Annotated in this window: 61 protein-coding genes (1 of these 61 running past the window's edge); 52 read left to right on the top strand and 9 right to left on the bottom strand. The window is 68.8% G+C overall.

The window, feature by feature from the left end:
- From J3476_RS05210 to mftR, 3 genes are all read right to left on the bottom strand, one after another.
- On the bottom strand, positions 1–779 hold the 5' portion of the coding sequence (locus J3476_RS05210; RefSeq protein WP_207065449.1) for a VOC family protein. Its footprint begins 565 nt before the window's first position; the window shows 779 of its 1344 coding nt (coding positions 1–779); its start codon is at positions 777–779; the stop codon falls past the left edge of the window.
- A complete protein-coding gene (locus tag J3476_RS05205; RefSeq protein ID WP_207065448.1) occupies positions 776–1294 on the bottom strand; it encodes an RNA polymerase sigma factor in 519 nt (172 codons plus the stop codon). Before J3476_RS05205 ends, J3476_RS05210 begins: the two co-directional genes overlap by 4 nt.
- A gap of 176 nt (positions 1295–1470) precedes the next feature.
- Positions 1471–2049 carry a mycofactocin system transcriptional regulator gene (mftR, locus tag J3476_RS05200; RefSeq protein ID WP_207065447.1) on the bottom strand — a complete coding sequence of 193 codons (579 nt, stop codon included), beginning with the start codon at positions 2047–2049 and terminating at the stop codon, positions 1471–1473.
- A gap of 82 nt (positions 2050–2131) precedes the next feature.
- On the opposite strand from mftR, the gene mftA reads away from it, so the two are divergent.
- From mftA to mftG, 7 genes are all read left to right on the top strand, one after another.
- Positions 2132–2224 carry a mycofactocin precursor MftA gene (gene mftA, locus J3476_RS05195; protein ID WP_207065446.1) on the top strand — a complete coding sequence of 31 codons (93 nt, stop codon included), beginning with the start codon at positions 2132–2134 and terminating at the stop codon, positions 2222–2224.
- Positions 2225–2226: 2 nt separating this feature from the next.
- On the top strand, positions 2227–2538 hold the full coding sequence (mftB, locus tag J3476_RS05190) for a mycofactocin biosynthesis chaperone MftB (RefSeq protein ID WP_373889023.1): 312 nt from the start codon (positions 2227–2229) through the stop codon (positions 2536–2538).
- Complete coding sequence (gene mftC, locus J3476_RS05185; protein WP_207065444.1) at positions 2535–3722, top strand: mycofactocin radical SAM maturase; 1188 nt, start codon at positions 2535–2537, stop codon at positions 3720–3722. The genes mftB and mftC overlap by 4 nt, the downstream gene beginning before the upstream one ends.
- A 13-nt stretch (positions 3723–3735) precedes the next feature.
- Complete coding sequence (gene mftD, locus J3476_RS05180; RefSeq protein WP_207065443.1) at positions 3736–4911, top strand: pre-mycofactocin synthase MftD; 1176 nt, start codon at positions 3736–3738, stop codon at positions 4909–4911.
- A gap of 103 nt (positions 4912–5014) precedes the next feature.
- The gene (gene mftE / locus J3476_RS05175) at positions 5015–5770 is read left to right on the top strand and encodes a mycofactocin biosynthesis peptidyl-dipeptidase MftE (RefSeq protein WP_207065442.1); all 756 of its coding nucleotides are present in this window, start codon (positions 5015–5017) and stop codon (positions 5768–5770) included.
- A complete protein-coding gene (gene mftF / locus J3476_RS05170) occupies positions 5767–7179 on the top strand; it encodes a mycofactocin biosynthesis glycosyltransferase MftF (protein WP_207065441.1) in 1413 nt (470 codons plus the stop codon). Before mftE ends, mftF begins: the two co-directional genes overlap by 4 nt.
- Positions 7180–7182: 3 nt before the next feature.
- Positions 7183–8646 carry a mycofactocin system GMC family oxidoreductase MftG gene (mftG, locus tag J3476_RS05165; protein ID WP_207065467.1) on the top strand — a complete coding sequence of 488 codons (1464 nt, stop codon included), beginning with the start codon at positions 7183–7185 and terminating at the stop codon, positions 8644–8646.
- Here the strand turns inward: mftG and J3476_RS05160 are convergent.
- Positions 8639–9298: an aspartate/glutamate racemase family protein gene (locus J3476_RS05160; RefSeq protein WP_207065440.1), complete on the bottom strand. Its 660-nt coding sequence runs from the start codon at positions 9296–9298 to the stop codon at positions 8639–8641. The genes mftG and J3476_RS05160 overlap by 8 nt on opposite strands.
- 11 nt (positions 9299–9309) lie before the next feature.
- Positions 9310–10938 (bottom strand): MFS transporter, encoded by a 1629-nt coding sequence (locus tag J3476_RS05155; protein WP_286182619.1) that lies wholly within the window; start codon positions 10936–10938, stop codon positions 9310–9312.
- A gap of 122 nt (positions 10939–11060) precedes the next feature.
- On the opposite strand from J3476_RS05155, the gene J3476_RS05150 reads away from it, so the two are divergent.
- The gene (locus tag J3476_RS05150; RefSeq protein WP_207065439.1) at positions 11061–11714 is read left to right on the top strand and encodes a TetR/AcrR family transcriptional regulator; all 654 of its coding nucleotides are present in this window, start codon (positions 11061–11063) and stop codon (positions 11712–11714) included.
- On the opposite strand, the gene J3476_RS05145 is transcribed toward J3476_RS05150, so the two are convergent.
- A complete protein-coding gene (locus tag J3476_RS05145) occupies positions 11680–12957 on the bottom strand; it encodes a cytochrome P450 (RefSeq protein WP_207065438.1) in 1278 nt (425 codons plus the stop codon). The two genes, J3476_RS05150 and J3476_RS05145, sit on opposite strands and share 35 nt — an antisense overlap.
- 121 nt (positions 12958–13078) lie before the next feature.
- On the opposite strand from J3476_RS05145, the gene J3476_RS05140 reads away from it, so the two are divergent.
- From J3476_RS05140 to J3476_RS05045, 20 genes are all read left to right on the top strand, one after another.
- Complete coding sequence (locus J3476_RS05140) at positions 13079–14656, top strand: carboxylesterase/lipase family protein (RefSeq protein ID WP_207065465.1); 1578 nt, start codon at positions 13079–13081, stop codon at positions 14654–14656.
- Between the two features lie 371 nt (positions 14657–15027).
- Entirely contained in the window at positions 15028–15333 is a 306-nt protein-coding gene (rpsJ, locus tag J3476_RS05135) for a 30S ribosomal protein S10 (protein ID WP_003883485.1), read from the top strand.
- 24 nt (positions 15334–15357) lie between these two features.
- Positions 15358–16011, top strand: coding sequence for a 50S ribosomal protein L3 (gene rplC / locus J3476_RS05130; RefSeq protein ID WP_207065437.1), 654 nt, complete (start codon positions 15358–15360; stop codon positions 16009–16011).
- Positions 16011–16658 carry a 50S ribosomal protein L4 gene (rplD, locus tag J3476_RS05125; protein WP_152515695.1) on the top strand — a complete coding sequence of 216 codons (648 nt, stop codon included), beginning with the start codon at positions 16011–16013 and terminating at the stop codon, positions 16656–16658. Before rplC ends, rplD begins: the two co-directional genes overlap by 1 nt.
- Positions 16658–16960, top strand: a complete 303-nt coding sequence (rplW, locus tag J3476_RS05120; protein WP_152515696.1) for a 50S ribosomal protein L23 — start codon at positions 16658–16660, stop codon at positions 16958–16960. The genes rplD and rplW overlap by 1 nt, the downstream gene beginning before the upstream one ends.
- 21 nt (positions 16961–16981) lie before the next feature.
- Complete coding sequence (gene rplB, locus J3476_RS05115) at positions 16982–17818, top strand: 50S ribosomal protein L2 (protein WP_207065436.1); 837 nt, start codon at positions 16982–16984, stop codon at positions 17816–17818.
- A 22-nt stretch (positions 17819–17840) separates the two neighbouring features.
- A complete protein-coding gene (rpsS, locus tag J3476_RS05110; RefSeq protein WP_003892827.1) occupies positions 17841–18122 on the top strand; it encodes a 30S ribosomal protein S19 in 282 nt (93 codons plus the stop codon).
- Between the two features lie 2 nt (positions 18123–18124).
- Complete coding sequence (gene rplV / locus J3476_RS05105; RefSeq protein ID WP_207065435.1) at positions 18125–18628, top strand: 50S ribosomal protein L22; 504 nt, start codon at positions 18125–18127, stop codon at positions 18626–18628.
- Positions 18628–19467: a 30S ribosomal protein S3 gene (gene rpsC / locus J3476_RS05100; protein ID WP_207065434.1), complete on the top strand. Its 840-nt coding sequence runs from the start codon at positions 18628–18630 to the stop codon at positions 19465–19467. The genes rplV and rpsC overlap by 1 nt, the downstream gene beginning before the upstream one ends.
- 2 nt (positions 19468–19469) lie before the next feature.
- A complete protein-coding gene (gene rplP / locus J3476_RS05095) occupies positions 19470–19886 on the top strand; it encodes a 50S ribosomal protein L16 (protein WP_036343514.1) in 417 nt (138 codons plus the stop codon).
- Positions 19886–20119, top strand: coding sequence for a 50S ribosomal protein L29 (gene rpmC, locus J3476_RS05090; RefSeq protein ID WP_152515700.1), 234 nt, complete (start codon positions 19886–19888; stop codon positions 20117–20119). The genes rplP and rpmC overlap by 1 nt, the downstream gene beginning before the upstream one ends.
- Positions 20119–20421 (top strand): 30S ribosomal protein S17, encoded by a 303-nt coding sequence (rpsQ, locus tag J3476_RS05085; protein ID WP_152515701.1) that lies wholly within the window; start codon positions 20119–20121, stop codon positions 20419–20421. The genes rpmC and rpsQ overlap by 1 nt, the downstream gene beginning before the upstream one ends.
- A 157-nt stretch (positions 20422–20578) precedes the next feature.
- A complete protein-coding gene (locus J3476_RS05080; RefSeq protein WP_286182618.1) occupies positions 20579–22534 on the top strand; it encodes a hypothetical protein in 1956 nt (651 codons plus the stop codon).
- Entirely contained in the window at positions 22531–24054 is a 1524-nt protein-coding gene (locus J3476_RS05075) for a hypothetical protein (protein ID WP_207065433.1), read from the top strand. The genes J3476_RS05080 and J3476_RS05075 overlap by 4 nt, the downstream gene beginning before the upstream one ends.
- Complete coding sequence (locus J3476_RS05070; RefSeq protein WP_207065432.1) at positions 24051–25559, top strand: glycosyltransferase; 1509 nt, start codon at positions 24051–24053, stop codon at positions 25557–25559. The genes J3476_RS05075 and J3476_RS05070 overlap by 4 nt, the downstream gene beginning before the upstream one ends.
- Positions 25556–27226 carry an ABC transporter gene (locus J3476_RS05065; protein ID WP_207065431.1) on the top strand — a complete coding sequence of 557 codons (1671 nt, stop codon included), beginning with the start codon at positions 25556–25558 and terminating at the stop codon, positions 27224–27226. Before J3476_RS05070 ends, J3476_RS05065 begins: the two co-directional genes overlap by 4 nt.
- An 89-nt stretch (positions 27227–27315) precedes the next feature.
- Positions 27316–29667: an arylsulfatase gene (locus J3476_RS05060; protein ID WP_207065430.1), complete on the top strand. Its 2352-nt coding sequence runs from the start codon at positions 27316–27318 to the stop codon at positions 29665–29667.
- Positions 29668–29669: 2 nt separating this feature from the next.
- On the top strand, positions 29670–30338 hold the full coding sequence (locus J3476_RS05055; RefSeq protein ID WP_207065429.1) for a hypothetical protein: 669 nt from the start codon (positions 29670–29672) through the stop codon (positions 30336–30338).
- 5 nt (positions 30339–30343) lie between these two features.
- Positions 30344–31231: a formylglycine-generating enzyme family protein gene (locus tag J3476_RS05050; RefSeq protein ID WP_207065428.1), complete on the top strand. Its 888-nt coding sequence runs from the start codon at positions 30344–30346 to the stop codon at positions 31229–31231.
- A gap of 9 nt (positions 31232–31240) precedes the next feature.
- The gene (locus tag J3476_RS05045; protein WP_207065427.1) at positions 31241–31633 is read left to right on the top strand and encodes a PPOX class F420-dependent oxidoreductase; all 393 of its coding nucleotides are present in this window, start codon (positions 31241–31243) and stop codon (positions 31631–31633) included.
- A 4-nt stretch (positions 31634–31637) separates the two neighbouring features.
- Here the strand turns inward: J3476_RS05045 and J3476_RS05040 are convergent, their stop codons facing one another.
- Both J3476_RS05040 and J3476_RS05035 read right to left on the bottom strand, forming a co-directional pair.
- On the bottom strand, positions 31638–32345 hold the full coding sequence (locus tag J3476_RS05040; RefSeq protein ID WP_207065426.1) for a YoaK family protein: 708 nt from the start codon (positions 32343–32345) through the stop codon (positions 31638–31640).
- An 8-nt stretch (positions 32346–32353) separates the two neighbouring features.
- Positions 32354–33955 (bottom strand): hypothetical protein, encoded by a 1602-nt coding sequence (locus tag J3476_RS05035; RefSeq protein WP_207065425.1) that lies wholly within the window; start codon positions 33953–33955, stop codon positions 32354–32356.
- Between the two features lie 383 nt (positions 33956–34338).
- Here J3476_RS05035 and J3476_RS05030 point away from each other — a divergent pair, with 383 nt between their 5' ends.
- The gene (locus tag J3476_RS05030; RefSeq protein WP_207065424.1) at positions 34339–35715 is read left to right on the top strand and encodes an MFS transporter; all 1377 of its coding nucleotides are present in this window, start codon (positions 34339–34341) and stop codon (positions 35713–35715) included.
- A gap of 7 nt (positions 35716–35722) precedes the next feature.
- Here J3476_RS05030 and J3476_RS05025 read toward each other — a convergent pair whose 3' ends face one another.
- Positions 35723–37393 (bottom strand): CdaR family transcriptional regulator, encoded by a 1671-nt coding sequence (locus tag J3476_RS05025; RefSeq protein WP_207065423.1) that lies wholly within the window; start codon positions 37391–37393, stop codon positions 35723–35725.
- A 201-nt stretch (positions 37394–37594) separates the two neighbouring features.
- On the opposite strand from J3476_RS05025, the gene J3476_RS05020 reads away from it, so the two are divergent.
- The 23 genes from J3476_RS05020 to J3476_RS04910 all read left to right on the top strand — a co-directional run.
- Positions 37595–38047, top strand: coding sequence for a heme-binding protein (locus J3476_RS05020; protein WP_152515713.1), 453 nt, complete (start codon positions 37595–37597; stop codon positions 38045–38047).
- A 224-nt stretch (positions 38048–38271) separates the two neighbouring features.
- On the top strand, positions 38272–38991 hold the full coding sequence (locus J3476_RS05015) for a TenA family transcriptional regulator (protein WP_152515714.1): 720 nt from the start codon (positions 38272–38274) through the stop codon (positions 38989–38991).
- Positions 38992–39062: 71 nt separating this feature from the next.
- Positions 39063–39422, top strand: a complete 360-nt coding sequence (locus J3476_RS05010) for a Rieske 2Fe-2S domain-containing protein (protein WP_207065422.1) — start codon at positions 39063–39065, stop codon at positions 39420–39422.
- Positions 39419–40648: an NAD(P)/FAD-dependent oxidoreductase gene (locus J3476_RS05005; protein ID WP_207065421.1), complete on the top strand. Its 1230-nt coding sequence runs from the start codon at positions 39419–39421 to the stop codon at positions 40646–40648. The genes J3476_RS05010 and J3476_RS05005 overlap by 4 nt, the downstream gene beginning before the upstream one ends.
- Complete coding sequence (locus J3476_RS05000; protein WP_207065420.1) at positions 40645–42096, top strand: aldehyde dehydrogenase family protein; 1452 nt, start codon at positions 40645–40647, stop codon at positions 42094–42096. Before J3476_RS05005 ends, J3476_RS05000 begins: the two co-directional genes overlap by 4 nt.
- Before the next feature lie 30 nt (positions 42097–42126).
- Entirely contained in the window at positions 42127–42483 is a 357-nt protein-coding gene (locus tag J3476_RS04995) for a non-heme iron oxygenase ferredoxin subunit (protein WP_152515718.1), read from the top strand.
- Positions 42483–44078, top strand: a complete 1596-nt coding sequence (locus tag J3476_RS04990; RefSeq protein WP_207065419.1) for a gamma-glutamyltransferase family protein — start codon at positions 42483–42485, stop codon at positions 44076–44078. The genes J3476_RS04995 and J3476_RS04990 overlap by 1 nt, the downstream gene beginning before the upstream one ends.
- Positions 44068–44496, top strand: coding sequence for a RidA family protein (locus tag J3476_RS04985; protein WP_207065418.1), 429 nt, complete (start codon positions 44068–44070; stop codon positions 44494–44496). The genes J3476_RS04990 and J3476_RS04985 overlap by 11 nt, the downstream gene beginning before the upstream one ends.
- A gap of 192 nt (positions 44497–44688) precedes the next feature.
- Positions 44689–46230 (top strand): permease, encoded by a 1542-nt coding sequence (locus J3476_RS04980; RefSeq protein ID WP_286182616.1) that lies wholly within the window; start codon positions 44689–44691, stop codon positions 46228–46230.
- A complete protein-coding gene (locus tag J3476_RS04975; protein ID WP_207065417.1) occupies positions 46227–47645 on the top strand; it encodes an amidase in 1419 nt (472 codons plus the stop codon). Before J3476_RS04980 ends, J3476_RS04975 begins: the two co-directional genes overlap by 4 nt.
- A 259-nt stretch (positions 47646–47904) precedes the next feature.
- On the top strand, positions 47905–48273 hold the full coding sequence (gene rplN, locus J3476_RS04970) for a 50S ribosomal protein L14 (RefSeq protein ID WP_067091049.1): 369 nt from the start codon (positions 47905–47907) through the stop codon (positions 48271–48273).
- On the top strand, positions 48274–48591 hold the full coding sequence (rplX, locus tag J3476_RS04965) for a 50S ribosomal protein L24 (RefSeq protein ID WP_152515722.1): 318 nt from the start codon (positions 48274–48276) through the stop codon (positions 48589–48591).
- Position 48592: 1 nt separating this feature from the next.
- Complete coding sequence (gene rplE / locus J3476_RS04960) at positions 48593–49159, top strand: 50S ribosomal protein L5 (protein ID WP_152515723.1); 567 nt, start codon at positions 48593–48595, stop codon at positions 49157–49159.
- A 4-nt stretch (positions 49160–49163) separates the two neighbouring features.
- Positions 49164–49349: a type Z 30S ribosomal protein S14 gene (locus tag J3476_RS04955; protein WP_152515724.1), complete on the top strand. Its 186-nt coding sequence runs from the start codon at positions 49164–49166 to the stop codon at positions 49347–49349.
- A 97-nt stretch (positions 49350–49446) separates the two neighbouring features.
- Positions 49447–49845 (top strand): 30S ribosomal protein S8, encoded by a 399-nt coding sequence (gene rpsH / locus J3476_RS04950; RefSeq protein WP_152515725.1) that lies wholly within the window; start codon positions 49447–49449, stop codon positions 49843–49845.
- 14 nt (positions 49846–49859) lie between these two features.
- The gene (gene rplF / locus J3476_RS04945) at positions 49860–50399 is read left to right on the top strand and encodes a 50S ribosomal protein L6 (RefSeq protein ID WP_207065416.1); all 540 of its coding nucleotides are present in this window, start codon (positions 49860–49862) and stop codon (positions 50397–50399) included.
- Between the two features lie 3 nt (positions 50400–50402).
- Positions 50403–50810 carry a 50S ribosomal protein L18 gene (rplR, locus tag J3476_RS04940; protein ID WP_322486663.1) on the top strand — a complete coding sequence of 136 codons (408 nt, stop codon included), beginning with the start codon at positions 50403–50405 and terminating at the stop codon, positions 50808–50810.
- Between the two features lie 40 nt (positions 50811–50850).
- Positions 50851–51534 (top strand): 30S ribosomal protein S5, encoded by a 684-nt coding sequence (rpsE, locus tag J3476_RS04935; protein WP_173011966.1) that lies wholly within the window; start codon positions 50851–50853, stop codon positions 51532–51534.
- 5 nt (positions 51535–51539) lie between these two features.
- Positions 51540–51719, top strand: a complete 180-nt coding sequence (gene rpmD, locus J3476_RS04930; RefSeq protein WP_014814261.1) for a 50S ribosomal protein L30 — start codon at positions 51540–51542, stop codon at positions 51717–51719.
- A gap of 5 nt (positions 51720–51724) precedes the next feature.
- Complete coding sequence (gene rplO, locus J3476_RS04925; RefSeq protein WP_163673196.1) at positions 51725–52171, top strand: 50S ribosomal protein L15; 447 nt, start codon at positions 51725–51727, stop codon at positions 52169–52171.
- Between the two features lie 172 nt (positions 52172–52343).
- On the top strand, positions 52344–52652 hold the full coding sequence (locus J3476_RS04920; protein ID WP_235682495.1) for a DUF732 domain-containing protein: 309 nt from the start codon (positions 52344–52346) through the stop codon (positions 52650–52652).
- 32 nt (positions 52653–52684) lie between these two features.
- A complete protein-coding gene (gene sppA / locus J3476_RS04915) occupies positions 52685–54484 on the top strand; it encodes a signal peptide peptidase SppA (protein WP_207065415.1) in 1800 nt (599 codons plus the stop codon).
- 107 nt (positions 54485–54591) lie between these two features.
- The coding region (locus tag J3476_RS04910) for a DUF222 domain-containing protein (protein WP_207065414.1) at positions 54592–55673 on the top strand (1082 nt) is incomplete at its 3' end.

Below are 55673 nucleotides of genomic sequence, written 5' to 3'. Positions count from 1 at the left end.
GTGTTCGTGACCAGCTGGGTGGCCGGGTCGTAGCTCCACCCGAGCACGTGGCCGTAGAACGACGCCGCCCGCCCGGCGTCCGGAGTCCACACCGACACGAAACCCACGTCGCCGTGCTGGATGGGCGCCGCGGCGCCGGTGACCGGCCCGGTCAGCATCCAGCGGTGTCCGAAGGGGTCGACGATCGTGGCGTTCCGGCCGCCGTGCGCCTCGTACGGTTCGCGCTGGACGTCGGCGCCCTTCTCCCGAGCCAGTTCGAGCGCAACGTCGGTGTCGGGCACCGCGAGCATCAAGCTGACCGAGACCTCCTGTGGCCGTGGCGCTTTGAGTCCGATCTCGGGATATTCGTCGGCCAGGTACAGCACGCCCCCGGACAGCGCCAGTTCGGCGTGCCCGATGCGGCCGTCGTCCATCTCGACCGGGTCGCCGATCAGCGCGGCGCCGAGGGCCTGCTGGTACCAGGTGAGGGCGGCGCGGGCGTCGGCGACTGCCAGGTAGGGGACCGCGGCGGGCCGCGGGGTGGATGTGGCGGCGGGCCGCGGAATGGATGTGGCGGCGGGCCGCGGGGTGGATGTGGCGGCGGGCCGCGGAGTGGATGTGGTGAGGTCGGCGAGCGCCGTGTCGGTTCCGCTCATGATCACTCCTTCGGTTCGGTCTGGTTGCTGCTCGAAGAGGCTCGCGGCGGCCTCGAGCCTGGCGCGCAGCCGGGTGGCAAATCCGGGGTCGGGGGAGACCGGAAGGTCGCCGTCGCTCAGCACATCCAGTGGATCGTCGTTCACGGCATTCCTCCTTCCAGCGTGGGGTACTGCGCTCGGAAGGCGCGACGTGCCCGCACGAGCAACGCCTCGGTGGCGTGCACGGTGCGCCCGATCAGCTCGGCGCACTCCGGCACCGAGCAGTCGTCCATGTAGCGCAGTGCCAGCACCGTGCGGTGGTGCTCGGGCAGCTGCGAGAGGACCTGCTCGGCGACGAGGCGGTCCACTTCGGTGTCCCATGGGTCGGTCGGGTCATGTTCGGGTGGTTCGGCGACCGGAACCGTGAATCGGTCGTGGCGCCTGCGGTAGTGGTCGGCCAGTTTGTGCCGCGCCACTCCGATGAGCCACGGCACCGAGATCGACGGCGGATGGGGCTTGCGGGCGGCGTCCATCGCCGCCAGGAAGGTCTCCGACGTCAGGTCCTCGGCCGTTCCGCGGTCACTGCAGCGCCTCACGAAGTACCCGTAGACGACCGGTAGGGCCTCGTCGTAGAGCGTCAGCAGTGCGCGCGGACCGTGGTCATCCGGTTCGGCGCTCACACCTCCATCGTCGCGCCCGGGGGAGGAACTCCGACGCCCTGATCGACAACAATTTCCGGTTGGGCGCGGGTGGGGCGAGCGCGCGCTGCGGGTACGCCCACGTGTCGGTGTGCAGACGCTCGCCCTTGCGCAAGGAAGGGGAGGAGGGGAGCGGGCTTCGTCTCGCCCGCCTCAGGTCACAGGCCGGCGGCGAGGGTGTCGAAGGCGTTGCCGAGAGCGGCCGACAACGCCACCGCCTCGTCGGCCAGCCAGTTCTCGTAGGCCGCCAGCGCGACACCGAGCATCGTCCACGCCACGGTCTGAGGGGCCAGATCGGCTGCCGAACAGTTGAGCCGGGCCGCCACGAATGCGGCCACCACGGCCCGCCATCCGGCGTACATCGTCATCGAATACGCCTGCAGCGCTTCGGTTTGCAGAATCAACCGCATGCGCTCGCGGTGCCGGTCGGTGTCGTCGAACTCGTTGAATGCCAACAGCGCGGTGCGCAGCGCGTCGCGCATCGGCACGCTGGGCTCGAGCGCGTCGAGCAGGGCGCGCATGTGGTCGAGGTGGGCGTCGAAGTCACCCCACGGCAGCGCATTCTTCGACGGGTAATAGCGGAACAGTGTGCGACGGCCGATTCCGGCCGCGGCGGCCACGTCGTCGACGCTGACCTCGTCGAAACCACGGGCCATGAACAGGTCGATCGCCACGTCGCTGATGTGCTCCCAGCTCGTGGATCGCCGTCGGCCCACACGCGCCTTGGCAGCGGGCATCGCACACCACCCTTCCGTTTAGGCACCCGATGCCATATTATTGCGACCTGCATCACAAAGTCGAGCAGAAAGGCGGGAATCGATGGATCAGAATCAGCAGCACGAGGCCGACGAGCTGGTGGCCGAGAGCCTGGTCGAGGAAGTGTCGATCGACGGGATGTGCGGGGTCTACTGAGCGTGAGCGCGCCGATCGTGAACACCGAAACCTCGAAGGGTTCGTTCGACCCGGACCGACGTTGGCGGTTGCACCCGCAGGTGGCCGTCCGGCCCGAGCCGTTCGGCGCGTTGCTCTATCACTTCGGGACCCGCAAGCTCTCGTTCCTGAAGAACCGGACGATCGTCGAGGTGGTCAACCTGCTGGCTGATCACCCCGACGTTCGCTCCGCCTGCCGGGCCGCCGGGGTCGATGACTACGCGCAGGCCCCCTACCTGCACGCGCTGGGCGTGTTGGCCCAGTCGAAAATGCTTGTTGCGGAAGAGGATCAATGACTGTCACTGCACCGGTACCCCGTCTGGTCGACCAGTTCGAAAGGGGCTTGGACGCTCCGATCTGCCTGACCTGGGAGCTGACCTACGCCTGCAACCTGTCGTGCGTGCACTGTCTGTCCTCGTCGGGCAAGCGTGACCCCCGCGAGTTGTCCACCCGGCAATGCAAGGACATCATCGACGAGCTCGAACGCATGCAGGTGTTCTACGTCAACATCGGCGGCGGCGAACCGACCGTGCGATCGGACTTCTGGGAGCTCGTCGACTACGCCACCGAGCACCATGTCGGCGTCAAATTCTCCACCAACGGCGTGCGGATCACCCCCGAGGTGGCCGCCAAGCTGGCCGCCAGTGACTACGTGGACGTGCAGATCTCACTCGACGGCGCGACGGCCGAGGTCAACGACGCGGTCCGCGGCCCCGGCTCGTTCGCGATGGCCGTGCGGGCCCTGGAGAACCTGCGCGACGCCGGGTTCGGCGACGCGAAGATCTCGGTCGTGGTGACCCGCCACAACGTCGACCAGCTCGACGATTTCAAGGAGCTGGCCGACCGGTACGGCGCCACGCTGCGGATCACCCGGTTGCGCCCCTCGGGCCGCGGCGCCGACGTGTGGGACGAGCTGCATCCCACGCCGGCTCAGCAGGTGCAGCTCTACGACTGGTTGGTCGCCCATGGTGAAGGCGTGCTGACCGGCGACTCGTTCTTCCACCTGTCCGGATTGGGCGAGCCCGGCGCGCTGGCCGGGCTGAACCTGTGCGGGGCGGGCCGCGTGGTGTGCCTGATCGACCCGGTGGGCGACGTGTATGCCTGCCCGTTCGCCATCCACGAGAATTTTCTTGCCGGAAACATTCTGTCCGACAACGGCTTCCAGAACATCTGGCAGAACTCCGAGTTGTTCCGCGACCTGCGTGAGCCGCAGTCCGCCGGCGCGTGCGGTAGTTGCGGGCACTACGACAGTTGCCGGGGTGGGTGCATGGCGGCCAAGTTCTTCACCGGGCTGCCGATGGACGGTCCCGACCCCGAATGCGTCCAGGGCTACGGTGAGCCTGCGCTCGCCCGTGAGCGCGACAAGCCCAAGTCCAGCGTCGACCATTCCCGCTCGGGCGGTCGCAAGGCCTCCGGGCCGGTTCCGCTGACACTGCTCAGCGCGCCCCCGAAGAAGTTCTGCAACGAAAGCCCTGTGTAGTTCGGAGTTCCTCATGGCACGTGATACCTGGTTCGAGACTGTCGCCATCGCTCAGCAGCGGGCGAAGAAACGCCTCCCGAAGTCGGCCTACTCGTCGCTGATCTCGGCGTCGGAGAAGGGCGTGACGGTTTCCGACAACGTCGAATCGTTCGGTGAACTCGGCTTCGCGCCGCATGTCATCGGAGCGACCGAGAAGCGCGACATGGCGACGACGGTGATGGGGCAGGACATTTCGCTTCCGGTCATCATCTCGCCGACGGGCGTGCAGGCGGTGCACCCCGAGGGCGAGGTCGCCGTCGCGCGGGCCGCCGCGGCGCGTGGGACGGCGATGGGGCTGTCCTCGTTCGCGAGCAAGCCCATGGAAGAGGTCGTCGCGGTCAACGACAAGATCTTCTTCCAGATCTACTGGCTGGGCGGCCGCGACGAGATCCTGGCCCGGATGGAGCGCGCCCGGGCGGCCGGGGCCAAGGGCCTGATCCTGACCACCGACTGGAGTTTCGCGCACGGCCGGGACTGGGGCAGTCCGAAGATCCCCGAGCGCATGGATCTCAAGACGATGATCAAGATGTCCCCGGAGGTGATCACCAAGCCGGGCTGGCTGTGGAGCTTCGGAAAGCACCTGCGTCCGCCGGATCTGCGCGTGCCCAACCAGGGCAGGCCGGGCGAGGCCGGTCCCACGTTCTTCGAGGCGTACGGACAGTGGATGGGCACACCGCCACCTACCTGGGAAGATGTCGCCTGGTTACGCGAACAGTGGGGCGGTCCGTTCCTGCTCAAAGGCACGGTCAGGGTCGACGACGCGAAACGGGCTGTGGACGCGGGCGTTTCGGCGATCACCGTGTCCAACCACGGCGGGAACAACATCGACGGAACTCCGGCGGCCATTCGCTGTCTTCCGGCGATCGCCGAGGCGGTCGGAGACCAGGTCGAGGTTTTGCTGGACGGTGGCGTCCGCCGCGGGAGCGATGTCGTCAAGGCCGTTGCTCTGGGCGCCCGCGCGGTGATGATCGGCAGGGCGTATCTGTGGGGCCTGGCGGCCAACGGTCAGGCCGGCGTCGAAAACGTTCTGGACATCATGCGGGGTGGCATCGACTCCGCGCTGATGGGGCTCGGTAAGTCATCGATCCATGAATTGAATCCCGACGACGTGCTGGTCCCGGACGGCTTCACCCGCACCCTGGGTGTCTGATACAGACGGGGCGCAGGAGACGGGCGTTAACCCCGGACCGCCGGCGGGGATCGCCAGCGCGAAATCCGGTAGTCCTCATGCGGCAACATCCGGCGCACAGCAGGTGAATTCGGCCTACCATCGTCGCGTGGCTTTCCCCAACGAGCTTGGGATCTCAACGTCGAGGCAGCTGCAGAACACAACGTCGACGCAGAGGCCCGGGCTCATCGTCCCCGTCGGTTCCACCGAGCAGCACGGTCCGCATCTGCCGTTGGACACCGACACCCGGATCGCGGCAGCGGTGTCGGACGTGCTCGCTGCCCGGTTGCAGGCCTACGAGGATTCCAGCTGGCTGGTCGCGCCGGCCGTCGCGTACGGCGCCAGTGGTGAGCACGAGGGCTTTTCCGGCACCGTTTCCATCGGCACACCGGCACTGGCGAAACTGGTCGTGGAATTCGCCCGTTCTGCGTGCCGCTGGGCCGGCCGCCTGGTGTTCGTCAACGGGCACGGTGGCAATGTCGCGGCGCTGCGGGACGCGGCCGCTCTGCTGCGCCACGAGGGCCGCGACGCCGCGTGGTGTCCATGTGCGGCCCGCGATTCCGACGCCCATGCCGGCCATACCGAAACTTCTGTATTGCTACATATTTCGCCGGAGGTCGTCAGGCAAGATGAACTGGTGCCCGGCAACCGGGCCCCGCTGACCGATCTGATGCCGGCGATGCGCCGTGGCGGAGTCGCCGCCGTCAGTTCGCTGGGGGTGCTCGGGGACCCGACCACAGCGACGGCCGAAGACGGGGGGCGGATCTTTGCTGAGATGGTTGACGGCTGCGTCGAACGGGTTCGTCGATGGACGCCCGACCGCGAGGGGATGCTGAGATGACCGGGCCGCGGCTTCCCGACGGATTCGCCGTCCAGGTGGACCGGCGGGTCCGGGTGCTCGGCGAAGGTGCCGCGCTGCTCGGAGGTTCGCCGACCCGGCTGCTTCGGCTCGCGCCGGCCGCCCAGACCATGCTCAACGGCGGCCGGTTGGAGGTCCACGACGCGCTCAGCGCGCATCTCGCCCGGACCCTGCTGGACGCCACCGTCGCGCACCCGCGCCCGTTGAGCGGCCCCTCGCATCGCGATGTCACGGTCGTTGTCCCGGTGCGCGACAACCCTTCTGGGCTGCTCCGCCTGGTTTCGGCGCTGCGTGGGTTGCGGGTCGTCGTCGTGGACGACGGGTCGGTGACACCGGTCGCCGAGGCCGACTTCAGCGGTATGCACTGCGATGTCCGGGTGATACGGCATCCCCGGAGCAAGGGGCCGGCCGCTGCCCGCAACACGGGTCTGGCCGCGTGTGGCACCGACTTCGTCGCGTTCCTGGACTCCGACGTGGTCCCACGCCGCGGCTGGCTCGAGGCCCTGCTCGGGCACTTCTGCGACCCCGCCGTGGCCCTGGTGGCGCCGCGGATCGTTGCGCTACATCCCTCCGAGAGCGTGGTCGCCCGCTACGAGGCGGTGCGGTCCTCTCTGGACCTCGGTCTGCGGGAGGCCCCGGTCGTCCCGTTCGGCACGGTGTCCTACGTGCCCAGTGCCGCGATCATCTGCCGGCGGTCCGCGCTGCTCGATGTGGGGGGCTTCGACGAGTCGATGAACTCCGGTGAGGATGTCGACCTGTGCTGGCGCCTGAACGAGGCGGGGGCCCGCCTGCGCTACGAGCCGATCGCGACCGTGGCTCACGACCATCGCACCGAACTGCGAAAGTGGTTCGTCCGCAAATCCTTCTACGGCGGGTCCGCGGCGCCGTTGGCGATCCGGCATCCCGGTAAGACCGCTCCGCTGGTGATCTCGGGGTGGACGCTGGTGGTGTGGATGCTGGTCGCCCTCGGCTCGGGGATCGGCTACCTCGCCTCGGTGGCCGTTGCCGTGATCACCGGTCAGCGCATCGCGAAGTCGCTGTCCAGCGTGCCCACCGAGCCCATCGAGGTCGCGGCTGTGGCGGCGCAGGGACTGTGGTCGGCAGCGTTGCAACTGTCCTCGGCGATCTGCCGACATTACTGGCCGGTGGCGCTGATCGCCGCCGTGCTGTCGCGACGTTGCCGGCGCGTGGTGCTCGTCGCCGCGGTCCTGGATGGGGTGTTCGACTGGGTCACCCGCAACGGCAACGCCGACGAAGACACCAAGCGGGTGGGGCTGGTGACCTACATCCTGCTCAAACGACTCGACGACATCGCCTACGGTCTGGGGCTCTGGAGCGGGGTGGTGCGGGAACGCCACGCCGGAGCCCTCAAGCCCCAGATCCGGACCTGACCCATCACCAGCGACGATCTCCAGGGAAGCCACGGCAGCCGCGGCAGCGACGTCCTGATCGTCGGCGCGGGCAGCGCGGGATCGGTGCTGGCCGAGCGGCTTTCCGCAGACGAACGGTGCCGGGTCACGGTGATCGAGGCCGGTCCCGGTCCCCATGACCCGCGGGTCGGGACACAGATCACCGACGGTCTGCGGTTGCCGATCGGAGCGGCGAGCTCCGTGGTGCAGCGGTTCAGCACCGCGCTGACCGATCATCCGGTCCGGCATGCGCAGATCATGCGTGGCGCGGTGGTGGGCGGATCCGGTGCGGTCAACGGTGGGTACTTCTGCCGCGCGCTGCCCCCCGACATCGAGTCCTGGGACCTCGACGGCTGGCGCTGGGCCGATGTCCTGCCGCACTTCAAGGCGATCGAGAGCGACCTCGACTTCCCGGGTGAGCCGCACGGCTCGACAGGGCCCATCACCGTGCGTCGTGTCGCCGAATTCAACGGTTGCACAGCATCGTTCGTGACGGCCTGCGGTAAAGCGGGTTACCCGTGGGTGGCGGATCTGAACGGCTCGTCACCTGAGCATCCGCTGTTCGCCGGGGTCGGCGCGGTTCCGCTGAACATCGAGCGCGGCACCCGTGTGGGACCCGGTGGAGCCTTCCTGCAGCCTGCCCTCGACCGGCCCAACCTGACGCTGCGGACCGACACCCGCGCACGCACGATCCGACTGCGTGACGGCCGCGCCGTGGCGGTCGACTGCGTCGGCCCGGACGGGGCGGTCACTCTGTCTGCCGATCGCATCGTCGTCTCGGCCGGCGCCATCGCCTCGGCGCATCTGTTGATGTTTTCGGGAATCGGACCGCAGGAGGTCCTGCGCGCTGCGGGGGTGCCTGTCACCGTCGACCTGCCCGTCGGTGTCGACACCGTCGACCACCCGGAGTGGGTGCTGCCGGTGAGCTGGCCGCCGACGCAGGGGCGGCCGCCTCTGGAGGCGGTGCTGAGCACCGCCGATGGTATCGAGATACGCCCGTACACAGTCGGTTTCGGTGCAATGATGTCAGGTCGGCGGGACGACCCGACAGGCCGGCCGCATCTCGGGGTCACCTTGATGCGGCCACAGTCTCGGGGGCGCATCACGCTCGTCTCGGACGATCCGATGTCGGCGCCGGTCATCGAGCACCGCTACGACGGCTCGGCCGCCGACGTCGAATCGCTGCGGCGTGGCACCGAACTGGCCCGCGAGATCGCTGGCGCCACAGCGCAAGAGCAGGCTTTCTGGGCGACGTCGCAACACCTGTGCGGTTCGGCGCGCATGGGCCGGGACGGTGACGAGACCGCCGTCGTCGACCGCCGGTGCCGCGTGCGGGGTATCCAAGGACTGTGGGTGATCGACGGTTCCGTGCTGCCGCGCATCCCGAGTCGTGGTCCGCACGCGACGATCGTGATGATCGGACACCGGGCCGCCGAATTCGTCAGCTGAACACAGCGAGCGCCTCGGCCAGGACTGTGGCGGCGACCACGCCGTCGATGACCGGAACGCCCAGACGTCGGGACAGCGACGTGGCGAAGGGCGCCATCGCGGCGCAGCCCAGCACGATCGCCCGGCTGGAGTCTTCGGCCAGCGCCCGCTCGCACAGGTCGCCGATCGGGTTGATCGAGGCGGGGTCCGAGTCGATCTGCAGCACCGGGATGTCGCACGCGTGCACCCCGGCGCACTGGTGCGGGGTGTACGACTTGGCCAACTGCCACGCCCGCGACGTGGTCGACGACATCGACGTGACGACCGAGAATGTCCCCGCGGTCAGCGCGGCGGCGTGCATGGCGGCCTGCGCGATGCCGAGTACCGGGACATCCAGCATCGCGCGCGCTTCCTCGAGGCCGGGGTCGCCGAAGCAGGCCACCACACACACGTGCGGTCTGAGGTGAGCAGGCCGTCGCTGGGACTGCTGGAGCAGATCGAGAAGTCCTGGAACGCAACGCTGTTCGTCCTGCTCGGTCTCGATGCTCGGCGGCCCGGCGGCGGGGTTGACGGCCTCGACGACGGTTTCGGGCCGGGCCACCGCGGACGCGCTGGCTGCGATGGCGGCCGTCATCGAGGCGGTGGAGTTCGGGTTGACCAGCAGCAGGTGCACGCCTGCCGAGCTTACGGTCCGGTGCCAGTCTGCGCTGAACTCGCCGGACCGGACGCGCGGTGAGCCCCCCGGCGGCGCATACGCCGGATGAAGCCGGCCTGGCGGCCGTCCCGCCCGGGCGACCACACCGCGACGAACGCCGCGGCGGCGGCGATCACCACCGCCATGACGAGCAGCGCCCGGTCCATCGATTGCATGAAGGCGTCGAGGGCGAGCGTGGCCAGTTGCTCGCCCTGCGGACCCATCAGCTCCGAGGCGCGCAGCGCCGACGCCAGCGAGTCGGTTGCGCTGTCGCGGATCTCGGCGGGAAACGGACTCAGATGCGGCGTCAGCGCTCCGTGATACACCGCGGCCAGGATCGACCCGGCCACCGCGATGCCGACTGCAGCGCCGATCTCACGGGTGGCGTCGTTGACCGCCGATGCGACGCCCTGCTTCTCGTCGGGCACGGCGCCCATGATCGCCGACGTCGTCGGCGCCGTGCAGATGCCGATTCCGCAGGCCATGACCAGCAGCGGCCAGGCCAGGTCGAGGAACGTGGCGTCCGCGGTCAGAAAGCGCATCAGGAACAGCCCCCCGGCCAGCAGCAGCAGACCGATCGAGGCGCAGCCCCGCAACCCGAGTCGCGGAAGGTAGAGATGCACGGTGGCACTGAGAATCAGCACCGGCAGGGCGAGCGGCGCCAGCGCGAAGGCGGTCTGCAGCGGGGTGTAATCCATGACCAGCTGCATGAACTGCATGACGATGTAGAAGAAGCCGAAGTTGGCGAAGAACAGGAACGTGATGCCGACCGCGCCGGTGGCGAAATCTGCTCTGGCGAACAGTCGGACGTCGAGCAGGGGGTGGTGGCGGCGGAGTTCGACGAGTGCGAACCCACCGCCCAGGACGACGCCGGCGGCGAGACACCCCAACACCAGCGGATCGCCCCACCCCCGAACAGGTGCCTCGACCACACCGAGGACGAAGACGGCGATGGCCAGTCCGATCAGCGAGGCCCCCAGCCAGTCGATGGGGGTGGCGGATTCATCGCGCGACGAACCGATGGTGCCGGTCAGGATCAGCATCACCAGGGCTGCTCCGGCGAGGGCGTAGAAGATCGACTGCCATCCGAAGAACTCCAGCAGGACCCCGGTGCCCAGGAACCCGATGATGGCTCCCGAGCCGGCCACCCCGGCCCAGATTCCGACCGCTTTGCTGCGCTCGGACTTCGGGAACGCCGCCGTGAGCAGCGACAGCGTGGCGGGCATGATGAACGCCGCCCCGACACCGGCCGCGGCGCGCGCGACGATGATCTGGGTCGGGCTGTCCAGCAGGGTGGGAGCCAGCGAGGCGACCAGGAAGACAGCTATCCCCACCAGCAGCGCGCCGCGGCGGCCGTAGCGGTCCCCGACGGCGCCGGCGGGCAGGAGCAGGCACGCCAGTGCCAGGGTGTAACCGTCGACGATCCAGGTGAGTTGTGACTGGCTGGCCGAGGTCTGTACGGCAATGTCCGGCAACGCGGCGTTCAGCGCCACCATGGACGAGATGACCAGCAGGACATCCATGCTGGCGACGGCCAGCAACCAGATTCGTGCGCGGGACGACAGCCCGTCCGCGGCCGCGCCGAGGTTCGGGGTGGACCGTGTCGAGGTTTCGGCCACGTCATTTCCTTCTCGGCGGAGGTACTTTGAGACCTCAGGTCTCGAAAGGTGAAACGAGACTAACAGTCTTGTACCGAGACTGACAGTCTCGAAGAGGTTCCCGTCGAGGAGGTGGGTGAAACGTGGCGCAGGAGGGTGGTGGTGACCCGCGGCCGGCGCGGTCGCGGGCGCGACTGCTCGAGGCGGCGACCGCGTTGCTGCGCGCGGGGGGACCGAGTGCGGTCACCATCGACGCCGTCACCCGCCGGGCCGACGTCGCGCGCGCGACCCTCTACCGGCATTTCCCCAGTGCGAATGACCTTGTGGCGGCGGCGTTCACCAGCCTGATCCCCCCGCCGCCGATGCCGCCGGAGAGCGGCAGTCTGCGGGACCGGCTGCTCGCGGTCGTGTCCGGCTGGGCGGAGTCGATCGCCGAGGCGCCCACGACCCTGACCGCCATGGCGTGGTTGTCGCTGGGGCCGGACATGGGGGAACTGCCCGACGCCGGGCGGGCCCGCGGCGCGAGTCCGCAGGTGCTCTCGCTGCGTGAGCGGATCGCCGAACAGTATTCGGCCCCGTTCGACGCGGTGTTCGGCGGCCGGTCGGCCGCAGAGGAACTCCGCCCGGTGGACCGGCCCACCGCCTTCGCGTTGCTGATCGGGCCGCTGGCCTTCGGCCGGATCAGCACGCTGACCGACTTCGACTACCGGACCGTGGCCACCGCCGCGGTGGACGGTTTCCTGGCGGTGTTCGCCCGCGAGGTCAGCGGATCGAGTACCGAATCGGGAGGTGCTTGAGTCCACCGACGAACGTGGTGGCCGACAGCTCGGGCCGTCCGGCGAACTCGATGGACTCCAGCCGCGGGACCAGCTCGGTGAAGAAGCTGTTCATCTCCATCCGGGCCAGTGCGGCGCCCAGGCAGAAGTGCACGCCGTAGCCGAAGGCCAGGTGCTTGTTCGGGTCGCGGCCGACATCGAAGCGGTAGGGATCGGCGAAGACGTCCTCGTCCCGGTTGGCCGACACGTAGGCCAGATAGACGGAGTCGCCCTCGGCGATCGGGACTCCGCGGATCTCGGTGTCGGCGGTCGCGGTGCGCATGAACTCCTTGACCGGGGTGGCCCACCGGATCATCTCCTCGACCGCGGTTCCCATCAGGCCCATGTCACCGCGCAACCGGTCGAGCTGATCGGGGTTGTCGATCAGCGCGTGCAGCCCTCCCGAGATCGCGTCCTTGGTGGTGTCGTGACCGGCGCTGGCCACGATCACGTAGTACGACACGGTGTCCATGTCGGACAGCGGCTCGCCGTTGATGGTGCCGTTGGCGATCGCCGAGGCGAGGTCGCCGGTGGGGTTCTCCCGTCGCGAGGCCGTCAGCGCGGAGAAGTAGGTGAAGAAGTCCATGAGCACCGCGAGCAGATCCTCGGTGGTGCCTTCGCCCCGCTTGTGTTCGGTGTCGTCACCGCCGAACATCTCCTGGGTGAGCTTGAGCATGCGCGGGAAGTCCTCTTCGGGCATGCCGAGCAGCGATAGGATCACATACAGCGGGTAGTTCACGGCGACCTCGGTGACGAAGTCGCACTCGGGTCCGATCTCCCGCATCCGGTCGACGTAGCGTCTGGCCAGCTCGTCGACTCGAACCTTCAAGTCGCGCATGGCTTTCGGGCGGAACCAGTCGGCGCCGATCTTGCGTACGTCGCGGTGGTGCGGGTCGTCCATGTGGATCAGCGTGCGCAGCCCGATCCCGGCGTCCTGCTGCTGCTTCATCACGTCGTCGCCCTCGGCGGGCATGAGCAGGGGGCGCGGGCCGCTGATGAACAGTTCGTTGTCCCGCTCCACCGCCATGATGTCGGCGTGCTTGGTGATCGCCCAGAACGGCCGGTAGGGCTCGTGGTCCACCCACGCCACCGGGCGGTGGGCCCGCAGATGCGCCAGCGCCGGATGGAGCCGGTCGTCGTCGGCGTAGGCGGTCGGATCGGCCAGGACCGTCGTGGCCTCCTTGGTCTTCGAGTCCATATTCAGATCCGGTGCCGATGTGCTCATGGGTCTCCTCGTCGGGGCTGTGACGAACTTGACGGGTGTCAACTGGGCCAGTGTATGTGACGGGGGCCACGTCGCGAAAGAGCCCGACGACTCCGTCACCGCTAGGCTTTCGAAGATGCTGATGCGCGCCTCGGTCCCCGGCCGCATCGGGTCCGTCCTCGCGGTGCTGGTGCTGGCCGCGGCGGGCTGTTCCTCGGCCCCGGCCGAGCGCCCGACTCCGACGGACCCCGCCGTCGTCCACACCGAGGCCGGTGCTCTGCGCGGGGTCAGTGCCGACGACCACCGCTTGTTCGCCGGTATCCCGTACGCGGCGCCCCCGATCGGGCCGCTGCGGTTCCAGCCGCCGCGGCCCGCGCCGCCGTGGGACGGGGTGCGCGACGCCACCCACTACGGGCCACGCTGCCTGCAGGACCTCAGTGGCGATCTCGAGCTGGGCCGCCAGACCGATGAGGACTGCCTGAACCTCAACGTCTGGACGCCGGCCTCCGACACCGTCGAGAAACGTCCGGTGATGGTGTGGATCCACGGCGGCGCCTTCGTCAACGGCAGCGGCCGGATCTATGACGCGCGCCGGCTCGTCGCCCGCGGTGACATCATCGTCGTCACGATCAACTACCGCCTCGGGGCGCTCGGGTTCCTTGCCCATCCCGCGTTGGGCCCGCCCGGCGAGGTGGGCAACTACGGGCTCGCCGATCAGCAGGCCGCGCTGCGCTGGGTGCGCGACAACATCGACACCTTCGGCGGAGACCCCGACCGGGTCACGGTGGCGGGGGAGTCGGCGGGGGGCATGTCGGTGTGTGATCACCTGGTCGCGCCGGCCTCGCAGAACCTGTTCTCGGCCGCGGCCATCATGAGCGCCCCCTGTCAGGCGCAGGCCGCGCTGCCCGTCGCCGAGGCCCGCAGCACCGACTACGCCGCCGGGTTGGGGTGCGCCGACAACAGCTCGGCGGCGGCGTGTCTGCGGAGCCTGCCCGCCGACCGGCTGCGGGAGCCGGTGTGGTTCTACCGCATCGGTGACGACGAACTCACCGGTCCGGTGACCGACACCGCGGCGCTGCCGGACGACCCCGTGGCCGCGATCGCCTCCGGACGCGCTGCGCGGGTGCCGGTGCTCATCGGGACCACCCGCGACGAATTCACGCTGTTCGTCGGGTTGCAATACCTGCGCGAGAACCGGACCTACACCGATGCCGACTACCCGGAGCTGCTGGCGGACACCTTCGGCGCCGATGCGTCGGCGGTCGCCGAGCGGTACCCGCTCAGCGCGTTCTCCAGCGTGGCGCTGGCCTATGCGGCGAGTGTCACCGACGGGATGTTCGCCTGCGTCGGTGACCGGCTGGCCCAGGACCTCGCCCGCGCCCAGAGCGTCTACTTCTACGAGTTCAACGATCGAGGCGCCCCGGCTCCGGAGCCGCTGCGCACGCTGCCGTTCCCGGTCGGCGCGAGCCACTCGCTGGAGTTGCGCTATCTGTTCGACATCGGGGGTGCCCCACCCCTCGACGCCGCCCAACAGCGGCTGGCCGACCAGATGATCGACTACTGGTCGGCGTTCGTGAAGACCGGCGCACCTGTCGCCGCGGGCCAGCCGGACTGGCCGCAGGTCGACGCCGGGGTGATGTCGCTGCAGCCCGATGGCAGCCGCATGGTCGACGACTTCGCCCGGGTTCACCAGTGCCCGTTCTGGGCGGGTCTGCGGTGAGGTGACGGCCTGCGACGCCCATCGCGGGGCTTGGGTAGGCTGACGGCCGGTTTTGCGCACGTCGGGCCCATGCTCGGCGGCCGGACCGGGGATTTGGATCAACCCCCCGGTCTGAGGCATACTGTTCGGGTTGCCTTGAGCCGGAACGTGCCGTCACGGACGTCCGGGTGCGGGCATGCGACCGGCGCCCTAGCGGGCGCATCCGGTTTCCACCTCGTTCGCGACGATTCCGACGCAGACGAGTGTGCGCGAGGGTGACACACCCGACCGCGGGGGCCGGTGGACCACAGACAGAAAAACAGCGGCGGCACAGCCAGGCCCGACAGGGCTGCCAACGGCGAGGCCCGTGTGAGTAGTGAGGTAGGAGAAGCGTGGCGGGACAGAAGATCCGCATCAGGCTCAAGGCCTACGACCATGAGGCCATTGATGCCTCAGCGCGCAAGATCGTCGAGACGGTCACCCGGACGGGCGCCAGCGTGGTCGGTCCGGTGCCGCTGCCGACCGAGAAGAACGTGTATTGCGTCATCCGGTCCCCGCACAAGTACAAGGACTCGCGGGAGCACTTCGAGATGCGCACCCACAAGCGGTTGATCGACATCCTCGACCCGACGCCGAAGACCGTTGACGCGCTGATGCGGATCGATCTGCCGGCCAGCGTCGACGTCAACATCCAGTAGAAGCCCCCAGGAGAACGAACAGAAATGGCTCGTAAAGGAATTCTGGGCACCAAGCTGGGCATGACGCAGGTGTTCGACGAGAACAACAAGGTCGTGCCGGTGACGGTCGTGAAGGCCGGGCCCAACGTCGTCACGCGCATCCGCACCCCGGAGCGCGACGGATACAGCGCCGTGCAGCTCGCCTACGGCGAGATCAGCCCGCGCAAGGTGATCAAGCCCGTGTCCGGGCAGTACGCCGCCGCGGGTGTCAACCCGCGCCGTCACCTCGCCGAGCTGCGTCTCGACAGTGAAGACGCGGCAGCCGCCTACGAGGTCGGTCAGGAGCTGACCGCCGAGATCTTCGCCGACGGCAACTACGTCGACGTGACCGGCACCAGCAAGGGCAAGGGCTTCGCCGGCACCATGAAGCGTCACGGCTTCCGCGGCCAGGGCGCCAGCCACGGTGCCCAGGCAGTGCACCGCCGGCCCGGCTCGATCGGTGGCTGCGCCACCCCGGGCCGCGTGTTCAAGGGCACCCGCATGTCGGGGCACATGGGTAATGACCGCGTCACGACCCAGAACCTGAAGGTGCACAAGGTCGACGCCGAGAACGGCGTGCTGTTGATCAAGGGCGCCATCCCCGGACGCAACGGTGGGCTGGTCGTCGTCCGCACCGCAGTCAAGCGAGGCGAGAAGTAATGACACTCAAGATTGATGTGAACACACCGGCCGGCAAGAAGGACGGCAGCGTGGAGCTCCCCGGTGAGCTCTTCGACGTCGAGCCGAACGTCGCGCTGATGCACCAGGTGGTCACGGCTCAGCTGGCCGCCGCACGTCAGGGCACCCACTCGACGAAGACCCGCGGTGAGGTCTCCGGCGGCGGCAAGAAGCCGTACCGGCAGAAGGGCACCGGTCGCGCCCGCCAGGGTTCGACCCGCGCGCCCCAGTACACCGGTGGCGGCACCGTGCACGGCCCGAAGCCGCGCGACTACAGCCAGCGCACCCCGAAGAAGATGATCGCCGCTGCGCTGCGCAGCGCACTGTCGGACCGGGCGCGCAACGACCGCATCCACGCCGTCACCGAGCTGGTGGAGGGGCAGACGCCGTCGACGAAGAGCGCCAAGGCGTTCCTGTCGACCCTGACCGACCGCAGGCAGGTGCTGGTCGTCATCGGCCGCGCCGACGAGACCAGCACGCTGTCGGTGCGCAATCTGCCCGGCGTGCATGTGATCTCGCCCGATCAGCTGAACACCTACGACGTCCTCAAGGCCGACGACGTGGTCTTCAGCGTGGAGGCGCTCAACGCTTACATCGAGGCGAACAACAAGTCGGAGGTGTCTGCCTGATGGCGACCGTGACCGATCCCCGCGACATCATCCTGTCCCCGGTGATCTCGGAGAAGTCCTACGGGCTCATCGAGGACAACGTGTACACGTTCATCGTGGCGCCGGACTCGAACAAGACCCAGATCAAGATCGCGATCGAGAAGATCTTCAAGGTCAAGGTCGAGTCGGTGAACACCGCCAACCGCCAGGGCAAGCGCAAGCGCACCCGCACCGGGTACGGCAAGCGCAAGGACACCAAGCGCGCCATCGTGACGCTGGCCGCGGGTAGCAAGCCCATCGACCTGTTCGGAGCACCGGCCTGACGCCGGGAGGGATAAACAGACATGGCTATTCGTAAGTACAAGCCGACGACCCCCGGTCGCCGCGGTGCCAGCGTCTCCGATTTCGCCGAGATCACTCGCGATCATCCGGAGAAGTCGCTGGTGCGCCCGCTGCACGGCAAGGGCGGTCGCAACGCGCACGGCCGCATCACCACCCGGCACAAGGGTGGCGGCCACAAGCGTGCCTACCGGGTGATCGACTTCCGTCGCCACGACAAGGACGGCGTCAACGCCAAGGTCGCTCACATCGAGTACGACCCGAACCGCACGGCGAACATCGCACTGCTGCATTACCTGGACGGCGAGAAGCGCTACATCATCGCGCCGTCCGGCATCAAGCAGGGTGACACCATCGAGTCGGGCGCCAATGCCGACATCAAGCCCGGCAACAACCTGCCGCTGCGCAACATCCCGGCCGGCACGGTGATCCACGCGGTCGAGCTGCGGCCCGGTGGTGGCGCCAAGATGGCCCGCTCGGCCGGCGCCAGCATCCAGCTGCTCGGCAAGGAGGGCAGCTACGCGTCGCTGCGTATGCCCAGCGGTGAGATCCGCCGCGTCGACGTGCGCTGCCGCGCCACCGTCGGTGAGGTCGGCAACGCCGAGCAGGCGAACATCAACTGGGGCAAGGCCGGCCGCATGCGGTGGAAGGGCAAGCGCCCCACGGTCCGTGGTGTCGTGATGAACCCGGTCGACCACCCGCACGGTGGTGGCGAGGGCAAGACCTCCGGCGGCCGTCACCCGGTCAGCCCGTGGGGCAAGCCCGAGGGCCGCACCCGCAAGCCCAACAAGCCGAGCGACAAGCTCATCGTCCGACGCCGGCGCACCGGCAAGAAGCGCTAGGCCGGGAAGGAAACCGAGAGCGATGCCACGCAGCCTGAAGAAGGGCCCGTTCGTCGATGACCATCTGCTGAAGAAGGTCGACGTGCAGAACGAGAAGAACACCAAGCAGGTCATCAAGACCTGGTCCCGTCGGTCGACCATCATCCCTGACTTCATCGGGCACACCTTCGCCGTCCACGACGGTCGCAAGCACGTCCCGGTATTCGTCACCGAGGCGATGGTCGGGCACAAGCTCGGCGAGTTCGCCCCGACGCGGACCTTCAAGGGTCACATCAAGGACGACCGGAAGTCGAAGAGGCGCTAGGAATGACCACAGCCATCGAATATCCGTCCGCGACCGCCAAAGCGCGGTTCGTGCGCGTGTCCGCCACCAAGGCGCGCCGCGTCATCGACCTGGTCCGCGGCAAGAGCGTCGAGGAAGCCCTCGACATCCTGCGGTGGGCGCCGCAGTCCGCGAGCGAGCCGGTCGCCAAGGTGATCGCCAGCGCCGCGGCCAACGCGCAGAACAACGACGGCCTGGACCCCACGACGCTGGTCGTCGCCACGATCCACGCCGACGAGGGCCCGACGGCCAAGCGCATCCGGCCGCGCGCGCAGGGGCGTGCGTACCGAATCCGCAAGCGCACCAGCCACATCACGGTGATCGTCGAGAGCCGTCCGCCCAAGCAGGCCGGCAAGCAGGGCGCCTCGGCCAGTGCCTCGCGCGCCCGCCGCGCCCAGGCCAGCAAGGCGGCCTCCAGCAAGGCGGCACCGAAGGCCGAGACGAAGACCACAGATGCTTCGAGCGAAGCGAAGGAGGGCTCGGAGTAGTGGGCCAGAAGATCAATCCGCACGGCTTCCGCCTCGGTATCACCACCGACTGGAAGTCGCGCTGGTACGCAGACAAGCAGTACGCCGACTACATCAAGGAAGATGTGGCGATCCGCAAGCTGCTGGCCACCGGCCTGGAGCGGGCCGGCATCGCCGACGTGGAGATCGAGCGGACCCGCGACCGGGTGCGCGTCGACATCCACACCGCGCGTCCGGGCATCGTGATCGGCCGCCGCGGCACCGAGGCCGACCGTATCCGCGCCGACCTGGAGAAGCTGACCAAAAAGCAGGTTCAGCTCAACATCCTCGAGGTCAAGAACCCCGAGAGCCAGGCGCAGCTGGTGGCCCAGGGTGTTGCCGAGCAGCTGAGTAACCGCGTGGCGTTCCGCCGTGCGATGCGCAAGGCCATCCAGTCGGCGATGCGCCAGCCCAACGTCAAGGGCATCCGCGTGCAGTGCTCGGGTCGTCTCGGCGGCGCCGAGATGAGCCGCTCGGAGTTCTACCGCGAGGGTCGGGTGCCGCTGCACACGCTGCGTGCGGACATCGACTACGGCCTCTACGAGGCCAAGACCACCTTCGGCCGCATCGGCGTGAAGGTGTGGATCTACAAGGGCGACATCGTCGGCGGCAAGCGCGAGCTGACCGCCGCCGCACCTGCCGCGGACCGTCCGCGCCGGGAGCGTCCCGCCGGCCGTCCGCGCCGCAGTGGCGCGTCGGGCACGACGGCGACGAGCACCGACGCCGGCCGCGCCGCGTCGGGTGAAGCCCCCGCCACCCCCGAGGCCGCGGGCACCGAAGCGCCGGCAGCCGAGGCCACGACGCAGAATTCAGGGAGCTGAGCATGCTTATCCCTCGTAAGGTCAAGCACCGCAAGCAACATCACCCGCGCCAGCGGGGCATCGCCAGCGGCGGCACCTCGGTCAGCTTCGGTGACTACGGCATCCAGGCTCTGGAGCACGCCTACATCACCAACCGGCAGATCGAGTCCGCGCGTATCGCGATCAACCGGCACATCAAGCGTGGCGGCAAGGTGTGGATCAACATCTTCCCGGACCGCCCGCTGACCAAGAAGCCGGCCGAAACCCGAATGGGCTCCGGCAAGGGCTCGCCGGAATGGTGGGTCGCCAACGTCAAGCCCGGGCGCGTGCTGTTCGAGCTGAGTTACCCCAATGAGCAGATCGCCCGCGAGGCGCTGACCCGCGCGATCCACAAGTTGCCGATCAAGGCACGCATCGTCACCAGAGAGGAGCAGTTCTGATGGCAGTCGGAACCACGCCCGGCGAACTGCGCGAGCTCAGCGACGACGAACTGACCGACAAGCTGCGGGAATCCAAGGAAGAGCTGTTCAACCTGCGCTTCCAGATGGCCACCGGTCAGCTTGCCAACAACCGCAGGTTGCGCACGGTCCGTCAGGAGATCGCGCGCGTCTACACCATCCTGCGCGAACGTGAATTGGGTCTGGCCGCCGGACCCGGAGGTGAGGACTCGTAATGGCTGAAGCAAACACGAAGGGGCCGGCCAAGACGCCCCGCACCGAGAAGCCGCGCGGCCGCCGCAAGACCGCGATCGGTTACGTCGTCAGCGACAAGATGCAGAAGACCATCGTGGTCGAGCTCGAAGACCGCAAGATGCATCCGCTGTACGGCAAGATCATCCGGACCACCAAGAAGGTCAAGGCCCACGACGAGAACGGCGACGCCGGCGTCGGCGACCGCGTCTCGCTGATGGAGACCCGGCCCACCTCGGCCACCAAGCGCTGGCGCCTGGTGCAGATCCTCGAGAAGGCCAAGTAGGTCCGAGGTAGATCCGAGCGTATCCGACGCTCACCGCGCAGCCCCCGCACGCCTGATGGCGGCGGGGGCTTCTGCGTGCGCGCACGACCCTGACCACTGTGTCACGATCGTGGTTTTCGGATTTGCGTGAGCATCATTGGCATTACGCTGACCTGCGATGAGGGGGAATGTCGGGACAGCAGTGCGATTGCTCGCCGCGGTGACGCTGACAGCGTTGCTGATCTCGCCGGTGGCTATGAGCCAGCCGCCGGGAGACGGCGGGGTGTCTGCAGCGCCCACGTTGCCGCTCGTGCAGCTCGGAGCGCCTGCTGATCTGGCGTTTTACGGTATCCAGGGCACCGAAACCCTGACGATCCCGGTGCCGTCGGGCCTCGCGCCGGTCGCGTTGAACGTGACCACGCAACTGCCCGTGAATGTGCAGAGCGCAACCGTGACCGTCATGCAGGAGGACCGCACCCTCTCCCGCGTCGACATCCCGCCGGGTGAGCGTGTGCCGGTGTCCATTCCGCTCGCCGGGGCCGAGATCGTCGACAACGCGGTCACCGTCATCCTGCGCAGCTACCTGCTGCCGGTGCCGGGATACTGCCTGGATCCGACGAACCCGCTGCGGTTCTCCGACGGAGCCGTGGCGTTCGCCGGGGTGGAGATCGCACCCACGGTGGTGGCCGACTTCCTGCCGCCGGTGTTGCGCCAGCTGACGATCTTCGTCAGTGCCGAACCGTCGCAGGCGGAATCGGATGCCACGGTTCGTCTGGCCACTGCCATCGCCGCACAGTTCGGATCACAGGCGCCCGACATCATCGTCGTGCCCCTGCCCGACCGGCAGAGCGCGCCGCCGGGGCCGTCCGCGCCGCTGCAACGCCAGATCCTGATCAGGGAGGGACCCGACGTCGGGGTGTCCCTGCTGCCCACCGACGGGGTGCCCGCGCTGATCATCGAGGGGCCACCGGACGCGCTGGCCAACCAGAGCCGGCTGCTGGCCAGCGACGTCAACCGGTTGGCGCTCGCGTCCAAAGCGGTGGCGGGCCCGTTGAACTCGACGCCGCAGCTGCCCGGCGACCAGACCACGCTGCGTCGGCTCGGGCAGCCGGGCGTCAACGCGGTGGCGCTGTCACCTCAGGTGAACATCGGCCTGGACCAGACCCGCCTGGGCAGGTCGGCGCACGGCATCAGGGTGCACCTGCAGGGCTCGTACACACCGCTGCCCGAATCGATCGGCGGTCAGCTGGTCGCCTCCATCGCGGGGGAGACGATCGACCGCTGGCCCGCCGACTCGTCCGGTGCGATCGACCGCTGGGTCGACGTGCCCGACAGGCTGCTGCAGCGCTACACCAACCTGGGGTTGCGCCTGGACATCAGCGGAGACACCGGCCGCTGCGGTGAGTTCCAGCCGCTGACGCTGACCATCGACGGTGAGAGCCCGGTGCTGAGCAGCCCCGCCGACCCCCCGGTGCCCGGTGGCTTCCAGTCGATGCCGCAGTCGCTGATGCCCCGCACCGTGGTCGGCCTCGGCGGGGGGTTCGACGACCTGCGCCGCGCCACCGACATCATGGTCGGGCTGCAGCGACTCTCGGCGCTGCCGATCGACACCAGCGTCATGCCGCTCGGCGACGCCGTCGCCGATTCGGCGCCGGCGCTGTTGGTCAGCGCCGAACGCTGGACCGACGACACCGTCGCGCTGCCGATCGAGCCAGGCGCCGACGGTGAGTTGACGGTGCAGCGCGCCGGCGAACCGGGGGAGACCACCACGCTCACGCTGGATCCGGCGCTGCGGTTCGGTTCTCTGCAGACGGTGTACGACGACGGGCGCAGCATGCTGGTCGCGACGTCGAACGACGCCCCCGAGCAGGTCGACGCGCTACTGAGCTGGCTCGGCGAGAATGTCCAGCGCTGGTCGAGTCTGGACGGGACGGCGGTGATCGCCACCGCCGACCGCCAGCCCGTGGTGTACGGCGCCGACCAGGCCGAGGAGCAGGACACCGACGCACCGTCGGCCCCCGACGCGGGCCTGCCGTGGTGGGCGTGGGCGGCGATCGCGCTCGCGGCAGTGTCGGTGGTGCTCGCGGTGGTGGTGATCGTGGCGCGTGCACGACGGAAATCGCCGACGTCATGACCGCCGGCCCGGCCACTGCCGAGGACGGCGCCGCAGCCGATGTCTCGTTCGCGCAGCGGTATTACGACCTGCACCCGGTCTACCGGTTGGTCCTGCGCTGGGCGTTCATCATCGTGACGACCGCCGTGGCGTTCCACCAGAGCCTGCTGAGCCTGGTCGAGGTCACCCGGAACGGCAGTCTGGGCGGGTTCGTGTGGACCGTGCCCGTCGCGGCAGTCCTGGTGGCGTTCGCCGTCGCGCGTCGCAGGCGCACCGAGCTGCCCATCCACGACCGTCAGACCGACATCATCGTCGGCCTGATGGCGATGGGCGTGGGAATCTTGATCCAGTGGGTGCTGCTGCCGCGGTACGACCTGTACTTCCTGCTGCTTCGACTGGACCTGGTCGCGATGTGGTTGTTCGTGACGTCGGCCGCGGTGCTGCTGTTCGGCCTGCGCCCGGTCATCCGGTTCGCGTGGGTGTGGGGCATGCTGCTGATGGTTTTCCCGCTGCCCTACTACCTGGCCGTGTTGACCTTCGGTGGCGGCAAGACCAGTGCGGGCGCGGCGACACTGCTGATCTCCGGGGTGGGCGCCGGTATCGCGATGGGACGGACGTACCGCCGCGGGTTCATCGCCTCCGTCGCCGCCTGGGTGATCGGATTCGCCCTGCTCGCCGTCATCACGATCTTCCTGCACGACGCCCCGCTGCTGGTGTACCAGCAGGTGCCTGCGCTGGCCGCCCTGTGCGCGGTGGGTGCAGCGGGCTACCTCCACGCCCGCCGCGGCCAGCCCAAGAGGGTGCTCGAACGCAAGGTCGAACCCATTGCCGCCAAACAGGTGTGGGCCGGCATCCCGCTGGTCCTGGTGTGCACTCTGGCCCTGGCACAGTTCCAGCTTCCGACCACCGACGGCGAAGCTCCCGCTCCGCGGTCCAGCCCTTATCCGCTACGGCAGGAACTGCCGATGGTGGCTCCGCTGGGATGGACCACCCAGAGCACTCAGAAGTTCCCGGTGTCGCGGATGTTCGGCCCCGGCGCCGTGCTGGTGCGCCAGCGGATCACCGCCGACGTCGGTGATCCCCGCTGGGACAAGTTCTCCCGGCCCCGTACCCTCGTCGTGGACAGCACGGTCAGCCCCCGGCCTTACGCGTTTCGCACCTTCCCAACCCGGGTGCTCTACGGCCTCACGGCCGCCCGGATCAGTGATCCGGACGACGTCAAACTGAGCGAGGACGTGACAGGCCACATGATCTCGGTGGTCGACGACAAGTTGCTGGTGACCTGGAACTCGCTCGAGTTCGTCTGGGGCGACGACCAACTCGCCCAGCGGGTGACGGTGTTCGCGGTCGACAATCACGAACCCGGCGCGCCGTTTCCCGAGCCGACGCAGAGCCTGCTGCCGTCCATCTCGACGCTGCTGACCCTGCTGTTCCGCGGCAACGACGTCCTGTTCCAGGAGGATCCCACCTGGAAGGACGCCGCGTTGCTCACGACATTCGGCCGGGCGTTGATCGCCGCGCAGACGGGTTCACCGGCGTGAGCGCGCCGACCGAGGAGCCCGACGCCGCGGAACTGACACCGGCACAGCGCCATGCGCTGCACCGGGCGATCGAGGGCCTGCGCGAAGACGATCCGGTGCGCTCGGCGGCGGTGGCGGTGGTGGGCTGGCAGCGGGTGCTGCTGTGGTCGGCGCTGCTCATCACGATCGTCTGCGCGGTGAAGTGGTCGATGGCCACCGCGGTGGTACTGGTCGGGGTGAGCACCGTCGCGTACCTGCTGACGATGACCGACCGGGTCCTGATCTTCCGGCAGGGCCTGCGCTCGCGGCCCATCGGCATCTCCGACGAGGCGGCCCGGGCGATCCCCGACGAGGATCTGCCGCCGTACACGATTCTGGTTCCCGCCTACAACGAGCCCGAAGTGGTGGGTGACCTCATCGGCGCGATGGCCGCCCTGGAATACCCCCGCGACAAGCTCCAGGTGCTGCTGCTGCTCGAAGCCGACGACGACCTCACCATCGCTGCCGCCCGCGCCTGCGCGGAGTCCGAGGCGATCACCCTGTGTCTGGTCCCGCCCGCGCACCCGCGCACCAAACCCAAGGCGTGCAACTACGGTCTGCATTTCGCGTCCGGGGAGATCGTCACGATCTACGACGCCGAGGATCTGCCCGAACCGCTGCAGTTGCGCCGCGTGGTGGCCGCCTTCCGGTCACTGCCCGACAATGTGGCGTGCGTGCAGGCGAAGCTGGTGTACCACAACGGGCATCAGAACATCCTCACCGCGTGGTTCACCGCGGAATACGGGCTGTGGTTCGGGTATCTGCTGCCCGGGATGATGGTGTCGACCTCTCCGATCCCGTTGGGCGGCACGTCGAATCATCTGCGTCGCGAGGTCCTCGACGAGATCGGCGCGTGGGATCCGTTCAACGTCACCGAGGACGCCGACCTCGGCCTGCGGATCGCCTCGAGCGGATACCACACCGCCGTGATCGACTCGTACACACTCGAGGAGGCCAACAGCGACCCGATCAACTGGGTGCGGCAGCGCTCGCGCTGGTACAAGGGCTATCTGCAGACCTGGCTGGTCCAGATCCGCCGGCCCGTGCGGCTGTACAAGACCGTCGGGTTCCGCAGCTTCCTGCGGTTCAACCTCGTGCTGGGTGGCACCCCGATCGTGTCGGTGCTCAACCTGGTGTTCTGGCTCATCACCGTGCTGTGGTTCCTGGGGCAGCCGAAGGTGGTCGAGGAGGTCTTCCCGCCCTACATCTACTTCCCCGCGTTGGTGGCCCTGGTGCTCGGCAACGCCGCGACGATCATGATGAACCTGATCGCGCTGCGCGAGGACGACCGCAGCGATCTGCTGCTCGCCGCCATCACGGTGCCGGTCTTCTGGGTGATGATGAGTGTTGCGGCCGCCAAGGGCCTGTACCAGATGATCCGTAATCCGTCCTACTGGGAGAAGACCTTTCACGGCCTGGCGGACAAGCCGGCTGAACATCCGGCCGACACCCAGAAGCCCGACAGTCGAAAAGCCGGGGCGCCATGACCCGGCGGCGCCTGCTGGTCATGGTCTTCTTCGCAGCGTTCGTCCTCTACGGCGCGGTGGGCTACTGGCTGCAGGTGCGGCACGGCTTCATCCTGGGTGACGCGCTGTCGCGCGTGACGGCGGCGCAGTCGGTGCTGTTCAGCCGGGACCCGCACCTGGCCGCCATCGGTTTCATCTTCACGCCGCTGACCGCGATGGTGCAGATACCGTTCCTGACATTGAGCCCGATCTGGCCCGACATCGCCGAACGCGCCTTCTCGGGCACGCTGATGTCGGCGCTGTTCATGGCCGGCGCGGTCGTCCAGATCGCCGGAATGGGCCTGGACCGGGGGCTGCCGCGCTGCTACACGCTGGCCGTCACCGCCGCATTCGCGCTCAACCCGATGATCGTGTTCTACGGCGCCAACGGGATGAGCGAGGCGCCGTTCATCTTCTTCATGTCGTGGGCGGTCCGCAGGCTGATCATGTGGATGGTCGACGACGATGTGCACCACCTCGTGACCGCGGGCGGTATCGCGATGGGATTGGCCTACCTGACCCGCTACGACGCGGTGGCCTGTGTCGCGGCAGCGGGCGTACTGGTCGGTGTCACCACCTACCGCCGCGCCGCGCCGCCGCCCCGGGTCCGGCGGGCACTGCTCGACGTCATCCTGGTCAGCGGGCCGGGGCTGGCCACCTTCCTCGGCTGGGCCGCGATCAGCTGGTTGATCACCGGGGAGGCGTTCGCGCAGTTCACCTCTCAGTACGGCAACGCCGCGATCCTGGAGCAGTCCGGGGCATCCGCACCCTCGTTCGGCGGCGGGCTGCTGTTCGCCCTCGCCTGCATCACGCTGCTGGCGCCCACCCTGGTGCCCATCGCCATGTGGGGCGTGGCGCGCCGATGGGACACCCCGAACTGGCAGGTGATGCTGGTGCCGCTGGGCATCTACGGCGCCGCGCTGGCCTTCCAGGCCTACAGCTACGCGTCAGGGTCGACCTTTCCGTTCCTGCGGTTCTACATCATCGCCATACCGCTGACCGCCTGCCTGGCGATGCTGGCCGTCCCGGACGGGGTGCTCGTCGAGGCGCGGCGCCGGGGCCGCTACGCGCCGCCGCGCGTCGAGGCGCAGCCCCCTCGGCGCCGCGGGTGGCCGACTTACGCCCCGGTGGCCCTGCTGTTCGCGGTCACCGTGCCGGTCACGGCGTGGGGGATGGGCATGCCCCGGTACGCGCCGCAGGAGTACGCGCTCGGCGCGGTGTTGTCGCCGGACCCGGACAACGTGACCGAACGCAAGGCGCTCGAACACCGCATCGCCGCGACGTTCTCGACCGAGCGCACGATCGCCGACTATCTCGACAGCCTCGATCTGCCCGATTCGTCGGTGATCACCGATACGGTCTACGGGTTCGCGGTGCTGGCGGCGTCGGAGAACCCCAACACGTTCGTCATCCCGTCGGACGGCGACTTCACCGAACGACTCAACGACCCGGCCGCCGGGGGAATCCGCTACCTGCTGGCGGTGCCCAACGAAGGGCGGGGCGTCTCCGATGCCCTGAATCTGCGCTACCCCACCCTCTACGAGACCGGTGCCGACATCGCCACTCTGGAACTGGAGATCCCCAACGACGGCGACAGTCAGCCCGATTGGCGGCTCTACCGGGTCAACGAACCCGCGGTGACGGACTAGCGAGGAATCAGCCGACCTCGCCATTCGAGCCGGTGTAGTGTCTGCCGCGAGCAGGGCTGACGCGGCACCACCGACAGGGACGGGGCGTTATGGCGACGGAGTTCAACGGCAGGATCGAACTGGACATCCGGGATTCCGAACCGGATTGGGGCCCCTACGCGCCGCCCACCGCGCCGCCCGACGCCCCCAACGTGCTCTATCTCGTCTGGGACGACGTGGGTATCGCGACCTGGGACTGCTTCGGTGGGCTGGTCGACATGCCGGCCATGCGCCGCATCGCCGAACGCGGAGTCCGGCTTTCGCAGTTCCACACCACCGCCCTGTGCTCGCCCACGCGTGCCTCACTGCTGACCGGACGCAACGCCACCACGGTCGGCATGGCGATCGTCGAAGAGTTCACCGAGGGTTTCCCCGGCATCAACGGCCGCATTCCCCCTGACACCGCCCTGATCTCGGAGGTGCTCGCCGAACGCGGCTACAGCACGTCCTGTGTCGGAAAATGGCATCTGACGCCGCTGGAAGAGTCCAATCTCGCTGCCACCCGCCGACACTGGCCACTCTCCCGCGGCTTCGACCGGTTCTACGGGTTCATGGGCGGCGAGACCGACCAGTGGTACCCGGAACTGGTCTACGACGGGCATCCGGTCGAGGCGCCCGCCACGCCGGAGGAGGGTTACCACTTCTCCAAGGACATGGCCGACCGGACCATCGAATTCATCCGTGATTCGACGATGATCGCATCGGACAAACCCTGGTTCTCCTACGTCTGCCCGGGCGCCGGACATGCCCCCCATCATGTGTTCACCGAGTGGGCGGACCGCTACGCCGGCACCTTCGACATGGGTTACGAACAGTACCGAGAGATCGTGCTGGAGAACCAGAAGCGGCTCGGCATCGTCGCGCCGGACACCGAGCTCTCCCCGGTCAACCCGTACAGGGATGTCACCGGCCCGGACGGGCAACCCTGGCCCGAGCAGGACACGGTGCGTCCGTGGGATGAGCTCAGCGAGGACGAGAAGAAGCTGTTCGCCCGCATGGCCGAGGTGTTCGCCGGTTTCCTGTCCTACACCGATGCGCAGATCGGCCGCATCCTGGACTATCTCGAGGAGTCCGGTCAGCTCGACAACACCATCATCGTCGTGATCAGTGACAACGGCGCCAGCGGTGAGGGCGGGCCGAACGGATCCGTCAACGAGGGCAAGTTCTTCAACGGCTACATCGACACCGTCGAGGACAGCATGCGCTTCTTCGACGAACTGGGCGGCCCCACGACCTACGGGCACTACCCGATCGGGTGGGCGATGGCGTTCAACACCCCCTACAAGCTGTACAAGCGCTACGCCTCGCACGAGGGCGGGATCGCCGATGCCGCGATCATCTCCTGGCCCGCAGGTATTTCCGCGCACGGAGAGATCCGCGACAACTACGTCAACGTCTGCGACATCACCCCGACGGTGTACGACCTGCTCGGGATCGTGGCGCCGGCCACCGTGAAAGGCATTCCGCAGAAACCGTTGGACGGCGTCAGCTTCAAAGTGGCCCTGGCTGATCCGGACGCACCCACGGGAAAGGAGACCCAGTTCTACACGATGCTGGGCACCCGGGGCATCTGGCACCGGGGCTGGTTCGCCAGCGCCGTGCACCCCGCCGCGCCGTCGGGGTGGTCGCATTTCGACCAGGATCGCTGGGAGCTCTTCCATCTCGACGTCGACCGCAGCCAGTGCCACGACCTGGCCGCCGAATACCCCGACAAGCTCGCCGAACTGCAGGCGCTGTGGTTGTCGGAAGCCGAGAAGTACAACGGCATCCCGCTGTCCGATCTGGGTGTGTTCGAGATGATCAGCCGGTGGCGGCCCTCGCTGGCCGGCGACCGGACGAGCTACGTCTACTACCCGCACACCGCCCCGGTCGCGGTCGGCGGCTGCGTCAACATCGCGGGCCGGTCGTTCTCGGTGCTGGCCGACGTGACCGTCGACAGCGGGGACGTGCGCGGCGTGCTGTTCAAACAGGGTGCGGGACATGGTGGTTACGTGCTCTACGTCGACGAGGGCCGACTGCAGTTCGTGTACAACTTCTTCGGCGAGGAGGAACAGCACGTCGGCGCGGACGACCCGCTGCCCGCGGGCGCCCACGTCGTCGGGGTCGGCTTCGCGCGCACCGGCACGGTGGAGGGCAGCCACACCCCGGTCGGGGACGTCACGCTGTATGTCGACGGCGCGGCGGTGGCTTCCCGCACCGGCGTCAAGGCCCACCCGGTGATGTTCGGCCTCGCCGGCGGCGGGGTCAGCGTGGGCCGCAATGCGGGGCAACCGGTGTCGACGGCCTACCGGGCGCCCTTCGAGTTCACCGGCGGCACGATCGGCCGGATCGTCGTCGACGTCTCGGGCGCGCCCTACCTCGACGCCGAGCGTGAGCTCGGCCGGGCCTTCGCCAGGGACTGACGGTGCCGCGCCGCCTCGCCGTCGTCGTACTGCTCGTCGCGCTGGCCGGGTCGGCGTGCACGCGCAGCAGCGACGGCGTGCCGGTGGCCGCCCCCGGCGCGCAGCAGAGCACCAGCACCACCACCGCGACGACGGGGCGCGACGAGCCCGCACCCGGGGTGGTGCCGACCCCGGGGCCGTCGGCCGGCCCGGAGCCGCTCTGCGCGCCGGCGTCCCTGCCGCCGGTGCGCACGGTCGCCCTGGTGGCCGATCCGGACGCGCCGACGGCCACGGTGGCCGTGCCGGACGGATGGTCGATGTCCGGCGGCAACGGCGACGTCGGTGCCGAACTCAACGGCCCGGCGGGCATGCGGGCGGTGGTCACGATCGCTGCGACCGACGCCGACGCGGAGACGGCCTTCCGCGAGTACGCCGACCAACTCACCGCCGACAGCTCCATCACCACGCTCAGCGTGCTGCCGGGAGAGCTGTGCGGACTGTCCGGGCAGACGCTGCTCGGCATCCTGTCCGACGGCACGCAGACCGTCCAGTACCGCGACCGCATCGTGCACGTCCCGACCGGCGGGCGTGACTACCTGATCGCCGTGCACGTCACGGCACCGTCCGACGCGCCCGGATTCGACGAGCCGGCGGCGCTGCTGACCGACGACTTCGAGATCGGCCTACCCTGAACCGCATGCTCACCGACCTCGTCGACATCGACGGCGGTACGTTCCGGATGGGTTCGACCCGCTTCTACCCCGAAGAGGCGCCCACCCACACCGTCAGCGTCGCCCCGTTCGCGATCGAGCGCCATCCGGTGACCAACGCGCAGTTCGCCGAATTCGTCGGCGACACCGGCTATCGGACCGTCGCCGAACTCGCGCCCGACCCGGCGCTGTTCCCCGGCGCCGCCGCCGAGGATCTGGTGCCCGGAGCGCTGGTCTTCCGCCCTACGACCGGGCCGGTCGATCTGCGCGACTGGCGTCAATGGTGGCAGTGGGTTCCCGGCGCGGACTGGCGGCACCCCTTCGGACCGGGCAGCGCCGTCGACGCCGTCGCGGACCGGCCCGAGCACCCGGTGGTGCAGGTCTGTTACGCCGACGCCGCCGCCTACGCACGCTGGGCCGGCCGGCGCTTGCCGACCGAAGCGGAATGGGAGTTCGCGGCGCGCGGCGGATCGACGTCGACCTACCCCTGGGGTGAGGAACCCGCGCCCGGCGGCCAGGTGATGGCCAACACCTGGCAGGGTCGATTCCCGTACCGCAACGACGGTGCCCTCGGCTGGGCGGGCACCTCGCCGGTCGGCACCTTTCCGCCGAACGGCTACGGGCTGGTCGACATGATCGGCAACGTGTGGGAGTGGACGACGACCCGGTTCAGCGGCCACCACGAGATGGGTGGCGGCACTCAGACCTGCTGTCCGGCAACGGGTCCCGATCCCACACTGGTGCAGGCGCTCAAGGGTGGATCGCATCTGTGCGCGCCGGAGTACTGCCACCGGTACCGGCCGTCGGCACGTTCACCGCAATCCCAGGACAGCGCGACCACCCACATCGGTTTCCGCTGCGTCACCGGCGCGTAGGTTGGTGTGATGGTTGACGCGGTCGCCGATCTCGGGGCGCAGAAGTTCGTGTCGTTGACGACGTACAAGCGCAGCGGTGAGGCCGTCGCGACACCGATGTGGGTGGCGGAGCAGGACGGTCGGCTCGCGTTCTGGACGCCGTCGGACAGCTGGAAGGTCAAGCGCGCCCGCCGCGACCCCAGGGTGTCGATCGCCCCGTGCAGCCGCACAGGTTCCGTGCCGGCCGGCGCACCCCGGGTCGGTGGCCACGCGGAGGTGCTCGACGACGACGCCGACGTGCGCCGCGTGCGGGCCGCGATCAAGCGCAAGTACGGCCTGGTGTTCCACGTGGTCACCGTCGTCGAACGGGTGATGCGACGCGGCCGCGAGGAGCGCACCGCGCTGCTGGTGACCCTGGACTGACGGGTCAACCGGTGGCGGTCAGTGTCGCGCGCGGCGACAGCCGCAGGTGCCCCAGCCATGCGGTGCCCGCCGTGAGCGCTGCGGCCAGACCGAACGGCACCGCGACGTGGATCCGCAGCAGCAGGGCGCCCACCAGGGCGCCGGCGAAGATCGCCACGATCGCCCCGAGCCGGCGGTTGAACACCGCACCCCGTCCGCCGCGCGACCACGTCTCGCCCGCCAGCGACGCCAGCGTCGACGTGACGACCACCGTCGTCATGTCGGTGACCGCGACCGCTCGCGCGGCGACGGCCTGCTGACCCATCACCGCTGCCGTCGTCGCGGCGAGCACCACCTTGAGCAGCGGCCCCGCCTCGGACCCGGTGAACGCCGCGACGACGGTCAGCACCGTCAGCGCGAGTGCGCCGACCGAGAGCAGCACCGTCACCCGGTGATGCCAGCCCGGCGGGTCCAGTGAACGAGGCTTGCGCAGCACCAGCCCGGCCACCCACGCCGCCGCGGTGAACGCGACGAGCGCGACCGCCGGGCCCAACACCGGCAGCTCGTCGGCCCCGGCGACACCCATTCCGAGGATCACGATGTTGCCGGTCATGTTGCCGGTGAACACCCGGTCCAGGGCCAGGAAGCCGACCGCGTCGACCACCCCGGTGACGAAGGTCAACGACATGGTCGCCGCCAGGGCGAGACGGTCGCGGTCCGGTACAGCGAGCATCGTCGGCCTCAGAACACCAGCAGCGCGAACACCGTGCTCAGCACGAGTCCGGTCACCACCGGCAGGAAACACTTACGCGCCAGCGTGAGGACCGGAACACGCGCGAAACCGGCGACGGCGATCAACGACGACCACGCCACGAGCGTCCCACCGCCCGACCAGATGTTGCCCATCTGGCCGATCGCCGCCAGCGTCGACGGGTCCATCCCGCCGGCCGGGCCGAGCGCGCCGGCGAGCGCACCGGTCAGGGGCAGACCGCTGAATCCGGAGCCGTCGAGGCCCGCGACGATGCCGACGATCAGCACGCCGAATGCCAGCACCACGGGGTTGGGGGTGATGTGCGACTGCGCGGCGCTGATCAGGTCGAACAGAAACGCCGGCGGGGTCGCGGTCTCGGGCAGGCTCAGGATGCGGCCGGCGAAATCACCGTTGCCGATGAAGAAGAAGCCCGCGATCGGCAACACGATCCCCATGGCCTTGAACGCGAAGACCAGGCCGTCGGTGATGTGCGCCGAGGAGCTCTCGAGGAAGTTGCGCTTGTCGTTGGTCACGCACGCGGCGAACAGGAGCAGCGCCGCGATTCCGCCGACGATCCCGGCTGCGTCACCGCCCTGCAACGGCGGCACCAGGGAGGTGAACTTACCGAGCAGCAGGTAGGCGATGAAGGCGAAGTAGGCGGTGGGGACCAGCACGGCGAATACCTTGGCCGAGTTCGTCTTCGGCGGATCAGACGGCGCCGGATCGGCCACCGGTTCGGTGCGCACCAGCGTCGCCGCGGCCGCCGGACGCGCCTCGGTCACGGGCCCACCGGAATCGACCGGCGAGTCCGCGGGGCGGGCCCCCGTCGGGCCACCCTGGCCGCCACCGGCGGCACCGCCGCCGCTGCCCGCGCTCCCGGCGCTCTCGCCGCCGGTCATGCCGAACTTGTCGGCCTTGTTCTCCCAAGCGACGAGCAGCTCCGGCGACGGCTTGCGCCACGTGCGGCGCTGTGTGACGTAGGTGACCAGCAGTGCCACCACGCCCACGATCAAGGACAGCACCAGCGACTTGTCCGCCACACTGTCGGGGTCGACACCGGCCGCCGTGGCCGAGATGCCGGGGGCGACCTTGATGATGTAGTCGGCGGACAACGCCATGCCCTGTCCGGCGATGGCGATCACCATGCCCACCGACAGCGGTGTGAGGCCGGCGCGGATCGCCACCGGGATCAGCACGGCACCGACGAGCGGTACCGCCGGTGTGGGCCAGAAGAACAGCGAGATCACGTAGGTGACGAGCGCCAGGATCAGGAAACTGCTTGTGCCCGCGCGCATCACGCGCCGGAACGGGGTCACCATCAGCCGATCGGCCCCCATCTCGCGCAGCGCGCCGAGCATCGCGGTGACCAGCGCGATGATCAGGAAGATGTTGAACAACTCCTGGGCGGCCACCAGGCTGGCATTGAAGATCGACGACAGACCGGTGATGATGCTGCCCGAGAACGCCCACGCCGTCAGCATCGTGGCGGCCACGGCCGGCACCACGATGTTCTTGCGCATCGCCATCGTGATCAGGATGACGACGATGCCGGCCAGATAGATCCAGTGCGCGGCAGTCAGTTGAACTTGCATAGGCAGGGCCCTTCGTCGCAACTGCTCGTGGGCTGTGCAGTCTGTTGGTGGAATGCTCGGCGTGTCGACCGTCACGGTCAACGCTCACAGTGCACACCGGTTTGTGGCCACCTATGTGCAATATGCTCCGAGCTTGTCGGTGAGGTGTCAGCGCGTTTCAGGCAGGTAACAATGTCGGCGAAAACCGACACGGGGCGACTTCGCAGGTGTTAGAGCCCGATTCCGGCTCGCTGTGCGCACTGTTCAGATTCGGTCGCCCCCGCTGTGCACGATGCCCTCGGCGTAGGCTGCCGGTCCGGCCCCGTCGGTGAGACAGTGGGCGTGACGCGATATCAGGCCCGCACGGGCATCCCCGACAGATCGATGGTGACCTCCGAGCGACCATGACAGACACCGACATTCAGCGCCCGGGCGCCGCCGGCCGGCCGCAGGGCGACGGCACGCCGCTGGCGCTGGCGGCGCTGCTCGCCGGCACGTTGGTGGGCACGGTCAGCAACAACGTGGTCAACGTCCCGCTGCCGGCCATCCTCGAGGAGTTCGACGCCCCGCTGAGCAGCGGGGTCTTCGTCGTGGTCGGTTTCCTGCTGACGTTCACCGCCACGATGCCGCTGGTGGGCTGGATCGGGGATCGGTTCGGCCGACGCCGGGTGTACTGCGTGGCGTTGATCGGCACCGCGGTGTGCGCGGTCGGCGCGGCCACTGCCCCCTCGCTGCAGCTGCTGGTCGCCTGGCGCTGCCTGGGCGGTTTGCTCGCCGCCGCGTTCGCCCCCGCTGTGATGGGCCTGCTCACCTGGCTGTTCGACGGGGACAGGCGGGGCCGCGCGGTGGGTGCCTGGGCTTCGGTCAACGGAATCGGACAGGCGGCGGGCCCGGCCATGGGCGGCTTCGTCGCCGATGCGTGGGGGTGGCGGTGGGTGTTCGTGCCGTTGGTGCCCGTCGCGCTGGCCGGCCTGATCGGCACGCTGCGTCACATCCCGGCCTACCCCGGCACCAGGATGCGGTTCGACCTGACGGGGGCATGCGCACTGACGTTCGGCTCCGGCCTGTTGATCCTCGGGGTCGCCCTCATCCCCGCGCCGGGCACCACCGCCGCCGTCCTGGCGCTGCTCGGCGTCGCGGTGGCGGTCCTGAGCTTCTTCGTCTGGCACTGCCTACGGGTCGAGAACCCGTTCGTCGCCGTGCGACTCGTCGCCGAGGTGCGCTTCGTCCGCAGCTCGGTGGCGGCGTTCACGCAGATGTTCGCACTCGGCGCGATGTTGCTGGCGATCCCGCTCTACCTCATCACCCAGGGCAGGTCCGCTTCGGCGGCCGGATTGGTGTTGCTCACCGTGCCGGCCACGATGGCCCTGCTGGGGCCGCTGGTCGGTCGCTACCTGGATCGTCTCGGTCCGCGCCGGGTGATGCGCACCGGCCTGGTGCTGCTGATCGTCGCCCAGGCGGGACTGGCGGCAGCCGTCTCGGGCCGCTTCGGTGCCGCGCACGCCGTGTTCGTCGCCGTCACGGTGATCCTGGTCCTCGCCGGTGTGGGTATCGCCCTGGTCCAGACGCCGGCCGCGACGGGCGCGACCCGTTCGCCGGCGGGTGCGCACGGCACCGGGCTGGGGTTGTACAACCTGGCCAGGTTCGGTGGTTCGGCGATGGGCGCGGCGTGGGTGGCCATCGCGCTTCACCTGGCGTCCTATCCGGCGGTGTTCGCGCTGACCGCGGTGATGGCGGGGCTGGGCCTGCTCGCCTCCTTCTGCGGCGCCGACCCGCCGTGAGGCGGCTTCAGCGATAGCGGGCTTCCCGGTCCACGGCCGCATGGACGTCGGCGAGCATGTCGATGCGGACCGCCAGCCACACGGTGAACTGGTTGTCCGGCACCCGGATGTCGAGTCCCAGGGCCCGTGACATGCGGTCCAGCTTGGCCAGCATGGTGTTGCGGTGGACGTTGAGGGCCCGCGCGGTGGCGTTGACGTTGCCGCCGTGGGACAGGTAGCCGATCAGGGTCTCGACCAGATCAGGTGCCGACCGCAACGGGCCCAGGACGTCCTGGACGAGCGCGCGGCTCTGCTCGGTGTCGGTGATGTCCGCCAGGACGGTGAAGCTGCGCAGTTGCTGATACGAGATGGCCCCGGTCCGGCTCAGTCGACGCGCGATACCCAGCGCGACACGGGCCTCCCGGTAGCCCCCGGACACCTCGCCCGCGCCCCGCGCCGGACGCCCGTAGGCCACGGCGACCGGACTGCCACGACGGGACTCCAGTTCCGCCGCCATCGCCTCGGCGTACTGGGTCATCTCGCGGCGCATCGAGGTCTCGTCGTCGCCGCGCAGGGAACGCACGACCACCAGGACGTCGCCGATGACGGTGACATACGAGCGCACCGCGGGGTCGGGGGCGACGCCCGCGGCGTACCGTGCCAACCGCACCATCGACGCGGTCGGATTGTCCACCCCGCGCGGTACCGCACCGGGTGCGACGAAAACGCCGAAGCGGGAATCGATGTCGATCTCGTGGTACTCGGCCCGGGCGCGCATGTCGTGCTCGCTGGAGAAGTGGCCGTGCACGAGCGCCTGGACGAAGTCACCCCGGGCGCGTTCCTCGGCCTCGTCGACGCTGTGCTGGCGCAGCATCTCCGAGCCGATGATCGCCGTGGCCTGCTCGGTGACCACCACGTGCCGGGCCAGGTCGTGCGTCCCCGGCTCGTCGCTGGGCACCAGCACGAGGACCCAGCCCTCGAAGGATTTGCCCAGTCGGATCGCCGTGGACACCACCGTCCAGGTCCCGGCCGGCGTGTCGACCGTCTCGACCCGGGTGTCGTGGTGTGCCGAGCGGCGCGCCGAGGCGGGGAGATCGGTGGTCAGCATGCCGAGGATCGACTCGCTGATGGCTTCGGCGACGTCCGGCGCGATGCCGTGGTGCGCGACCAGGTTTCCGCGTGCGTCGAGCGCCAGCGCCGGATTGCGCGCCAGATTGGAGACCTCGCGGATCAGCAGCTGCAGCCCGGCTCCGCGGTGGAACAGTCCGGCCAGCGACGCGTGCACATGCGTGGCGTAGCGCATGACGTGCACCTCGCGGCTCAGCGCACGCTCGGCCAGCAGGCGGTTCAGTGCGGCGAAACCCGCCGGGAAGGCCATCTCGATGACGACGAGGTGCCCCGGCAACCGCCGGCCGGGAAAGTCGACGGGTGCCGCACCGTCGATGACCAGGGTGGTCGCACCGCGCGCGGCCAGGGCGGCCAGGGCGCCGCCGTTGCCCAGCAACGCTTCGGGCCGGCTGTACACCGCGACGCCGTCGAGCGGGTCGTGGCGGGAGAGAACTTCGGAAAGCGGTAACACCCAGTGCAACTCGCGATCGAGATGGTCGCCGCCGGCGACCACACGGGCCCCGGACATCAACGCTTCGTCGAGCAGTCCGGCGACGGTCAGTCGATCGTCGTCATGTCCTACCGGCGCCATGTCTCACCTGCTCTGATTCGTGGGCTCCCGATTCGCCTGTACACCGAATACACCGGGAACCGCTCCACACACTATGTGCAGTGTGACCCGGATGCGCGCCGGACCGGGGACATGTTGACCCGGGCCTGGGGGCGGCGCCGTTGGTAGACATCTCCACAGGCGCAATGCCTGTCAGCGCAACCCACAGGAGTGAGAACCACCATGCACCAGATCTATCGGATCAATCTCGACGATGCCCTCCCGTTGCTTGCGGCCGGCCGGGCCAAGGCCGAGGAGATCGGCGTCAAGCAGACGCTGTGCATCTGCGACGACGGTGGCAACGTCGTGGCGCTGCACCGGCTTCCCGGCGCGCGGTTGACCGGTGTGGACATCTCGATAGCCAAGGCCTTCACCGCCGCGGGGCACGAACGGGCCACCCATCTGTTCAACGAGCCGCCCAACGGTCCCGCGCTGCCGGGTAACGAGGCGTTCGGTATCAGCCACATGCTGCCGGGCAAGTTCGCGATCTTCGTCGGCGGCTTTCCGCTGGTGTTCAACGGTCAGATCGTCGGCGGCGTGGGCATCAGTGGCGGCAACGGCGCCCAGGACAAGGAGGTCGGCGCGGCGATCCTCGCCGAGTTCGAGTCGTTGACCGCCGCGGTCGGCGCGCGCTGACCGACTGTGCACTCTGACCTGCGAATGCCGATGAGCAACGGTGAAGTTGTCCATGGTCAACACGTCGGCATGTTCGCTAACGTCGCTGTTGCCGAGGATGATTCGCGACGATGCGTGATCTCACCACTGCGGCGGAGCCCGAATCAATCACTGCAACAGCGGGTTTCGTGGATCGCATGCCACGGCAGCCAACCCATCCCCACTGACGATCAGGAGTCCTACCGATGACCCAACTTCTCGGGCGCGACGAGTTCCGTGCGCAACTCGAAGACGCCATCAAGGGCCGCGAGGCCAAGAACGCGTCGTTCTCCAAGGCGTGGGCCGAGGGTCGGCTCGAGCGCCACCACTTCGCCCGCTGGGCCGAGAACCACTTCCACTACGTCGGTCCGTTCGCCGACTACCTGGCCAACATCTACGCCAACACCCCCGACGAGTTCACCGGGGCCAAGGACTTCACGCTGCAGAACATGTACGAGGAGGAACTGGCCGACATCCGCCACACCGATCTGCTGATCAAGTTCGGCGAGGCGTGCGGCACCACCAAGGAACGCATCGAGGACCCGAACAACATGAACGCGATCACCCGCGGTCTGCAGTCGTGGTGCTACGCGGTGTCTCAGCGTGAGCATTTCGTGGTGGCGACCGCGGCGCTGGTCGTCGGCCTGGAGTCCCAGGTGCCCAGCATCTACACCAAGCAGATCGTGCCGCTTCGGGAGGTGTACAAGTTCACCGAGGACGAGATCGAGTTCTTCGATCTGCACATCACCTCCGATGTGGTGCACGGCGAGCGCGGCTACCAGATCGTGCTCGACCATGCCGACACGCCGCAGTTGCAGCAGCGCTGCCTCCAGTTGGTGCGCTGGGGCGCCGAGATGCGGTTCTCCTACACCAAGGGCCTGTACGACACCTACGTCGCGCCAGAGCTCGAGCCAGTAGCCGTTTGAGTGATCTCGGCGTGATCGGTTGCGCCGGCCGCAACCGATCACGCCGGCATCACCACGAGTCGAGGAGTCCGATGACCGCGGAATGGGTGGCCGTGGCCACCGTCAACGAGATGGGCCGACGCCGCAAACTGCGGGTGGAGCTGGACGACGTGGCCATCGCTCTGTTCCAGGCCGGCGGCCGGGTGTACGCCTTCGCCGATCTGTGCGTGCACCAGGACAGATCGTTGTTCAAGGGCACGCTGTTGCACGGCAAGGTGATCTGCCCCGGCCATCAGTGGCAGTTCGACCTGGAGACCGGCTACGAAGCCGACCAGGACCGCTGCCAGCCGACCTATCCGGTGCGCGTCGACGACGCCGGCACCATCTACGTCCAGCCGACGCCGAAGCGCGCCGGGGCCGCCGCCGAGGCAGAACAGGAGGCGCGGGCATGACCCGGCGCACCGTCGTCACCATCGGAGCCGGGCAGGCCGCCGCCGTCGCCGCCCGCAACCTGCGCAGGAGAGGGTTCGACGGGCGCATCGTGCTTGTCGGCGACGAACCCCACCCGCCGTACCAGCGGCCGCCGCTGTCCAAGGAGTTCCTCAGCGGCGCCGAGGGTCTCGACTCACTGTGGATTCTCCCGCCGAAGTGGTTGGCCGACAAAGACATCGACATCATCACCGGCGTCGAGGTACGCCGGGTGGATGCGGCGACGAGAGCCGTGCAGATCGACGGTGGCCCCGACATCGAGGCGGACGCGGTGCTGTTCGCCACCGGTGGCCGTCCACGCACGCTGCCCGTGCCCGGCCCGCGCCCCGACCTGATCCACTACCTGCGCACGCTCGACGACGCCACCCGGTTGGCGCCCCAGCTCACGGCGGGGCGGCGGCTGGCCATCGTCGGCGCCGGCTTCATCGGTCTGGAACTGGCCGCCACCGCCACCGCGGCGGGCGTGCACGTCACGGTCGTCGACCCGGCGCCGCTCCCGCTGGCACGGGTCATCGGGACCGCCATGGGGGAGGCCGTGTGCCGGTTGCACCGCGACAGCGGTGTCGACCTGCGCACGGGGTCGGCGCTGCACGCCGTGCGCACCACCGCTGACGGCGTGGTCGTCGACATCGCCGACGGCAGCACCGTGCACGCCGACGTGGCCGTCGTCGGGATCGGCATCGAGCCCAACATCGCCGCCGCGGCGGCGACCGGGCTGCACCTCGACGACGGCATCGTCACCGACGCCGCCGGACGCACCAGCATTGCGCACATCTTCGCCGCCGGCGATGTCGCGCGCCGCTACTCGCCCCGGGCCGGCACGCATGTGCGCCTCGAACACTTCGACAACGCCAGCAGGCAGGGCACCGCGGTGGCCGACGCCATCCTCGATCGGGGCACCGGTTCCGATGAGCCGCCGTGGTTCTGGTCCGACCAGCACGGCCGCAACCTCCAGTTCGTCGGTGCCGCATCCGGTGACCCGCTGATCCGGGGTGACCTCGACGGCATGGACTTCACCGGCGTCTACCTGCATGACGGGGTGGTCTGCGGGGCGTTCAGCGTCGAGCGCGGCGAGGACATCATGGCGGTGCGGGAACTGCTGGGCCGCGAGGTCGACACCGCGGCGCTCTGCGACGAAGACACCGACCTGTGGGATCTGGTCTACGACGACGAAGAGGTGCATGCATGAGCGACGGTCTGAACTTCATCGGCGGCACCTGGGTGCCCGCCGCCTCGGGGGAGACCTTCACCCGCCGTAACCCGGCAGACCCGACCGACGTCGTCGGCACCTTCCCGGCGTCGGGCCCGCGCGATGTCGCGACAGCGGTCGACCACCTGGACAAGGCCGCAGGCGACTGGGCGGCGACCTCCCCGGAACGGCGCGCCGCGGTGCTGGAATCCGCTGCCGCTCATCTGGAAGCCGGCAGTGCGCAGCTGATCGACGAACTGGTGCGCGAAGAGGGCAAAACGGTCGCCGAGGCGACGATGGAGGTCAGCCGCACTCCGGCGAACCTGCGTTTCTACGCCGCCGAAGCCACCCGATGCGGTGGCACCACCTTTCCCGTCGGCGGTGACACGCTGCTGTACACGGTGCGCGAACCCGTGGGCATCGTGGGGGCCATCACGCCGTGGAACTTCCCGCTCAACATCCCCTCCCGAAAGCTCGGGCCCGCGCTCGCCGTCGGAAACCCGGTGCTGTTCAAGCCGTCCGAGCTGACCCCCCTGATGGGACAGCGCCTGGTGGAGGCACTGCTGGCCGGCGGGTTGCCGCCCGGCGCCATCGCGCTGGTCCACGGTGACGGCGCGGCGGGCGCCGCCGTGGCCGCCGACGACCGGGTCGCCGCCGTCACCTTCACCGGGTCGACGGGTGTGGGGCGGTCCATCTACGGGCAGGTGGGACCGCACCGGCGGGTGCAGCTGGAGATGGGTGGCAAGAACCCGGTGGTGGTGGCCGACGACGCCGACCCGGACCGGGCCGCGGCGCTGATCGTCAAGGGCGCCTTCGGACTGTCCGGTCAGGCATGCACCGGGACCAGCCGCGTGATCGCCACCGACGCGGTGCACGACGAGCTCGTCGAACGCGTCGTCGCCCGCGCGCAGGCGTTGCGGGTCGGCCCGGGGGTGCAGGCCGGCATCGACATGGGTGCCCTGGCCAGCGCCGAGCAGCTCGAGAAGTTCGTCAGCTACGTGCAGATCGGCACCGCCGAGGGAGCGCAGCTGCGCTGCGGCGGATCCACCGTCGACGTGCCCGGCCACGACGGCGGATTCTTCGCGCAGCCGACCGTGTTCACCGACACCACGCCGAGCATGCGGATCGTCACCGAAGAGGTGTTCGGACCGTTGCTGGCGTTCCAGCGGGCCGGATCGCTGCGCGAGGCCATCGAGTTGGCCAACGCCACCGAATACGGACTCTCGGCGTCGATCATCACCGGCGACCTGGCCGTCGCGCAGACGTTCGTGCGGGAGTCGCGCACCGGTCTGGTCAAGGTCAACCAGCCGACGACGGGGATGGCGATGAACGCGCCCTTCGGCGGCTACAAGGCGTCGTCCACCGCGACGTTCAAAGAACAGGCCGGACCCTCGATGATGGAGTTCTACCTCACCGAGAAGACCGTGTACCTCAATTCCGCGAGTTGATCGACCACTACAGAAAAACGGAGTATGACAATGGAATTCGTTCGTGTGGCGCGATCAGGTCAGGTGCCCGAGGGGATCGTGCGGCGGTTCTATGCCGGTGAGCACGAATTCGCGGTGGCCCGACTGAACGGCAAGGCCTACGCCACCTCCAACTACTGCACCCATCTGGACTGCCTGCTGTCGTCGGGCAAGCTGCGTGACGACGGCATCGGATGCTCCTGTCACGGAAGCGCGTTCGACCTCGAGACCGGTGAACCCATCAGCCCGCCGGCCACCGAGCCCATCCAGACGTTCCCGGTGCAGGAGCGCGACGGCGAGATCTTCGTCGGCGTCGAACCCGGTCAGATGCCCGCCGGCCCCACCCGGCGGGCCCGTCGAGGAGCCTGATGGACACGCGGCGGCCGCCGGCCTTGTCTGCCGGTGGCATGGTCAGCAGCAGCCATCCGGCCGCGAGCCTGGCCGGGGCGCGGGTACTGGCCGACGGTGGCAACGCCGTCGATGCGACGCTGGCGATGGCGGCGTTGACCTGGCTGACGCTCCCCGGGCAATGCGGCATCGGCGGGGACGCGTTCGCGGTGGTGCGGGAACCCGACGGCCGGGTCTGGACCGTCAACGGCTCCGGCTACGGGCCCGACGGCGGAACGCCCGACTTCTACGCCGACAGAGGGTTTTCCGCGATCCCGCTGGACGGCGCACTGGCCGTCGCGGTACCCGGCGCACCTGCGGCGCTGGCACGTCTGCACACCGAAGGCGCCACGTGGTCGCTGGAGCAGTTGTGGGAACCCGCCGCGCGCATCGCCGAGAGCGGTCTGCCGTGTTCGGCGCGAACCGCCGGCGACGTCACCACGGCTCTCGCTGCGGTGTGTGCCGACGCCGATCTGAAATCGGTCTACGCCCCGCAGGCGCGCCCGCCGCATGTCGGTACCCGGTTGGCGCAGCCCGAGTTGGCGCGGACCATCCGCGAACTCGCCCGCGACCCGGGCGGGTTCTACACCGGTGGGTTCGCCGAACGCGCGGTGTCCGCATTGCAGGCCGGGGGCGCGCCGTTCAGCGGGGCCGAGTGGGCCGCGGGCGCGCACGTCGCCGCCGAACCGGCGGTGTCCGGGCGCTACGCCGGGGCGGTCGTGCACCAGACACCGCTGCCGACACCGGGCTGGATGGTGTTGCAGCAGGCTGCGCTGTGCGACGGCGTCGTCGGCTTCCACGGCTGGATGACCGCCGAGGCGATCGACTGGCTGGCGCGCTCGGCCAGGCTGAGCTTCGCCGACCGACTGGCGCTCTGCGGCGCCGACAACGACGGTGCGCGCTATGTGCTGCAACCCGAACGCCTCGGCCTCCAGCGCCGCGACCTGGAGAGCCGTTGCGAGCAGCGGACACCGGTCGATGTCGGGATCGGCGACACCACCTCCACGGTGGCCGTCGACTCCGACGGTCGTGCGGTCAGTTTCATCCATTCGCTGGCCTTCACGTTCGGCGCCAAGTTCACCGTGCCGGGCACCGGGGTGATTCTCAACAACCGGTTGGGCCGTGGTTCCTACCTGATCCCCGGTCACCCCAACGAGGTGGCGCCCCGGCGCAAGCCGTTGCACACCCTCAACGCCTGGGTCGTCACCGACGACGCCGGCGCGCTGTTGCATGCGGGCAACACCCCCGGCGGCGACGGGCAGGTGCAATGGAACATGCAGCTGATCTCGCACCTGCTCGATCACGGACTCGATCCCGCTGAGGCCGTGTCCGCGCCGCGCTTCACCGTGTTCCCCGGTTCCGACGCCGACGTGGTCGGCGCGACCGAGGAACTGCGAATCGAGGACACGGTCCCGGACACTGTCCGATCCGAGTTGGCGTCCCTGGGGCACCGAGTGGTCACCCAGGGGGCGCTCGACGCCGGCGGCAGTGCCCAGATCATCTCGCTGGACGAGCGAGGTGTGCTCTCCGGGGCCGCCGACCCGCGGCAGGAGGGGGTCGCGCTCGGTGTCGACTGAGCGTCCGGTCCCGCGTCCGCAGGGCGACTACGTGCCGGCGGTGCTGCACGACGGTGTCGTCCACACCGCGGGCATGACGCCGCGGCGCGACGGCGCGCTCGCGTTCACCGGTGTGGTGGGGGACGGGGTCGACCCGGATCAGGCGCGGGTGGCGGCCGGGTTGGCGGCAGGCAACGCACTGGTTGCTGCTCGGGCGGCGATACCCAGCGGGGCCGCACTACGGTGTCTGAAGATGACGGTGTTCATCGCGTGCACAGCGGAATTCACAGCTCTGTCGGCAGTGGCCGACGGGGCGTCCGCGGTGCTGGTCGACGAACTCGGCGAGGTCGGTCGTCCTGCCCGTAGCGCAATCGGGGTGTGCGCATTGCCCTCCGGCGCGCCGGTCGAGATCGAACTCGTCTGCGCAGTGGTCGTCTGACATCCCCATAGCAGAAGTGGTTGGTCTCGATGCGATTTCAGCAGAATCGGTGCACGATGCACAGGACACGGCGGAGAGGTCGAGCAGGATGACCTTTGCGGGTGAACAACGGTCGTCATAGGTTCATCGAATCCATTGGTGCCTGAAGCCAATCGGATCGGTGAGAGCACCACGTGATCGGGAGGACGCCGAATGGAATTGCTGGCAGCTCATTGGGTCTATCTGGCGGGTGTGCTGGCACTGATCGGATTCATGGTCGCCCGCAAGAGCGTTGTCGTTCCGGCGATCCTCGCGACGTTGCTGACCACGTGGGTCTACACGGGCAGCGTCTTCACCGGAATCGGGAGCGTCTTCAGCGCAGCAGCGGTGGCCACCACCGAGTTCCTCAACATCTTTCTCGTCCTTGCGGCGGTGATCGCGATGATCGGCGCGATGAAGACCATCGGCGCTGAGCGAATGATGGTGGAACCGTTGGCCAAACTGATGCGCAACAACGTGATCTCCTACTTCGCTCTCTTCGCCGTCACCTACGTGTTGTCCATGGTGTTCTGGCCGACCCCGGCGCTGGCGCTCATTGCTCCGTTCTTGTTGCCCGCCGCAATTCGGGTGGGGCTGTCCCCGTTGGCGGCGGCGATGGCGATCGCCATCGCAGGCCAGGGCATGGCGCTCGCCTCTGATTACGTGATCGGCGTGGCGCCGGAATTGTCGGCGGGGGGAGCAGGCGTACCCGCGGACATGATCGCCAACCGGGCGTTGATCCTGAGTTGGGTGGTGGGGGCGGTCGCGGTGTCGATCACCTACGTGCTCCACGTCCGGAATCCGGGCAACGGACGTGTCCGCCGCCTGGTGCGCCGAGAGCCTGCGACCGTGGCGGCGGACGGAGGCGACGCCAGCGTGCCTGCCGCGGTGGGAGAGGCGCTGCTGGCCAAGCGGGCGCCCGCCGGCGCCGACTCGCCCGGGTCGGGTGAGGGTGGAGCGGCGTACGGCCCAGACGACCTCGAGGAGGATTCTGGGGAGGTCCGCCCGCCGTGGACTCGGCTGTTCGCCTTACTGGTGCCTGCGGCCTTCGGTCTTCTGGTGGTGGTCATGATCATGGGCAAGTTCACCGACTGGGTACCGGGAGTGGACAGCGGAAACGGAGCGGCGCTGGTCGGCGGTCTTGCGCTGCTGCTGACTCTCGCGGTGTCGCTGACCACCGGAGGGGAACACCGGATCGAGGCTGCGGGAGGACATTTCGTCGACGGCCTGGTCGCGGCGTTTCGGGCCATGGGTGTGGTGATCCCCGTGGCCGGCTTCGTGCTGATCGGCATCTCCGACTTCGCGGGCCGGATCATGCAGCTACCGGAGGACGTCGAGCCGCCGTCGTTCCTGTTCGATCTGATCTTGAGCGGGCAGCAGTACATCCCCGACAACCCGGTCCTGCTGATGGTGGCGATGTTGGTCGTCGGCATGCTGATCGGTCTGGATGGGTCGGGGTGGACGGGTCTGCCCTTCACCGGTGGGCTGGCGGAGGCGTTGTCGCACTCCTCGGGACCGGAGACCACGGCGACACTCGCGGCGATCGCGCAGAACGCCGCGGGCTGGACCGGAGGCGGCACGTTGATAATCTGGTCATCTCTGGTCGCGGTGGCCGGCTTCACCGGTGTCCCCGTCGTCACCCTGGCGCGCCGCCTCTTCATACCGGTGGTGGCCGGGTTGCTACTGAGTGTTGTTGTCGCCGCGGTGATCTGGTGAGCTCCGTGGACAGCCCCGTGCTGGACACGCCGGCGGGCAGCGACATGCCCACCTCGCTTCGCGCGGCCGCCCGCCTGATCAGAGACGGGAGCCTGACCGCAGACACACTCGCAGAGATGTGTCTGCACCGGGTGCGCGCAGTCGACCCGCAGGTGCGGGCGTTCGTCGGCGTCGACGAGCCCGCGGTGCGTGCGCAGGCACGCGAACTCACCCGGGAAGCGCGCGCCGGTCGGCTGCGCGGGCCGCTGCACGGGGTGCCGGTCGCAGTGAAGGACGTCATCGACGTCGCGGGGATGCCCACCCGGTGCGGGTCGAACGTCACCGATCCGGTGGCCGCAGCTGCCGACGCGCCTGCCGTCGGGCGGCTACGCGCGGCAGGGGCGCTCATCTTCGGGAAAACGCACACGCACGAGTTCGCCCATGGCGTCACCACACCGCCCACCCGCAATCCGTGGGATCTGGAGAAGATTCCTGGGGGATCGAGCGGTGGCTCTGCAGCCGCCGTCGCCTCCGGGCAGTGCCTGGCCGCGTTGGGCAGTGACACCGGCGGTTCGATCCGGGTGCCGTCGGCGTTGTGCGGGGTGGCGGGTCTACGGCCGGGCCGCGACGACATCCCCGTCGAGGGAGTCGCAGCCTTCTCGCCGCGGCTGGACACCTGCGGACCGATCGGGCGCGACGCTCACGACCTCGCCCTGCTCCACGCCGTCCTCAGCGGAGGACGAGGCACGCTGCCGTCGGACGTCGGCGGGCTGACCGCCGGAATCGTCGGTGCGCAGACAGGTGAGCTCGGGGACGGAGTCGGCGAGGCCGTCGCCGCCGTGGCCGACGTCATGGCGGAAGCGGGTGTGCGGGTGCGGCCGGTTTCGGTGCCGCCGTTCGACGCGTGGAGCGCGCCGCGCGCACAGTTCGTGCTGACGGACTTTCTCGAAGTCCATCGCGACGCCGGCTTCTACCCTCAGCGGACGGATCGCTACACCGCCGAGGTGGCGGGGTACCTGCGGCACGCCGAGACCATCCCGGCAGCGGTGCGGACCGCGGCGATCGCTGCACTCGATGAGCTCGCACGGCGTCTGGCGGCTTCCTGTGCCGCCGTCGACGTGGTGGTGTTGCCGACCACCCCGGTCACCGCGCCCCGCATCCGGGACTGCGCATATGAACCCGACCAGGCGGGACGGGCGGCGGTGATCGGCACCCTGATGAGACTGTGCGGTCCGTTCAGCTGGTGTGGCTGGGCGGCGGTATCGGTGCCCTGCGGATTCGACGCCGGCGGGATGCCGATCGGGGTCCAGATCGCCGGTCGCAGCGCGTCCACGGTGCTCGCGGTCGCCGCGGCCTACCAGGACCGCACCGGCCATCACCTGCGCGAACCGATGCCGATGCCGTCGCGCCGTCGCGAGGCCCCCGCCGTCGGCTGACGGCACGCCATCCCCGCCCCGGCTTGCTCGGCGGAGTCCTCGTCCGAGCCGGCCGAATCCTCACGCCAGCCGCCGGAGTCCGGCGATTTGGAGCATCCCCCGAGCTCACCTAGTATATGGGGGTTGCCTCGGGCAGACCTCGGTTCTCTTCATGCGAGAAAACCCTGCGTGCCTCTTGGGGTGACGTGAATTAGTGACAAGACCGCGCACGTCAGGTCGGTATCTGCCGTGCACACAGTAACCAGGTCGAGGAGATCTAGTGATTCAGCAGGAATCGCGGCTGAAGGTCGCCGACAACACGGGCGCCAAGGAGATCTTGTGCATCCGCGTGCTCGGTGGCTCGTCGCGGCGCTACGCCGGCATCGGTGATGTCATCGTGGCGACGGTCAAGGACGCCATCCCCGGCGGCAACGTCAAGCGTGGCGACGTCGTCAAGGCCGTCGTGGTGCGCACCGTCAAGGAGCGCCGCCGCGCCGACGGCAGCTACATCAAGTTCGACGAGAACGCCGCCGTCATCATCAAGCCCGACAACGACCCGCGTGGCACCCGCATCTTCGGGCCCGTCGGTCGCGAACTGCGCGAAAAGCGCTTCATGAAGATCGTCTCGCTCGCCCCGGAGGTGTTGTAGATGAAGGTCCGCAAGGGCGACACGGTGCTCGTCATCTCCGGCAAGGACAAGGGCGCCAAGGGCAAGGTTCTGGTGGCCTACCCCGACCGCGAGAAGGTCCTGGTCGAGGGCGTCAACCGGATCAAGAAGCACACCCCCGAGTCGCGCACCGAACGTGGCGCCTCCTCCGGCGGCATCGTCACCCAGGAGGCGCCGATCGCGGTCTCCAACGTGATGCTGCTCGATTCCGACGGCAAGCCGACGCGGGTCGGCTACCGCGTCGACGACGAGACCGGCAAGAAGGTCCGCATCGCCAAGACCAACGGCAAGGACATCTGACATGACCACCACAGAAACCAAGGCCCTGCCGCGCCTCAAGCAGCGCTACCGCGAAGAGATCCGCGACTCCTTGCAGAAGGAGTTCGGCTACGCCAACGTGATGCAGATTCCCGGCATCACCAAGGTGGTCGTCAACATGGGCGTCGGTGACGCCGCCCGCGACGCCAAGCTGATCAACGGCGCCGTCAACGATCTCGCGCTGATCACCGGCCAGAAGCCCGAGATCCGCCGGGCCCGCAAGTCGATCGCCCAGTTCAAGCTTCGTGAGGGGATGCCGATCGGCGCCCGCGTCACGCTGCGCGGCGACCGGATGTGGGAGTTCCTGGACCGCCTGATCTCGATCTCGCTGCCGCGTATCCGCGACTTCCGCGGCCTGAGCGCCAAGCAGTTCGACGGCACCGGCAACTACACCTTCGGGCTGACCGAGCAGTCGGTGTTCCACGAGATCGACGTGGACTCGATCGACCGGCCCCGCGGCATGGACATCACCGTCGTCACCTCGGCGACGAACGACGACGAGGGGCGTGCGCTGCTGCGGGCGCTCGGCTTCCCGTTCAAGGAGAACTGAGCACATGGCAAAGAAGGCTCTGGTCAACAAGGCCAACAAGAAGCCGAAGTTCAAGGTGCGGGCGTACACGCGCTGCAACAAGTGCGGCCGTCCGCACGCGGTGTACCGCAAGTTCGGCCTGTGCCGAATCTGCCTCCGCGACATGGCGCATGCGGGCGAACTGCCCGGCGTGGCGAAGTCCAGCTGGTAACGACAGCCGGCACTACCCAAGACCACTTACCGACAACAGGTTGCGGTAGGCCTCCGGATCACGGAGGAACCACCGCGAGAAAGGTGAACCGGCTGTCATGACCATGACGGATCCGATCGCAGACTTCTTGACACGTCTGCGCAACGCCAACTCGGCGTACCACGACGAAGTGACCTTGCCGCACAGCAAGATCAAGGCCAACATCGCCGAAATCCTCAAGAGTGAGGGCTACATCAGCGACTACCACACCGAGGACGCCCGCGTGGGCAAGGCGCTGGTGGTGCAGCTGAAGTACGGCCCCAGCCGGGAACGCAGCATCGCGGGCCTGCGCCGGGTCAGCAAGCCCGGCCTTCGGGTGTACGCCAAGTCCACCAACCTGCCGCGCGTGCTCGGTGGGCTCGGGGTGGCCATCATTTCCACGTCGTCCGGTCTGAGGACCGACCGCCAGGCCGCCCGCGAGGGCGTCGGCGGCGAAGTCCTCGCCTACGTGTGGTGAGGGGTAGATAGAACATGTCTCGCATTGGAAAGAATCCGGTTCCGGTTCCGGCCGGGGTGGACGTGACGATCGACGGCCAGAACGTGGCGGTCAAGGGTCCCAAGGGCACCCTGACGCTCGACGTCGCCGAGCCCATCGTGGTCTCGCGTGACGACGACGGCGCGATCGTGGTCACCCGGCCCAACGACGAGCGACGCAACCGTTCGCTGCACGGGCTGTCGCGCACGCTGATCGCCAACCTGGTGACGGGTGTGACTCAGGGCTACACCACGAAGATGGAGATCTTCGGCGTCGGCTACCGCGTGGTGGCCAAGGGCAGCGACCTCGAGTTCGCGCTGGGCTACAGCCATCCGGTGCTGATCACCGCTCCGGAGGGCGTGACGTTCGCGGTCGAGACGCCCACCAAGTTCTCGATCTCCGGCATCGACAAGCAGAAGGTCGGCCAGATCGCGGCGAACATCCGCCGCCTGCGCAAGAGCGATCCCTACAAGGGCAAGGGAATCCGCTACGAGGGCGAGCAGATCCGTCGCAAGGTCGGAAAGACGGGTAAGTAAGCAATGGCTACCAAGACGGACACCAAAGACACCGGCAAGCCGGTGGGCAAGAACATCTCCGAGACGCGCCGCGTCTCCCGCCTGCGCCGCCACGCGCGGCTGCGCAAGAAGATCGCCGGCACCGCCGAGCGGCCGCGTCTGGTCGTGCACCGGTCGTCACGGCACATCCATGTGCAGCTCGTCGACGACCTGGCGGGGGCGACCCTCGCGGCGGCCTCGTCGATCGAGGCCGACGTGCGCGCCCTCGACGGCGACAAGAAGGCCCAGAGCACGCGGGTCGGTCAGCTGATCGCCGAGCGCGCCAAGGCCGCCGGCATCGACGAGGTCGTGTTCGACCGCGGCGGGTACACCTACGGCGGACGGATCGCGGCGCTGGCCGACGCTGCCCGCGAAGGTGGGCTGAAGTTCTGATGCACAACACGGACCTGACAAAGACTGGAAGGATTGCATGATGGCCGAGCAGGCTGCAGGAGCCGGCGGGCCCTCGAGCGACAACCGCGACAGCAGGGGTGGCCGGGACGACCGTGGCGGTCGTGGACGCCGCGACGATCGGGGCGGCCGTGGTGGCCGCGACGACCGCGGTGACAAGAGCAACTACCTCGAGCGCGTGGTCACGATCAACCGTGTCTCGAAGGTCGTCAAGGGCGGTCGGCGGTTCAGCTTCACCGCGCTGGTGATCGTCGGTGACGGCAAGGGCATGGTCGGAGTCGGTTACGGCAAGGCCAAAGAGGTTCCGGCCGCGATCGCCAAGGGCGTCGAGGAAGCACGCAAGAACTTCTTCCGGGTGCCGCTGATCGGTGGCACCGTCACCCACCCCGTGCAGGGTGAGGCGGCGGCCGGTGTCGTCATGCTGCGTCCGGCCAGCCCCGGTACCGGTGTCATCGCCGGCGGCGCATGCCGCGCGGTGTTGGAATGTGCCGGCGTCCACGACGTGCTGGCCAAGTCGCTGGGCAGCGACAACGCGATCAACGTGGTGCACGCGACCGTCGCCGCGCTGAAGTTGTTGCAGCGCCCCGAAGAGGTCGCGGCTCGCCGTGGCCTGCCCATCGAAGATGTGGCGCCCGCTGGCATGCTCAAGGCCCGGCGTGAAGCCGAGGCCGTCGCTGCCAGCGCCGCGCGTGAGGGAACGGCGTAACAACCATGGCAGAGCTCAAAATCACCCAGGTGCGCAGCACCATCGGTGCGCGCTGGAAGCAGCGGGAGACCCTGCGGACCCTCGGGCTGCGCAAGATCCGCCAGTCCGTGGTCCGCGAGGACAATCCGCAGACCCGCGGGCTGATCAAGACGGTCCACCATCTCGTAACAGTTGAGGAGGTCTAGAGCAGATGAGCGAGATCATCAAGCTGCACGACCTTCGCCCCGCGCCGGGCGAGAAGACGCCCAAGACCCGCGTCGGCCGCGGTGAAGGCTCCAAGGGTAAGACCGCAGGCCGCGGCACCAAGGGCACCAAGGCCCGAAAGAACGTCCCGGTGATGTTCGAGGGTGGTCAGATGCCGATCCACATGCGTCTGCCCAAGCTCAAGGGCTTCAAGAACCGGTTCCGTACCGAGTACGAGGTCGTCAACGTCGGCGACATCAACCGGCTGTTCCCGCAGGGCGGCGACATCGGTGTCGACGAGTTGGTCGCCGCCGGCGCGGCGCGCAAGAACACGCTGGTCAAGGTGCTCGGCGACGGCAAGCTGACCGTCAAGGTCAACGTCACCGCACACAAGTTCAGCGGCAGCGCCCGCGAAGCCATCACCGCTGCCGGTGGGACCGCCACCGAGCTGTGATCGACCGCGCCTGACGTACCAGCAGAACCCCCGCCCCGCCCGCCGGAGCGGGGGTTCTCTGTTCCGGCGCCACGTAATGCCGGAGCCGGGTCCGGCGATTACACTTTCGAACGCCGAGCAACGAGGAGCAGTCATCATTCACACCACACGCAGGATCGCCGCCGCGTTGGTCGTGGCCGGATTCGCCTTGGGCAGCGCCGCCACCGCCCACGCGCAGACCGATGACGAGCGGTTCGTCAACGCCGTCGACACACTCGGTATCGAGACCGCCGCGACCCCGGAAGAGCTGCCCGCTGTCGGGCACCACGTCTGCGACATGCTCACCGCCGGGCTGGTGGGCAATCCCAACCCGGTGCCCGCCGTTCGGGGGGTGGTGACGACGCTGGCCGGCAACGGCATGAGCAAGGAGCAGGCCGTCGGTCTGATGCGGGCGTCCTCGGCGGTCTATTGCCCGCAGTTCGCCCGGTTCATGGGCCGCTAGCACCTGTCCGCGGCGTCGGTAGGCTCGACGCCATGTTCTCTCTTCTGTCCGGCGTGCCCGGCGTAGACGAAGTCCGCGCGTTCGTGCGCAAGGTCGACACCGCCCGACACCAAGGCGTCGCCAACGGGTGCATCCTGGAGCTGGATCTGCAGAACGCGCCACCGGAGAGCGCCGGGTTCGATCCGGTCGCGGTGCTGTCCGGAATCGTCGGCTCGGGCCGGCCGATGCTGCTGCGCGATGTGGTGGCCGCCCTGCATCGTGCCGCCGAAGATCCCCGCGTCGCCGGTCTGATCGCTCGGGTACAGATCGACGCCGCCCCACCCGGACCCGTGCAGGAACTGCGGGAGGCGATCGCGGCGTTCACCGCCGCCAAGCCGTCCCTGGCGTGGGCCGAGACCTACCCCGGCACGCTGTCCTACTATCTGGCCTCGGCATTCGGCGAGGTGTGGATGCAACCGTCGGGAACCGTCGGGCTGATCGGCTTCGCCACCAACGCGCTGTTCCTGCGCGACGCGCTGGACAAAGCCGGCGTGGAGGCGCAGTTCGTGGCGCGCGGTGAGTACAAGTCCGCGGCGAATCTGTTCACCCAGGACGGTTACACCGAGGCCCACCGGGAGGCCGACACCGCCCTGGTCGAGAGCCTGCGTACCCAGGTGTGGGACGCGGTCGCGTCGTCGCGCGGCATCGAGCGCTCAGCGCTCGATGCGCTGGCCGACCGGGCCCCGCTGCTGCGCGAGGACGCCGTGTCCGCGAACCTGGTGGACCGCATCGGTTTCCGCGACGAGGCATACGCACGGATCGCCGAACTGACCGGCGCCGAAGACATCTCGCCCGAGCAGGGCGACGCCGACGCCGACGACGCCCCGCCGCGGTTGTACCTGGCTCGATACGCGCGCACCGACCGGCCGGGAATGCCTGCTCCGAGCCTGCCCGGCCGCAAGTCGGCCCGGAAGGTGGCGGTCGTCAATCTCGCCGGACCCATCGTCAGCGGACGTGGTGGCCGCCAAGTGTCACCGCTGGGCAGTTCTGCGGCCGGGGGTGACACCATCGCCGCGGCTCTGCGGCAGGCCGCCGCCGACGACGAGGTGGCGGCCATCGTGTTGCGTGTCGACAGCCCGGGCGGATCGGTGACCGGGTCGGAGACGATCTGGCGGGAAGTGGTGCGGGCCCGTGAGAGTGGTACCCCCGTGGTGGCCTCAATGGGAGCGGTCGCCGCATCCGGCGGTTACTACGTCTCCATGGCCGCCGACAAGATCGTCGCCAACGCCGGGACCATCACCGGATCCATCGGCGTGGTGACCGGCAAGCTCGTGGCGCGCGATCTCAAGGAGAAGCTGGGTGTCGGGTCGGACAGCGTGCGTACCAACGCCAATGCCGACGCCTGGTCCGTCAACGCCCCGTTCACCGAGGAGCAGCGCGCGCAGGTCGAGGCCGAGGCCGATCTGTTCTACCAGGACTTCGTCCGTCGCGTCGCCGATGGCCGCGCCATGACTGTCGAGCAGGTCGAGCAGGTGGCCCGCGGGCGGGTGTGGACCGGTGCCGACGCACTGGAGCGCGGACTGGTCGACGAACTCGGTGGGCTGCGGACCGCCATCCGCCGGGCCAAGGCACTGGCCGGAATCGACGAAGACACCAAGGTCGAGATCGAGAATCTGCCCGGCACATCGCTGCGGGACATGTTGCGGCCCAAGCCCTCCTCGCAGCCGGCCGCCGCTTCGCTGTCGACTGTGGTCGGCTCGGTGGTCATACGCACAGTCGGTGAGGCGCTGGATCAGACGCAGCGCTCCCTGTCCGGTGCCAACGTTCTGTGGTTGGGAGACAACCGCTTCTAGCCAGGCCTGTCTGGGAAGAGCGCGGGTTTGTCGGTGGTGGCCGCCGATCTGTGGAGTGCAGCCGGAGGCCGACCGTTTTTGTCGGACCCTGGTGCTTTGATGGGTTCATGTCCTCTGCTGCAGCGTCTTTGGTTGACGATGAGGTGTCGCCCAAGGAGCGGTTGGCGGAGTTGTTCGAGCAGATCGCGGAATTGACCGGTCAGCGCAACGCCATCGATGCGCAAATCGTGGACATCGTCGCCGAGATCGATCATGGCGGGTTGGCGGGGATGACCGGGGCGCGGTCGATCTCGGCGCTGGTGGCCTGGAAGACCGGGGTGTCGCCGCGTAACGCGAAGACGATCGCCGCGGTCGCGGCGCGTGGTGAGCAATTCCCGCGGTGTGTGGCCGGGTTACGGGAGGGCCGGTTGTCGCTGGATCAGGTCGGAGTGCTCGCCGAACGTGCCGCCGAGGGGTCTGATGATCATTACGTGGAGTTGGCGTCGGTGGCGACGGTTACCCAGTTGCGCAAGGCGGTCAGCCTGGAGCCGCGCCCTGATACGGCCCCGAAGCCGCAGCCGGAACGCGGCCTCTCGCGCACCGATCATGGTGAGTCGGTGACGTATCGGATCACGGTGTCGAAGATCGAGGCCGCCAAGGTCGATGCTGCCCTGGCCGGCAAGCGCGACGGGTTGATCGCGGACTGGAAACGTGACCACGACCAGGACCCGGACGCCGACGCCGACGGTGGCCATGGTGAGTCCCCTGCCGACGCCGATGGCCCCGAGGACAGCTCCGTTGCCGACGCCGATGGCGTCGGTGGTGACTTCTCGGACGACGTCTCTGACGTCTTCGCTGATCTCGCCGACGGCCCGGGCGGCGACGCCGAGGGCGCTCCGCGTGCGCCGATGCCCACCACGGTGGATGCGTTCCTGGAGTTGATCGAGACCGGCTGGGACGGTGAGGTGGCGCGTCGCCCGCACGCCCAGCACACCACCGTGGTCGTCCACGTCGACGCGCAGTCGAAGGTGGGGGCGTTGCATCTGGGTCCGCTGCTCTCCGATGCTGAGCGCCAGTACCTTTCCTGTGATGCGACCTGTGAGGTGTGGTTCGAACGCGCCGGACGCCCGATCGGCGCCGGCCGGGCCACCCGTACGGTCAACCGGCGGCTGCGCCGCGCGCTCGAGCACCGGGATCGCTGCTGTGTGGT

Origin of the sequence: Mycobacterium sp. PO1 (genome assembly GCF_017312405.1) — a bacterium.
GTDB lineage: Bacteria > Actinomycetota > Actinomycetes > Mycobacteriales > Mycobacteriaceae > Mycobacterium.
Note: the sequence above shows the minus strand (reverse complement) of the source record. Positions and strands in the feature narration are given on the sequence as shown.

What these genes read in the sequence shown, in the direction of transcription:
- rpsE (WP_173011966.1), top strand. Translation starts at nt 50,851, where the DNA reads ATGGCCGAGCAGGCTGCAGGAGCCGGCGGGCCCTCGAGCGACAACCGC.
- J3476_RS05020 (WP_152515713.1), top strand. Translation starts at nt 37,595, where the DNA reads ATGCACCAGATCTATCGGATCAATCTCGACGATGCCCTCCCGTTGCTT.
- J3476_RS05010 (WP_207065422.1), top strand. Translation starts at nt 39,063, where the DNA reads ATGACCGCGGAATGGGTGGCCGTGGCCACCGTCAACGAGATGGGCCGA.
- rpmD (WP_014814261.1), top strand. Translation starts at nt 51,540, where the DNA reads ATGGCAGAGCTCAAAATCACCCAGGTGCGCAGCACCATCGGTGCGCGC.
- mftF (WP_207065441.1), top strand. Translation starts at nt 5,767, where the DNA reads ATGACCGGGCCGCGGCTTCCCGACGGATTCGCCGTCCAGGTGGACCGG.
- J3476_RS05075 (WP_207065433.1), top strand. Translation starts at nt 22,531, where the DNA reads ATGACCGCCGGCCCGGCCACTGCCGAGGACGGCGCCGCAGCCGATGTC.
- rplC (WP_207065437.1), top strand. Translation starts at nt 15,358, where the DNA reads ATGGCTCGTAAAGGAATTCTGGGCACCAAGCTGGGCATGACGCAGGTG.
- rplP (WP_036343514.1), top strand. Translation starts at nt 19,470, where the DNA reads ATGCTTATCCCTCGTAAGGTCAAGCACCGCAAGCAACATCACCCGCGC.
- rpsS (WP_003892827.1), top strand. Translation starts at nt 17,841, where the DNA reads ATGCCACGCAGCCTGAAGAAGGGCCCGTTCGTCGATGACCATCTGCTG.
- J3476_RS04990 (WP_207065419.1), top strand. Translation starts at nt 42,483, where the DNA reads ATGGACACGCGGCGGCCGCCGGCCTTGTCTGCCGGTGGCATGGTCAGC.
- sppA (WP_207065415.1), top strand. Translation starts at nt 52,685, where the DNA reads ATGTTCTCTCTTCTGTCCGGCGTGCCCGGCGTAGACGAAGTCCGCGCG.
- J3476_RS05045 (WP_207065427.1), top strand. Translation starts at nt 31,241, where the DNA reads ATGGTTGACGCGGTCGCCGATCTCGGGGCGCAGAAGTTCGTGTCGTTG.
- rplD (WP_152515695.1), top strand. Translation starts at nt 16,011, where the DNA reads ATGACACTCAAGATTGATGTGAACACACCGGCCGGCAAGAAGGACGGC.
- mftD (WP_207065443.1), top strand. Translation starts at nt 3,736, where the DNA reads ATGGCACGTGATACCTGGTTCGAGACTGTCGCCATCGCTCAGCAGCGG.
- rplW (WP_152515696.1), top strand. Translation starts at nt 16,658, where the DNA reads ATGGCGACCGTGACCGATCCCCGCGACATCATCCTGTCCCCGGTGATC.
- J3476_RS04995 (WP_152515718.1), top strand. Translation starts at nt 42,127, where the DNA reads ATGGAATTCGTTCGTGTGGCGCGATCAGGTCAGGTGCCCGAGGGGATC.
- mftA (WP_207065446.1), top strand. Translation starts at nt 2,132, where the DNA reads ATGGATCAGAATCAGCAGCACGAGGCCGACGAGCTGGTGGCCGAGAGC.
- rplV (WP_207065435.1), top strand. Translation starts at nt 18,125, where the DNA reads ATGACCACAGCCATCGAATATCCGTCCGCGACCGCCAAAGCGCGGTTC.
- rplF (WP_207065416.1), top strand. Translation starts at nt 49,860, where the DNA reads ATGTCTCGCATTGGAAAGAATCCGGTTCCGGTTCCGGCCGGGGTGGAC.
- rplB (WP_207065436.1), top strand. Translation starts at nt 16,982, where the DNA reads ATGGCTATTCGTAAGTACAAGCCGACGACCCCCGGTCGCCGCGGTGCC.
- rpmC (WP_152515700.1), top strand. Translation starts at nt 19,886, where the DNA reads ATGGCAGTCGGAACCACGCCCGGCGAACTGCGCGAGCTCAGCGACGAC.
- J3476_RS05065 (WP_207065431.1), top strand. Translation starts at nt 25,556, where the DNA reads ATGACCCGGCGGCGCCTGCTGGTCATGGTCTTCTTCGCAGCGTTCGTC.
- J3476_RS05015 (WP_152515714.1), top strand. Translation starts at nt 38,272, where the DNA reads ATGACCCAACTTCTCGGGCGCGACGAGTTCCGTGCGCAACTCGAAGAC.
- mftC (WP_207065444.1), top strand. Translation starts at nt 2,535, where the DNA reads ATGACTGTCACTGCACCGGTACCCCGTCTGGTCGACCAGTTCGAAAGG.
- rplE (WP_152515723.1), top strand. Translation starts at nt 48,593, where the DNA reads ATGACCACCACAGAAACCAAGGCCCTGCCGCGCCTCAAGCAGCGCTAC.
- J3476_RS04955 (WP_152515724.1), top strand. Translation starts at nt 49,164, where the DNA reads ATGGCAAAGAAGGCTCTGGTCAACAAGGCCAACAAGAAGCCGAAGTTC.
- J3476_RS05005 (WP_207065421.1), top strand. Translation starts at nt 39,419, where the DNA reads ATGACCCGGCGCACCGTCGTCACCATCGGAGCCGGGCAGGCCGCCGCC.
- mftR (WP_207065447.1), bottom strand. Translation starts at nt 2,049, where the DNA reads ATGCCCGCTGCCAAGGCGCGTGTGGGCCGACGGCGATCCACGAGCTGG.
- rplX (WP_152515722.1), top strand. Translation starts at nt 48,274, where the DNA reads ATGAAGGTCCGCAAGGGCGACACGGTGCTCGTCATCTCCGGCAAGGAC.
- J3476_RS05140 (WP_207065465.1), top strand. Translation starts at nt 13,079, where the DNA reads ATGCGCGCCTCGGTCCCCGGCCGCATCGGGTCCGTCCTCGCGGTGCTG.
- rplO (WP_163673196.1), top strand. Translation starts at nt 51,725, where the DNA reads ATGAGCGAGATCATCAAGCTGCACGACCTTCGCCCCGCGCCGGGCGAG.
- J3476_RS05035 (WP_207065425.1), bottom strand. Translation starts at nt 33,955, where the DNA reads ATGCAAGTTCAACTGACTGCCGCGCACTGGATCTATCTGGCCGGCATC.
- J3476_RS04980 (WP_286182616.1), top strand. Translation starts at nt 44,689, where the DNA reads ATGGAATTGCTGGCAGCTCATTGGGTCTATCTGGCGGGTGTGCTGGCA.
- J3476_RS05030 (WP_207065424.1), top strand. Translation starts at nt 34,339, where the DNA reads ATGACAGACACCGACATTCAGCGCCCGGGCGCCGCCGGCCGGCCGCAG.
- rplR (WP_322486663.1), top strand. Translation starts at nt 50,403, where the DNA reads ATGGCTACCAAGACGGACACCAAAGACACCGGCAAGCCGGTGGGCAAG.
- J3476_RS05040 (WP_207065426.1), bottom strand. Translation starts at nt 32,345, where the DNA reads ATGCTCGCTGTACCGGACCGCGACCGTCTCGCCCTGGCGGCGACCATG.
- J3476_RS05050 (WP_207065428.1), top strand. Translation starts at nt 30,344, where the DNA reads ATGCTCACCGACCTCGTCGACATCGACGGCGGTACGTTCCGGATGGGT.
- J3476_RS05025 (WP_207065423.1), bottom strand. Translation starts at nt 37,393, where the DNA reads ATGGCGCCGGTAGGACATGACGACGATCGACTGACCGTCGCCGGACTG.
- J3476_RS05060 (WP_207065430.1), top strand. Translation starts at nt 27,316, where the DNA reads ATGGCGACGGAGTTCAACGGCAGGATCGAACTGGACATCCGGGATTCC.
- J3476_RS05080 (WP_286182618.1), top strand. Translation starts at nt 20,579, where the DNA reads ATGAGGGGGAATGTCGGGACAGCAGTGCGATTGCTCGCCGCGGTGACG.
- J3476_RS05145 (WP_207065438.1), bottom strand. Translation starts at nt 12,957, where the DNA reads ATGAGCACATCGGCACCGGATCTGAATATGGACTCGAAGACCAAGGAG.
- J3476_RS05000 (WP_207065420.1), top strand. Translation starts at nt 40,645, where the DNA reads ATGAGCGACGGTCTGAACTTCATCGGCGGCACCTGGGTGCCCGCCGCC.
- rpsH (WP_152515725.1), top strand. Translation starts at nt 49,447, where the DNA reads ATGACCATGACGGATCCGATCGCAGACTTCTTGACACGTCTGCGCAAC.
- rpsQ (WP_152515701.1), top strand. Translation starts at nt 20,119, where the DNA reads ATGGCTGAAGCAAACACGAAGGGGCCGGCCAAGACGCCCCGCACCGAG.